The sequence below is a fragment of the Pseudomonas sp. D8002 genome, assembly GCF_013385695.1.
In the GTDB taxonomy this organism is placed as follows: Bacteria; Pseudomonadota; Gammaproteobacteria; order Pseudomonadales; family Pseudomonadaceae; genus Aquipseudomonas.
The window spans coordinates 329915-371883 of record NZ_JACAPM010000004.1; the positions used below are offsets into that span (position 1 = coordinate 329915).

Sequence of the window (41969 nt, forward strand, 5' to 3'; positions counted from 1 at the left end):
GCGACTGCGCACGCTGCCTTCGCGCAGCAGTTGGCGGGTACGGTCGAAGTAGAGGTCGCGGTCTTCGGCGTGGATCCACTGGTTCAGCGTCGCCGGGGTGAAGTCGGCCAGGGTGCGGCCAAGCAGCGGCAGCAAACTGTCGCTGAAGAACACCGGTTGCAGCGTGCCCTCGACGTAGCGCTGCACATAGATCACAGCCGGGGAACTGGCGATCAGGTTATCCAGGCGTGCGTGGGCGGCGGCGGCCTGTTGCTCCTGGTTTTTTATGTCGCTGATGTCGAGCATGAAGCCCACCAGGCGGCGATGCTCACCCGAGCCCAACGCTTGCCCCTGCACGCGATACCAGATGGGGTTAAGCGCCGCGTCGGCACGTTGCAGGCGCACGCTGGTGGACAGCGGTTTGCCCAGGGTCTTCAGGTCTTGCAGGCGGCTGGCGAGTTCTTCCCGGTCGGCAGGGTGAATCAGCTTGAGCCACATGGGTAGCGACAGCTGTGTGATCGCCTCGCCTTGGCTCAGGGTGTGCAGCAGCGGTGGGGCGAGTTCGAGGTCTTCAGTGTGTGGGGACAGCTCCCACCAGCCGGTGCCGAGCAATCCTTGCAGCGCGTCGAGGCGTTCCAGCTGCTGTTGATGGCGCAGTTCGCCCAGGCGGCCGAGCAGCGGTGCCGCGAGGGCGGCGGTCAGTTGCAACCAGTCACGGTCGCTGGTGTGTTCCAGGCGGTGATACACCCCGCACAGCAGCCATGCGCCCACGCCCAGGCCGTCGCGGTAGGGCACCAGAAAGCCATCGGTATTGCCAAACAGGCCTTGCAGGCGTGGGTGTTCGCTGTGGCCACGGTTTACCTCCAGGCTCACTGGCGCCGTGCCGCCCAGGCTGTCGAGGCTGGAGCCCAGGGCTTGGCCGTTGCTCCAGAGTACCGGCGCATCGTGGGCGGTGTAACAGCCCTCGATGCACCACGCCTGGCCCTGCTCATCCAGCAAGGCGATGGCGACGCAGGGGATGTGCCAGTGCTGGGAAATAGCCTGCAGAGTGTCTTGCAGTACTTCGGGCAGGCGCACCAGGCTGCAGACCCGCAGTTGCTCGCTGATCTGGTCGCTCACCCGTTGATTGTGTTCGCGCACCTGGGTGAGTTGGCGATGGGCAATCAGGTCGCCAATGTCCAGCAATTGCAGGAGCCAGCCCTTGCCTTCGGGTTGGACCCAGCCACGGGTATGCAGGGTTTGCCCGGCGAGCCCCTTGAGCTCCAGGTCCAGGCTTTGCCCCTGCCAGTCGCTGGGCGTGCCCTCGATCACCAGGCGGCTCGCCGCAGTGAGGTAGTCGAGCAGCGAGGGTGCCTGTTGCTGTTGCGCAGCGGGGTGTTCGAGTCGATGGCGAAGCGGGCCATGGACATCCATTACGCGGCCCTGGGCATCCAGGTAGAACAACAGCGCGGCGGTTGCCGGGATCGCTGCCGGTGCGTCAGCAGGCAGCTGGTTGCCACGTCCGAGCAGGCGGCCGAAGAGTTTATCGCCTGAGGTCAAAACTGCATGCTCGACTGGGCAGACAGCATGGGAGGCAGGGCGGGGACGGTACCGATGCCTGGCAGTACCAGGAACGGCAGCACACTTTGGAGGCTGGACGTCGGGTAGTTGATGTACACCGTCAACACGCCTGACGAGTTGTAGACGGCCGTCACGTACCCGGGAAGGAATTTGAACTGGGAGGGGATCCACGCCAGTTGTGCCTGCGCCGCACTGACGGCCTGCAGCGGCAGTGCCGTGACGTAGCCAGGCGTGGTGGGGTCCAGCGCGACGCTACGTCTTACGCCTTCGGCGGCGGCCTGGGTAAAGGACTGCATCAGCAATAACGGCAAGCTGTAGCTGACCAGGCCATAAAAAATCGCAAAAAAAATCATGAAGACCATCGCGAACTCCAGCGCGGCGGCACCTTTTTGCTTTTTAGCGAGGCCTTTTTTCATGACTCGTCTACCCTGACTACTACTACCTGATATCAGCATAGAATCATTCAGCAAAAAGGGATTTTTTTTACGTGATTCAAAGCCTCGTCCTGGTCGTTTGGCTCGCGCTGTGCGCTGTGCAAGATATCCGTCTACGTCAGGTCTCCAACCGTTTGACCCTCGGCGCAGCCTTGCTGGCGCTGGGTTACCTGTTCTGGAGCGGTACGACCTGGCTCGGTGCACCGGCTGTCGAGGGCGGTGTGGCCTTTGTCCTGGCGTTGTTGTTCACCCTGCCGGGGTACGCGCTGGGCCGCCTGGGCGCCGGTGACGTGAAGCTGATCGCGGCATTGGGGCTGGCAACCGACTACCTCTACGTACTGGGCACTTTTATCGGCGCCGGCCTCGCGAGCGCAGCCTGGCTGTTGCTGGCGCCCAGGGTGTGGCCGCTGATGAATCAAGGGCTTAGGAATACCTTGCAGTACCTTGATCCGGCACATTCGGCCAGGCAGCCGTTCGTGCCGTTTTTACTGATCGGTTTTTGCCTGTCCTGGTTTTGGATCCCATTAGTCGCCACGTAGGGTATCGCTATGTACATAGTAGGAAAGTACGTCTACGTTTATGGGTAAGTTGTATAGGAAAAATGGTCGGAATGGATACATCGGTCCTTTTGCTTGCCAGGCATGGAGTAGCGCGTGAACAAGCTTACCTCTCAAGTGAAAGTGCTCGTGGTGGACGATCAGCCTTTGATCGTGGAAGAGCTTTGCGAATTTCTTGAAAGCAACGGTTACCGTTGCGTCCCTTGCGCATCCAGCCAGGAAGCCATCGAGCGTTTTCGCGACGATGCCGAGATCGGCCTGGTGCTGTGCGATCTGCATATGCCCGAGATGGATGGCATCGAACTGGTCCAGGCCCTGCAACACCTGGCCGGCAAGCAACGGGTCTTTGAGGCCATCATGCTGACCGGGCGTGCAGACAAGCAGGACGTGATCAAGGCCTTGCGCGCCGGGATTGCCGATTACTACCAGAAGCCGATCAATTTGGGCGAGCTGCTCGAAGGGTTGCAACGCCAGGTGGTCGCGCTGCAGGACCGGCAGAAAGATCTCGACCTGGGGCACCTGAACCAGAAGCTGCAGTTTCTCTCGGCGTCCATCGATGACCTTTATCATGACCTCGACAAGGTGCGCAGCAGTCCGCAATCCGGCCTGTCGACTGAAGCCGAGGGTGAAGTCAGCGACACTGACCGGGTTGAAATACCGGCGATCTTCAATCAGTTGTCGCCCCGCCAACTGGATGTTGCAAGGCTGGTAGGCAAGGGCCAGACCAACTACCAGATTGCCTGTGAGCTGGGCATCACTGAAAACACCGTGAAACTCTACGTGTCCCAGGTGCTGCGCCTGACCCATATGCACAACCGAACCCAGTTGGCGCTGGCGTTATCGCCGAACAATTCTGCGGCGCGCCAGCGCGTCACTGCGCATTAGTTGCTGCCGCTTGGGGTGTTGCCGCCCAGTTTCTGGTCGTAGTACTCAGGAATAGTGTGTTTGTAACTGTCCAGCAGGCGTTGCATGGCCAGGTCGCGTTCAGCGGGCGTGGCCTTTTGCGGGGTGGAAGACGCCCGTTCGCCACTGACCTGCAGTTGCAGCCAGCCTTCGGTCTGTTTTTGCTGTGGCGAAGAAGGCCCCGGCTCAATAGCCAGCACCGTCAGCGGCAGGCTGGCGAACAGCAGCGTGGCGAGCAGTGTGAGTTTCATCGTGTGTACTCCCTTCAGAGACCTATTTGACCGGCGCTTGCAGCACGTCGCCTACGGTTGCGACCTGATCTTTTGGCGCTGTCGTCGGTGAGACGGGCGCCTTGAGTTGCTGCGCCCGGGCCTGGGCTTGCGTCACTTGTTCCGGGCTCAGGCCCATGCGGTTGGCCACTTGTGCGGCTTGTTCCCAGTTGTCCTGGTAAATCATCAGCGTCACGAGGTTGAGCGCGGCCAGTTGGTCGCTCTGCTTGAGTTCCATCGCCGTGAGGAATTCGAAGCGCGCGTCTTCCAGGCGCCGTTGATTGAGGTACACCACGCCCAGGTCGTTGCGGATTTTCTCATCGGTGGGCGACATCCTGGCCGCGCGTTGCAAGTGCGCCATGGCCTGGCCGTTGTCTCCCCTGGCCGCTGCCAGCTGGCCGAGCCCGTGCTCGCCTTCGGCAGCCATGCAGGTGCCGAGCAGGCTGCGGTACAACGGTTCGGCTTCGCTGCGGCCCAGCAGGCGGTACACCTTGGCCTGGCGCTGGCGCACCTGGGGCAGGTTGTCCGGCAGGTTTTGCAGGTTGGCCAAGCTGGCGTGCAGCTTGCCCTCGTTGGCCATGTCGTCGGCCAGGTTCAGCGATAACTCCTGATCGGAGTTGGGCTTGGCACAACTGCCCTGCGCGCTGAAACCCGCCCACGGCAGTTGCCCGTTACTGGCGCAACCACTCAACAACAACAGGCTGCAGGCGACCATCAATGTCTTCATTGCATGTCCTCTCAAGGCACGAAGGCTTTGGCGATGGCGATAAAGCCAGGGCCGGCCAATACGATCAGTAATGCGGGAAACAGGAACAGCATCATCACCACGGACATTTTGGCGGACATCTTGGAAATGTATTCCTGCAGGCGGGTCAGGCGCCGGTCATCCAGCAACTGCTTGAGCGATTGCAGCGACTTCATCGCCCCGCCGCCCTGATGCAGAAGTTGCTGGAGGATCAGGCACGTGTCGCTGAGTTCATCCACGTCCAGCATCTGGCTGGCCTTGTTCAATTCCTCCCCCAGTTCCAGCCCGGAATCGACGCGTGCCAGCACCAGGCGCAGTTCGGCGGTCAGTACCGGCAGCAACTTTTGCGCGTCGTAGGCCATGACCCGCAGCGCTTGCTCCACGGCCATGCCTGACTCAAACAGAATGCGCACCAGGGGGATGAAGGTCGCTACTTCCCGGGAGATTTTCCCCTGGCGCCTTTTGGCGAGTGCCACCAGTATTCGCTTGGGCAGCAAGTAGCCAATGATCAGGCCCAGCAGGGAGATCACCCACCCATGCTCGGTGCCGGGAAAGAACAGCTCCAGTGTCATCGCGGTCAGGCCCAGCAAAACTATCGGTGAACCGATCTGGCAAGCGGCGAACATCGAGCGTTGGCTGGCTTTTCTCCAGCCCATGCGGTTGAGCAGGATTTGGGTTTCGTTATCGAGGCTGATGGTGCGCTGGCCGATCCGGGTGCTGCCCAACTGGTGCAACCACTCACTCATTTTGTCATTACGGCCTGGCTCGCCCTGCAGCCGCTGGGCGACCACGCGTTGTTGACGACGACTGCTCAGGATATTCGCCAGCAGCAGTGATAACGCGGCAAGAAACAATACGGCACTGATCAGTATCGCCATCTCAGATACTCCGCAACATGCGCCACAGCGCCACGCATCCGATGACTTGCAAAGCGAACGCACCGAGCATCAGGCGTTGGCCGCTGTGGTCATCCCACATGGCCATCAGGTACGTCGGATTAACGAGCAGGAAGTAGCCCGCGACACTCACAGGCAGTACCGCCAGCACCAGCGCGGTCACCCGGGTTTCACCGGTCATGGCGCGTAATTGCCGTGCGCCCTGGTCGCGCTCGCGGATCATCTTGATCAGGTTTTCCAGCAGCTCACTGGCGTTGCCGCCGTAGCGGTGGTTGACCTTGAGGCCCAGGGCAAACAGGCGCAATTCATCCTGTTCATAAAACTCGGCATAGTCATGAGCGGCCTCCGGCAGGCTGACACCCAATTGCACATTGCGCTTGATACGGCCCATGGACTTTTTCAACGGGTCGTCACTGGCATCGATTCCGCTCAGGATGGCGTCCGCCAGGGTGCGTCCGGATTTCAGGCTGCGTACGGCGTGATCGAGCAATTGCGGGAGTTGTTCGATCATCCGGCGCAGCCGCCGCTGGTAGCGTACGGCGATGTACAGGCGCAGTGCCAAGGGCGGTGCCGCCACCATCACAAACAAGCCTATCCACTGGCCCACGAGCCCCCCCAGCAGGGCGCCAAAGGCCCACAGGGTCAGCCACAGGCCGAGGCGCTCGGTTGGCCGGCCGAGGCCTGCACGGATAAACGTGCGTTCCAGGCTGGTGGTCACCGCGTTGTCTTTCATGGCCTGGGGTTGCCCTTCGGCCAGGCGTTCCAATACCCGGTCGGTCTGGGCCTTGCGCAAACCGTTGCGCATCAGGCCTATCCCCAGCACCAGAAGGGCCACGGCGAGCAGGGCGAGCAGAATCGGACCGATCATCGGGTTGCCTCCTACACCGGCAGGTGACCTTCGTGACGCAACTTGTCACCGGCCGGGTTGACCGCTTCGCGCAGGAAGCCAAAGCCGGTGCGCTTGTCGTGGCGAAACAGGGTGTTGGTGACGTACACGTCTTCGCGGATGCCCACCACTTCCACCACTTCGCTGACACAGCGGCGGCCATCGGGCAGGCGCGTCAGCTGGATCACCACATCCAGCGCCGCGCAGATCATTTGCCGCAGGGTTTTTTCCGCGACGACCCGGCCGGTCAGGCCCACCAGGGTTTCCAGGCGCAGCAAGGCGTCCTGGGCGTTGTTGGCGTGCACGGTACTCATCGAGCCGTCGTGACCGGTGTTCATGGCGGTCAACACATCGATGACTTCCACGCCCCGGATCTCGCCGAGGATGATCCGGTCGGGTCGCATCCGCAGGGCGTTGCGGATCAAGTCACTGGCCTTCACTTCCCCATGCCCCTCGGCATTGGGTGGGCGGGTTTCCAGGCGCACAACGTGGGGATGGCCCAGTTGCAACTCGGCCACATCTTCGATGGTGACCAGGCGCTCGCGGGGGTTGATCAACTGGCTGAGAATGTTCAGCAGTGTGGTTTTACCGGTGCCGGTACCGCCGCTGATCAGGATGTTGCAGCGCTTGCCGACGGCTTCCTTGAAAAAATCGAAAATGGCCTGGTCGATGGTTTGCATGGCCACCAGGTCGCTGCTTTTAAGCATGTCCTTGCGAAACTTTCGAATCGACAGGCACGGCCCGTCCAGGGCAATCGGCGGAATGATCGCATTGACCCGGCTGCCATCGGGCAGGCGCGCATCGACCATCGGCGACGACTCATCCAGCCGGCGTCCCAGGGGGGCGAGGATGCGCTGCATGACCCGCTCGACATGGTGGTCGTCAATGAAGCGCAAGTCACTTTGTTGCAGCAGGCCATCGCGTTCGACGAATACCCGGTGCGGGCCGTTGACCAGGATCTCGGTGACGGTCGGGTCGCGCAGCAGCACTTCCAGCGGGCCGAAACCGGTCAGCTCATCGACGATCTCTTCGGCCAGGCGCTCCATCTCATAGCGGGAAATCGCCAGGTGCATACGTGTGATGTATTCGGCCACCTTGTCGATCACAAACTGCGCCAGGGACTGGCGTGTGCCTTCCAGCAGATTTTTTCCCGAATCCTCGATGGCATCGATGATGTAGCGATGCAGCACCAGCTTCAGGCCGTCGTGATCGGTGTTGCCGACGCTGCCGCGCGGGGCGACGCCAAACAGCTTCTCGCCGTTCATTTGGTCCCCAGAAGGCGGTTGAGCCAATTGGTGGAGGGTTTTTCCAGGCCCTCGGAGCGTTTTGCCAGGCGCTCGCCCAAGCTGCGCAACGTCTGTGTCAGGGCTTCCCGTGGGGCCAGGGCGAACAGGGTCTGGGCCTGGTTCTTGGCACTCAGGCGCACTTCCGGGCTCCAGGGCAGTACGGCGATTACCTCCAGCCCGAAGCTCTTGCCCAGTGCCTCCGAGTCCGGGGCGGCCCCCTTGAGGTAGCGGTCTACCAGCAGGCGGGCATGGTCGAGTTTCATGCCTTTTTCTCGCCACAGATTGAGTACGGCCAGGTTGCGGCGGCAGTCCGGCACGCTTTGGTCGGTGCACCACAGCAGTTTGTCGCAATGGCTGACAAAGGTGCGCAAGGCTTCGCTGTCGGGTTGGCCGGTCAGGTTCACCACGATGTGCTGGAAGTGCTGGCGCAGGGCGCTGAGCAACATGTACAGCTCGGCCGCGCTGGTACGCTCCAGGAGCTCGTCGTTGTTGTGGTAGGCGAGGATGCGCAGACCGGCTTCGGCCGTGGTGAAGGCACTGTTGATCAGCGTTGAGTCCAGGCGCCGCAAGTGACGCAGGGCGTCGCCGAAATGAAAAGAACTCTCCAGCCCCAGCAGTGCGAGGCTGTCAGCGAGTGGCAGGCCCAGGTCGAGCAACAGCGTTTGCTGCCCGCTTTTTTGTACCACCAGCGCCAGGTGGCTGGCGATCAGCGCGCCGTCGGCATTGCCTTGGGTGCCGTAGAGCACGGTCAGCCCGCCTAGATGGGTATTCGGGGTGACCGCCGGCAAGCGTTTGCTCAGGCGCCGAACCAGGCCGGCAACCTCACTGGAGCGCGAGCCGTAGGCCACGAAATCCCGTGCGCCGGCGCGCATTGCGTTCAGTACAAGCTGGTTGTCCATGCCATCGCCCAAGGCGACGATGGCAAGCATCGGCTTGGCTTCCAGGGCACCTTCGATCAGGGCGCACTGGGTGGTGACGTGTTCCCGGTCCAGGCCGATGAACACCAGGTTGGCGAACGTCACGTCTACCAGTGCCAACAGCTCGTCGAGGCTGCCGGCACCGGCGCTGACCACTTGCCCCAGGGGCGCGAGCGCGCCCTGAAGCCATTCCAGATCCGTGGTGTTGCGTGTAATTGCCAAAAAGGTCTGGCTCAGGCTCTCACTCATTCGGACAGTCCACTGCGGCGGTCGAAATTGCCGTTTTCGAGGAAGTACAGGCGGTACCAGTTCGGGTCGTAATTGCGCAGTTTTTCCCCAGGCAACGAGGGCAGTTGGGCGTTGGCCGCCAAGGGCTGCACGAGGTGCGGGGTGACGATCATCAGCAGCTCTTTTTCCTGGCGATTGATGCTGGAGTCGCGAAAGAACGCACCGAGGACCGGGATGTCGCCCAGCCCCGGGAATTTGCTCACGTTGGAGCTGTTGTTGGTGCTGATCAGGCCGCTGATCACGAAGCTTTCGCCGTCCGCCAGGGAGATGCTGGTGTCGGTGCGCCGGATGGTCAGCGCCGGCACGGAGATACCCTGGATGTTGACCGCGTTGCTGTAGTCCAGCTCACTGACCTCTGGCGCGACCTTCAGGGAAATCCGCCCATGGTCGATGACGGTCGGGGTCAGGGTCAGGCGAATACCGAACTCTTTGTATTCGATGGAGATGCTGTTGCTGCCGCTGCTGGGCACCGGGATCGGTACTTCACCACCGGCGAGGAAGGTCGCACTTTGGCCACTGAGTGCCACCAGGCTCGGCCGGGCCAGGGTGTAGGCAAAGCCGCTGCTTTCCAGGGCGTTGATCATGGCCGAGACACGCCCGCCGCCAAAGCCAATGTTGAAGGTGTCGTTGTTCACCGGGAGCCCACGGAATCCTGTGGCCGCCGCGTTGGCAACATTGTTCGGGGCGCCGAACAGAAAGTTGCCGCCCCGGCCAAAGATCGAGGTGCTGGCCTCCTTGAGTTTGGTGCGGCTCACTTCCACAAAGCGGATGTCGGTTTGCACCTGGCTGGGCAGCGTCGGGTCATCGGACGGCGCCAGGGCCAGGCTGGTCAGGGCCGACGTGGCCTTGCCCTTGACGAACACCATGCTTTGGCGCGGGCTGCTGGAGCAGGCCGTCCAGACCATCAGGCTGGTGGTGCCCGAGGCGATGCCGGTGAGCAGGAACGCCTGGTTGCCGTTGACCTGCACATCGGCCACTTTCGGATCGCCAATGGCCAGCCGCGTAATCGGCACCGGCGACTGGATAGCCTGTTGAGCGCCTTCACCCACCTCCAGCACCGCCGGCAGCTGGCCCAGGCCCGTGCAGTTGCCGGGTGCTGCCAGTGCAACGCCGACGGGCAGGCTCAGGGTGAGAAGTGCCCAGAAAATTCGCGAAAAAGACCACACGAAACGACTGCTCATTCAAGGCATCCTTAGCTCTTTCAGGGCGTTTGTTGGGTAACCTGATTGCCACGTATTACTTCGACGCCTGAACGCCTTGGCGCACCATTGCCAGCGGGACTCAGGCCGTTGACGGGCGCTGTGCTGAAGGCCAGCTGGTTGAACTGGTAGAGCTCGCGCCGGGTGTTTTCCAGGTGGGTCGCGGACTCCGTTTCACCGGCCCAGTATTGGCTCAGCAGTTGTTCGTCGGCACTGCGCACAGCCAGGCGCAGTACGCCGGACTGGGCTGCGAGCATCAGCCGGCTCAGGAGCTCCTCCGGTACGGCGAGGAGTACCGTGCGCGCGCTGGCGCGACTCTGCTGCGCCTTGAGTTTTTCGTCGGGGGTGGTCGGTGGCACGGAGCCGGGCTTGCCGTCGTTGGTCAGCCCCAATTGATCGCCGACGCCCAGCAGGCGCAAGGCGGGCACCACGATTTGTGCGGACTGCTGCGGGTTGCTGGCTTCCTGGCGCAGGAAGAGCAGGACGTCCACATAGTCCCCCGGGGAGAGTTGCCCGCTGGCGCCGATCACTTCATCCACGGCGACGGCAAGCGCGCGTTCGTTAGGGCGGATCATTCGCGCCAGGGTGCCGCCGGAGTTGAAGCTCTCCTCGGTCAGCCAGGTCCCGGCCGACAGCGGCCGCCACGGGATCTTGCCCACGGCCTGGTCGAGGCTGGTGAGGCTGCCGGCGGGAACCGTGCGCAGTTTTTCCAGGGTCAGGTCGGCGGCGGTGAGCGCAACAAACGGTGCAACGTCATGGGCCAGCACCACCACGGGTTGGCGTGTCTGGTCTTCGGCGACGGGTTGCACGACTTCAGGCGTTTGGGGCACGGGCGGTGCGACAGCGGCAGGGCGGCTGAGTACCAGGCCCCAGTAGCCTGCAATCAGTGCACCTACCAACAGCAGCCCGGCGAGGATCAAGCTAATCCGACTGTTCATGAAGGCTCTCCCTTTCCTGCTGCATCCACTGCTGTTCCCACAAATGCTTGCGTATCCAATCGCTTCAAGCTTCTAACTATTTCGCTATTTGAAGGTAGTTCAGCTAAGACAAAACGCCATTACCGGGCGAAAAATATCTCCAGAAACCTCTGCGAAAGTGGGATTTTTGGCGTCAGCCGGCCGACTAATACTTTGTGATTAATCAGTTCTTACAGTTGTTGGTCTGGGGTTTGTTGACAATGCTCTAGTGGCACACCGAAATCATTTTTGTGATGCCGCGATACCAGCGCCGTGGGCGCAAAGGAGAAGTCATTATGTTCCTTGATCTTATTCGCATGGGTTTCATCAAAGTCCAGATTTTTTTCTATTCCAAAGAGGGCGCATCGGGTATCGAGTACGCACTGGTTGCGGCGATGGTTGCCGTGGCGCTGGCTGCCTTTATTACACCCATCAAGACGGCGGTAACCAACGTATTTACTTCGATACAAGGCGCCATTCATACCTGACCCAGGTACTCGCGCAAACACGTGCAGGTTCCGCTGAATGATCTATTGCGTATCAGGCATTTCCACATGAACTCCTCTTCGCCTCCCCGGCAACAAATCCTTTTGGTGGATGACGAAGAGGACGCCCTCATTGAACTGGCTGAGTCGCTGGAGAATGAGGGCTTTGTCTGTTTTACCGCGACCTCGGTCACCTTTGCTTTGCAAGAGCTGACCCTGCACCCCGATATCGCACTGGTGATTACCGACCTGCGCATGCCCGAGGAAAGTGGTATTTCCTTGATCAAGCGTCTGCGCGAACACACCGCTCGCCAGCACTTGCCGGTGATCGTCATGTCCGGCCACGCCGAGATGGATGATGTCAGTGACATGCTGCGCCTGCAGGTGCTGGACCTGTTCCGCAAGCCGATCTATCTGGTGCGCTTGATCGACACCCTCAACAACCTCTTCCCCATCCCCAAGATCAGATTGATGTAGGAGCGAGCTTGTGTGGGAGCTGGCTTGCTCGCGAAAAACGTCAACGATAACGCGGGCAGTCTGGTTCCCCGCGTTGTCTGGACGTTCTTCGCGAGCAAGCTCGCTCCCACAGGGTTCAGAGTTGGTAGCTGAAACTCAGCGTATACCGCGGCCGCCGATTGAAGCTGTCCAGGGCGATATCCGACATTGGCTTGGCCGCTTCCAGCGCGATGTTGTAGTACTTGTTATCCCCGAAGCGCAGGCCCACCGCTGCCGATGACATGTTGTTGCCCTTGGCTGGCAGTTCGTTGAACCAGGTCTTGGCCTTGTCGAGCACCACGTACGGCTGCAGGATTTTTACCCACTCACCGCTGCGGTTGAAGCTGTAGTTGACCTCATACGCCACGCCCCAGCCCTTGTCGCCCGAGCCCTGGTCATCCGGGTAACCACGCCCGAAACTCTGCCCGCCGAACGTCGCGCGTTCGCTGTCGGGCAGGGTGTCGTTGCTCCAGTAGAAGGCACCCGATGCCACGCCTTGCCAGTGGTCGAAGAACTTGTTGCTTTGTACCCCCGACAGACGCAGGCGGAAGAATTCCAGGTCCGGCTGCGTGCCTTCGATATCGCTGTGGGTACGTGCACCCAGGCCGTTGATTCCCTGGTAGAGCCCGGCGCTGAGAATCCGCAGTTGGCGGTCGTCGGACTTGCGCCAGTCGCCCTCGAACGCAAGGGCTCGCAGGTCGGTTTCCACGTCGAAGCGCAGCGGGTAGCCCACGAGTTGATAGCGGGTGGTTTGGTCCACGGCGTAAAGGCGCGTGCCGAGGGTCAATGACTCGGTGGGGGAGGCGATCAAGGGGTGGGACAGGCCGATGGAGTAGCGGTCAATCGCCTGGTGCGGCTTGAGCTCGAAGCCACCGTCCAGTTGCACATTGCTGTTGGGGTCGGCGCGATAACGTTCTGCGTTGAGCACCAACTGGCTGCCTTCGGCATTGATGAACTGGCTGTAGCCCAGGCGGTAGTAATGCTCGTCGTCCTTGCCTGGCGGGAACAGGCCGCTGAGGCTCAGTTGCTCGCCCATCGAGGTCTGGGAGTTACTGGTGGCAGCCAGCAGCGCCTGCGTGCCGCTACGGTTGTCTTCGTCCAGGCTCATGCTGGTGGTGAATGGCTTGCGGCTGGCCTGGATCTGCATGTGCGTGCCGCCATCGGTGGTGCCCGGTGGCGGTACTTGTGCCTGCAGTGTCACACCCGGGATACGCCCCATCAGCGTGGTGTAGCGCTCGAAGGTCTTGCGGGTCAGCGGGCGTTCACCCAGCAGCTTGGCCGCCAGCTTGTCGACGTAGGCCGAGACTGAACCGATGTCGCCCTTCAGGTTGTAATCCTTGATGTAACCCTCCACCAGCACCACATGCACCAGGCCGTTTTCGAAGCGCTGGTCGGGCAGGTAGGCGTAGGACAACAGGTAGCCGTCCTGCTGGTAGCGGCGGGTGATGCCGCGGGTGGCTTCGATCAGTTGGGCGAGGGTGGTTTCGTGGCCAATCAGCGGCTCGAAAACCTGGGCCACGTCCTTGAGTGGGTAGATCGTGCCGCCGTCGATTTGCAGCTTGCGGATGGTCACTTTGGTGTCCATCAACAATGGCTGGCCCTGGGTTGCCGCCGGCTCGGGCAGTTGGGTCTGTGGCGTGACCGGGCGATAGGCGTCGGCGGGGAGGTTGGGCACCGGCAGGTTGCGAATAGTGTCGTTGCTGTTGAGGAAACTGGGCAGTGTCTCGGCGTGGACACTGGCGGCAATCAGGGTGAGTAGAAACAAAGGCGTCAAGGCGCGCATAGGACACTCCATGGTCAAACTGCAGCAGCGTTTCGCGGATTCCCGCCGGGCTCTGGGGCGCGTTTCGGGAGGGCCTTTCACTGGCCAATAAAAAAGACGAGAGACTCATTGGAATCTCTCGTCTCAACCAAGCGTAGGCGCTGGAGGGGAGGCCGTCTAATGGCCAGGTGCAATTCTATTTTTTGCCGGTCAGCCCGCCGAGCAAGCCGCCCAGGCCACCACCGGTGTTTGCGTTTGCAGTGCCTCCGGCGGAGGCGCTGGCTCCCACGTTCAAGCCGCCGAGCAGGCCGCCACCGCTACTGCTGGTACCTCCGGTGACCAAGCCACCCACCGAGCCGACAGTATTACCCACTGCATTCAGGGTACCGCCTACGGCGTTGGTGATCGGGTTGGCATTGGCTGCCGTCAGGTTGGTGCCCAGACCGCTGACTGCGCCGCCGACTTGGGTCACCAGGCCGTTCACCGGTGCGCCGATACCCGTGCTGGTACCGATGTTTTGGGTCAGCCCGGCAACGCCCGTCGTCACTGGGTTCAGTGCGGCGCCGACATTGGTCGCCAGCCCCGCGACCGGAGCCGTGGCGCCGGTGTTGGCTACGCCGTTGCCGCCAATCAGGGTGCCGAGGGACGCGACGGTGTTGCCCACGGCACCCCCGGTTACGCCCGCAGCACTGACAGTGCCATTGGTGTTGCCGATATTCAGGCCGTTGCCGACGTTGGCGACGAGGCCACCGACCAGCTCAGGCAGACCCGATTGCGGGGTCGTGGTTGCCGGATTGACGTAGCCACTCGATTTATCAAGGGTGGTGCCGACGCCAGTCAACACGCCACCGACGAGTGTCCCGACTGGGTTGCCTGCACCGCCGGCACTTGCCACCTGGCCACCCAGGCCGGTGACAGTGGCGCCCACTTTATCGATCAAGCCACCGACCGGGTTGCCCAGGCCTGTCTTATTGCCCAGGTTACCCGTGGTGTTTTCCACCAGAGAGACGACGGGTACCAGTACGCTTTTACCCACCGTATTGGTCAAGCCGCCCAGTGGCCCGGTGGTGCTGGCCGTGCTCAAGGTGTCGCCAAGCATGGTCACGGTTTGGCCGACTTTATCGACCAGGCCACCTGCCGCGCCGCCTACACCGCCGGTCAAGCCTCCGACCACGGGAATGCCGCCCAACGTAGTGCCCAGGGACTTGCCGGTGTTGGACACGCCGGTACCCAGGTCGGCCACGCCATCGGCCACACCGGCAACGGTGGTGCCCAAGGCGTTGCTATTGGTGCCCAGGGTGCCCAGGCCGTTAGTCAGGCCGCTGCCGATGCTGTTGACGGCAGTGCCCGTTGCGGTGACTAACCCGCCAGCGGTAGTACCGACAATTGGCACAGTGGTCAGGGTCGTACCCAGGTCGCCCACCGCGGTGCCGACATTACCGACGACACCGCCTACAGCGCCCACTACCTGGCCGGTGACCAGAGGAGTGGTCGAACCTGTGCCACCGCCAGTGCCGCCGCCGGTGCCACCACCCGTGCCGCCGCCGGTGCCACCGCCGGTGCCGCCACCAGTGCCGCCGCCGGTGCCGCCACCAGTGCCGCCGCCAGTACCTCCGCCGGTGCCGCCACCGGTGCCGCCACCGGTGCCACCGCCAGTACCTCCGCCGGTTCCACCACCTGTGCCGCCACCAGTACCTCCATCTGTGCCGCCACCGGTGCCACCGCCAGTGCCGCCACCCGTTCCGCCGCCAGTACCACTGCCACTGCCAGCATCCGGAGATGACGCCGCGACGCTACTGTGATGACCACCACCACCGCTGCTGCAGCCTCCGAGGCTAACTGCCAGAATCAGGGCCAGCGCGGTACTTGCTTTCCACAACACGACTTGAGTTTTCATGATTGAGTTCCTTGCACCAGGTACAGCCTTTGCTGTTATCGAAGTTCGCTGTTTCTAAAGACAGCGATACATTCGTCCGTTGTGGCTATAACAGACCCGGGTGCGTTATCTCGCAATGCTCAACTTGGTATTAACGATTTATATACAGATAGAGTTAGTCTGCTTAGCGACTAATACCAAGGGTGTAGTGGGGGAGGGTGTAGACGTTGCGAGGTGTTTAAAATCATGGGGTTAATAAAGATGGCGGGCTATCGATAGCCCGCTATAACTTAGGGTGTATATATACAATTTATCAGGAGATTGGCCGCCAACGCCCCGTCATGTGTTCAATATCCCCGGCGCCCTTTAGTTGTAACTCGCCACTGGAGCCGGCGGCACTTGTCAATAAGGTTACTTCACTGGGTAAGCGCACCGGCTTTTTAAACTCGACGTCTATTTCGATATTGGCCGCAGGCAAATGTTCGCTCAGTGCGGCCAGTGTGCGTGCCGTGTTCCATAACCCATGGGCGATGGCCTGGGGGAAGCCAAACAACTTGGCAGTGAGGGCACTCAGGTGAATCGGATTGTAGTCGCCGGACACCCGGGCGTAGCGGCGGCCAACATCGGCGGGGGCTTTCCAACGGGTCAGCTCGCTTACGTTAGTGGAGGCTTGCAGGGTATTGTCCGCCGCAGCGCCATCGAGTTTCACCCCACGACAGAGCATTCGGCTTTCGGCTTCCCACAGCAGCCCCAGTGAATCCTCGACCGTGGTCACGATATCGAAGGTCGCGCCCTTGGCATGGGGCTGCAAGTTCTGCGCGTAGACACCGACGGACAGGTCACTCACACCGCCCAACGGGCGCAGGATGCGGATCCGGTTGCTCAGGTGGATCAATCCCAGCAGCGGGAAAGGAAATGCCTTGTCAGTGAGCAATTGCATCTGCAGGCCGAATGCCAGGATATGGGGATAAGTGGCCGGCAGTACCGGGCTCTCGGCAAACCCGCAGACCTTGCGATAGGCGTCCACATCCTTGGGGTTAACGCTGACCCGGCAGCGCAGCCCTTGTTGCGGCAACGTGGTACCGGTGATCTTGCGCTTGAGTGCCGCGCGCCAATACAGCGGCGGCAGGAACGGGGTGCTGCCTAATGTGTGCCACTCCATGCTTACGCTCCCAATAGACTTTGCCCGCACACCCGCAACGCTTGCCCGCTCACCGCGCCCGAGCCCGGCTGGCCGAGCCAGGCCACCGCCTCGGCGACGTCCTGGGGCAAGCCGCCCTGGCCCAGGGAGCTCATACGGCGCCCGGCCTCACGCAGGGCGAAGGGAATGTGTGCGGTCATCTGGGTTTCGATAAAACCGGGGGCCACGGCATTGATGCTGATCCCGCGCTCACCGAGCAACGGCGCCCAGGCCTGGGCCAGGCCAATCAGCCCGGCCTTGCTCGCGGCGTAGTTGGTTTGCCCGCGGTTGCCGGCGATGCCGCTGATGGATGCCAGCAGCACCACGCGACCGTTGTCGTGCAGGGTGCCGCTGTCCAGCAGCGCCTTGGTCAGCACTTGCGGCGCGTTGAGATTGACCGCCAAGACTGCGTCCCAATATTCCGGCGTCATGTTGGCCAGGGTTTTATCGCGGGTGATGCCGGCGTTGTGCACCACGATGTCGATGCCGTCCGGCAGGTGTTCGATCAGTTGGGTGGCGGCGTCTTCGGCGCAGATATCCAGGGCGATGCTGCGGGCGCCCAGGCGCGCGGCCAGGGCATCGAGGTCGGCCTTGGCTTGTGGCACGTCCAGCAGGATCACCTCGGCACCGTCACGGGCCAGGGTTTCGGCGATCGAGGCACCGATGCCGCGGGCGGCGCCGGTCACCAGGGCCTTGTGCCCGGCGAGTGGGCGCGTCCAGTCCGCGACCTGGGTCGCGCAAGGGTTCAGGCGAATGACCTGGCCGGAGATATAGGCACTTTTCGGCGAGAGGAAGAACCGCAACGCACCCTCCAATTGATCCTCGGCCCCGTCGCCCACGTACAGCAATTGCAGGACGCCGCCGCTGCGCAGCTCTTTGGCCAGCGACCGGCTGAAGCCTTCAAGGGCCCGTTGGGCACTGGCGGCAAACGGGTCGCCGAGGCTTTCCGGGGCGCGGCCAAGGATCACCAGGTGCGCGCTGTGGTCGAGGTTCTTCATCAACGGCTGAAAGAATTCCCGCAACTGCTTGAGTTGATCGGTGTGCTGCAACTCGCTGGCGTCGAATACCACGGCCTTGAGCTTGGGCCCGTGGCCGGGAATCCAGGTGGTTGCCGCCGACGGTTCGGTGCCGTAGCTATAGATAGCGTCGGTCAGCTTGTTGGCGAACGGCAGGATTTTTGTCGCCAGCGGGCCGCCGCCGATCAGCAGTGCACCCTCCACCGGGCGCAGGCGTCCGGCCTGCCAGCGTTCCAGGCGTACCGGTGACGGCAGGCCAATGGCGGCGACCAGGCGATGGCCGAGGCTTGAGTTGGCGAAGTCGATATAACGGTCAGACATGGAACGCTCTCCGAGTGCTGGGGTTCAAACGGTGGACCATCAATAGGTGAAAGTCGTTCGATTGAGCCTAGGCTAGGCTCAGAGATTCACCCCATAACCTCAAGGGAGCTTTCCATGACTCAATTGCGCCGTGTAGCGATCATTGGCGGTAACCGCATCCCCTTCGCCCGCTCCAACGGCCCTTACGCCACGGCGAGCAACCAGGCGATGTTGACCGCCGCCCTCGAAGGCCTGATCGAACGCTACAACCTGCACGGCCTGCGTATTGGCGAGGTGGCCGCCGGGGCGGTGCTCAAGCATTCCCGCGACTTCAACCTGACCCGCGAGTGCGTGCTGGGCTCGCGCCTGTCGCCGCAAACCCCGGCCTACGATATTCAGCAGGCCTGTGGCACGGGGCTGGAAGCCGCGTTGCTGGTGGCGAACAAGATTGCGCTGGGGCAGATCGAAAGCGGGATTGCCGGCGGCGTCGACACCACGTCCGACGCGCCTATCGGGGTGAATGAGGGCCTGCGCAAAATCCTGCTGCAAGCCAATCGCAGCAAATCCATGGCGGATAAACTTAAAGTCTTGTTACAACTTCGTCCCCATCACCTCAAGCCGGAGCTGCCGCGCAACGGCGAGCCGCGCACCGGGTTGTCCATGGGCCAGCATTGCGAATTGATGGCGCAGACCTGGCAGATACCCCGCGCCGAGCAGGATCAGTTGGCGCTGGAAAGCCACCAGAAAATGGCCGCGTCCTACGCCGAAGGCTGGCAAAACGATTTGCTCACGCCCTTTCTTGGCCTGACCCGCGACAACAACCTGCGCCCCGACCTGACCCTGGAAAAACTCGCCAGCCTCAAGCCCGCCTTCGAGCGCAGTGAGAAGGGCACCCTCACCGCCGGTAACTCGACGCCGCTGACCGATGGCGCCTCGCTGGTGCTGCTGGGCAGTGAAGCCTGGGCCAAGGAGCGCGGCTTGCCGATTCTCGCCTACCTGCGCGATGGCGAAGCGGCGGCGGTGGATTTCGTCAACGGCGCCGAAGGCCTGCTGATGGCGCCGGTGTACGCCGTGCCTCGCCTGCTGGCGAGGAATGGCCTGACCCTGCAGGACTTCGATTACTACGAGATTCACGAAGCCTTTGCTGCCCAAGTGTTGTGCACACTGAAAGCCTGGGAAGATCCGGAATACTGCAAGACCCGCCTGGGGCTGGACGCACCGCTGGGCTCTATCGACCGCAGCCGCTTGAACGTCAAGGGCAGCTCATTGGCCGCCGGCCATCCGTTTGCTGCCACGGGCGGGCGTATCGTCGCCAACCTGGCCAAGCTGCTGGACGCAGCCGGCAAGGGCCGGGGCCTGATCTCGATCTGCGCCGCCGGGGGCCAGGGCGTCACCGCGATTATTGAGCGCTGATCTCGGCTATGATCGGGCCGCCGGTCAATTTGGCATATTGGATGCATTCTTAAGCGGTCAAAGGTCGGTACCCTCTCCCCGCGGCGAGAGGATTGCCGTATAACGAGTGCCATACGCGTGTTTGGTAATAAAGGACCCACAATAAAAGCTGATGAAGACTCCTAAACGCATTGAACCCCTGATCGAGGACGGTCTGGTCGACGAGGTGCTGCGCCCACTCATGAGTGGTAAAGAAGCAGCTGTTTACGTGGTGCGCTGCGGCAACGAGTTACGTTGCGCCAAGGTCTACAAGGAGGCGAATAAACGAAGTTTTCGTCAGGCGTCCGAATACCAGGAAGGCCGCAAGGTCCGCAACAGCCGTCAGGCCCGGGCCATGGCCAAGGGCTCCAAGTTCGGCAAGAAAGAAACCGAAGACGCCTGGCAGAACGCTGAGGTAGCGGCGCTGTTTCGCCTGGCCGGTGCGGGCGTTCGCGTGCCCAAGCCGTACGACTTCCTCGAAGGCGTGCTGCTGATGGAGCTGGTGGCCGATGAATACGGCGACGCGGCGCCACGTTTGAACGACGTGACGCTGGAGCCGGACCAGGCCCGTGAATACCACGCCTTCCTGATTACCCAGATCGTGCTGATGTTGTGTACCGGCCTGGTGCACGGTGACCTTTCCGAGTTCAACGTGCTGCTGACGCCGACGGGCCCGGTGATCATCGACCTGCCTCAGGCGGTGGATGCCGCGGGCAACAACCACGCGTTCAGCATGCTGGAACGGGATGTGGGCAACATGGCTTCCTACTTCGGGCGCTTTGCCCCGGAATTGAAGAAGACCAAGTACGCCAAGGAGATGTGGGCGCTGTATGAAGCCGGCACTCTGCACCCGGCCAGTGTGTTGACCGGCGAGTTCGACGAACCGGAAGAGCTGGCTGACGTGGGCGGTGTTATCCGCGAGATCGAAGCGGCGCGGCTCGATGAAGAGCGTCGCCAGGCGATTCGCGCGGCAGACGATGCGCCACCGAGCAAGGCGTCGGAAGAGCCGCCACCGCCGCCCTGGATGCAGTGATCCAACGGCGAGTGGATATCCAAATGTGGGGGCGGGCTTGCTCGCGAAAGCGCTGGTTCAGTCAACTGATGTATTGACTGACACGCCGCATTCGCGAGCAAGCCCGCTCCCACATTAGGTTCCGTGCATGCCTGGTTAAACCTGCTCAGGTGCAACAACTGCCCGACGCCAACTCCCTGAGAATCGGGCAATCCGGCCGATGGTCACCCTGGCAGTGTTCCACCAAGTCCTGCACCGTATCGCGCAATTGCCCCAACTCGCGGATCTTCTGGTTCAGCTCATCGATATGCTGGCGGGCCAGCGCCTTCAGGTCGGCACTCGCACGGCCACGGTCCTGCCAGAGGGTCAGCAACTCGTGCGGCAGACGATGCGCCACCGAGCAAAGCGTCGGAAGAGCCGCCACCGCCGCCCTGGATGCAGTGATCCAACGGCGAGTGGATATCCAAATGTGGGAGCGGGCTTGCCCGCGAAAGCGCTGGTTCAGTCAACTGATGTATTGACTGACACTCCGCATTCGCGAGCAAGCCCGCTCCCACATTAGGTTCCGTGCATGCCTGGTTAAACTTGCTCAGGTGCAACAACTGCCCGACGCCAACTCCTTGAGAATCGGGCAATCCGGCCGATGGTCACCCTGGCAGTGTTCCACCAGGTCTTGCAACGTATCGCGCAATTGCCCCAGCTCGAGGATCTTCTGGTTCAGCTCATCGATATGCTGGCGGGCCAGCGCCTTGACGTCGGCACTCGCGCGTCCCCGGTCCTGCCACAGCGTCAGCAACTTGCCGACCTCTTCCAGGGAAAACCCCAGGTCCCGCGAGCGCTTGATAAACGCCAGGGTGTGCAAGTCATCGGCGCTATAAATGCGGTAGCCGCTGTCGGTGCGATGGGCGGCTTTCAGCAAGCCGATGGACTCGTAGTAACGAATCATCTTCGCGCTCAGGCCGCTTTGGCGTGCTGCTTGGCCGATGTTCATGGACGCTCGTCCTCCAGGTCCTTGGGTTTCCAGGTTTTCAACAGCAGTGCGTTGCTCACCACGCTGACACTGGACAGGGCCATGGCCGCGCCAGCCATCACCGGGTTGAGCAGGCCGAACGCCGCCAGCGGAATGCCGATCAAGTTATACACAAAGGCCCAGAACAGATTCTGTCGAATTTTCGCATAGGTCTTGCGGCTTATTTCCAGGGCTGCCGGCACCAGCCGTGGGTCGCCGCGCATCAGGGTAATACCTGCCGCGTGCATCGCCACGTCGGTACCGCCGCCCATGGCGATGCCGATGTCGGCCGCGGCCAGGGCCGGTGCGTCGTTGATGCCGTCGCCGACCATTGCCACCACGCCGGTCTTTTTCAGCTCGGCGACGGTAGCCGCCTTGTCCGCAGGCAACACCTCGGCGTGCACGTCATCTATGCCCAGGGCTTCGGCGACCACGCGGGCGCTGCCACGGTTATCGCCGGTCAGCAGGTGGCTGCTGATATGCCGAGCCTTGAGTGCCTGTATCGCCTGCAGGGCGCCCGGTTTAAGCGTGTCACCGAAGGCAAACAAACCCAGCACGCGGGGCTGCGGGCCTTGCTCGATCAGCCAGGACAAGGTGCGGCCTTCGGCCTCCCACGCACTGGCCGAGTCGGCGAGATCACCGGTGCTCAAGCCGGTTTCTTCCAGCAGGCGACGGTTGCCCAGCGCCAGTTGCCGGCCATCTAGGGTGCCTGCAATGCCACGCCCGGTAAGGGACTGGCTGGCGCTGACATCCGCGACGTTCAAACCTTGTTCGGCACAGGCATCCAGCACCGCCTTGGCCAATGGGTGTTCACTGCCGCGCTGCAGCGCGCCGGCCTGTTGCAGCAGCGCCCCTTGATTGCCGTCAATGGCGGCCAGGTGCGCAATTTTTGGTGCGCCGGAGGTCAGGGTGCCGGTCTTGTCGAACACCACGGCGCTGACTTCATGGGCGCGCTCCAGGGCTTCGGCGTCCTTGATCAGGATGCCGTGGCGGGCGGCAACGCCGGTACCGGCCATGATGGCGGTAGGTGTGGCCAGGCCAAGGGCGCAAGGGCAGGCGATCACCAATACGGTCACCGCATTGATCAGCGCGACTTCCAGCGGTGCGCCATACAGCCACCAGCCGACCAGCGTGGCCAAGGCCAGCACCAGCACCACCGGCACGAACACCTGGCTGACTTTATCCACCAGTTTCTGGATCGGTGCCTTGGCGGCCTGGGCGTCTTCCACCAGGCGGATGATCCGCGCCAGCACGCTTTCCGCGCCGAGGGCCAGGGTACGCACCAGCAGCCGGCCTTCGCCATTGATGGCGCCGCCGGTGACTGCGTCGCCAGGCTGCTTCGGCACCGGCAGGCTTTCACCGCTGATCAAGGCTTCGTCGGCGTGGCTTTGGCCTTCGACCACTTCGCCGTCCACCGGGAAGCGTTCGCCGGGTTTGACCAGCACCAGGTCATTCAGCTTGAGGGCGGTGATGGCGACGTCCTGCTCGCGGCCGTCGATTACTTGAATCGCCCGCTCGGGGCGCAAGGCTTCCAGAGCGCGGATGGCACTGGCGGTCTGGCGCTTGGCGCGGCTTTCCAAATATTTGCCCAGCAGCACCAGGGCGATCACCACCGCCGAGGCTTCGAAATACAGGTGGGGCATTGTGCCGGCGGACGCCGTGAGCCATTCATAGATACTCAGGCCGTAACCGGCGCTGGTGCCGATGGCGACCAACAGGTCCATATTGCCCGCTCCGGCGCGCACGGCTTTCCAGGCCGCGATATAGAAGCGCGCACCGAAGATGAATTGCACCGGGGTGGCCAGGGCAAATTGCACCCAGGCCGGGAGCATCCAGTGCAGCCCGAACGGTTGCACCAGCATCGGCAGCACCAACGGCGCGGCGAGCAGAATTGCCAGCAGCAGCGACCAGCGTTCATGGCTCAGGCGTTGTTCCTGGCTGGCCTGGGTGGCGGTTTCGCTTTGGGGCAGGGTGGCGGTGTAGCCGGCCTTGTCGACGGCGGCGATCAGGACGCCGGGGTCCATCTGGCCGAGCACTTCAATGTGGGCGCGTTCGTTGGCCAGGTTGACGCTGACACTTTGCACCCCGGGCACTTTGCCCAGTGCCCGTTCAACCCGCCCGGCGCAGCTGGCGCAGGTCATGCCGCTGATCGGCAGGTCGAAGGTGGTGGATCCGTTCATGGGCAGTACTCCAGGAGAGATTGCCCCTAGGATCAACCTTGACCTGTGGGGAAGGTCAAGGCGTTAGATCAATGTTTCAGTATTCCAGTGCGGCCGGTTTCAGGTACATGCCGTCCGGCCCTTGCGCGATACGCAACTTGCGCACGTCACCCGCCTTCAACGTAATGTTTTGCGCCGGTGGCGCGAGCATGCCCGGCAAGCAACCCTGGGATTGCCCCGGCAACAACTTCAGGCGCAACGACACATTCCCGGCCGGCAAGTTGAAGGAGGTGGCCTGCTCCTGGAACAGCCGCCCGGCCAACTGGTCCTGGATGTACAAGCCAATCTCGCAGTTGGTCGGCACTTCCAGGCGCTCCCGGGAAATGATCAGCACCGCATAATCTTCATCTGCGCTGGCCGGTGGCACAGTAGCAAACAAGCCCATCAGGCTGACAAGGCCAAAAAATGACCAGCGCATGGCGAATTCTCCGAGGTTCACATCGTGGATAAGTGCAGCTTGGCCGAGGGCGCGAATGAATGCCAGCCCGGCCGATGTTTTCAGAACTTGACCTTGCCATCGTGGCAAGGTCAACACTGCGGGCAACCTCATTAAAGGAGTCATGTCATGCAAGTATTCAGCGTTGAAGGAATGACCTGCGGCCACTGTGTCCGCTCGGTAACCCAGGCGGTGCAGGATAAGGACCCGGCGGCCAGCGTGCGCGTCGACCTCGCGACAAAGGAAGTCGGCGTGGAAAGCAGCCTGCTGTCGCCGGCAGAGGTGATCAACCTGATCAGTGAAGAAGGCTACAGCGCCAAGCTCGCCTGACTTTTTGAATAGTTAGCGAGCTAACTTAATGTTCAAGGCACCCGAGCCCGGCTAGACTGTTGGGCTGCCGACTCACCTGGGTGCCTGATGAACCTTCGTATAATCCTGATCTTGGGGGCCTTGAGCGCGTTCGCGCCGCTGGCCATCGACTTCTACCTGCCGGGTTTCCCGGCCATGGCCGTGGCATTCGGCACCGACGAAAAACATATTCAGCTGACCTTGGCCGTGTACTTCACGGGCCTGGCGATCGGCCAGTTGATCTATGGACCGCTGGCAGACCGTTTTGGCCGGCGCGGGCCGCTGCTCAGCGGCGTCACTCTGTTTACCCTGGCGTCCTTCGCCTGTGCGTACGCGCCGTCCCTGGAATGGCTGATCGGCGCGCGTTTCGTCCAGGCCCTGGGCGGCTGCGCGGGCATGGTGATCTCGCGGGCGGTGGTCAGCGATAAATGCGACGCGGTGGGCTCGGCCAAGGTGTTTTCCCAACTGATGCTGGTCACCGGGCTGGCGCCGATCCTCGCGCCGCTGGCGGGCGGGGTGATGGTTGGCGTCTGGGGCTGGCAGTCGATCTTCCTGGCGCTGACGGTGTTCAGTGTGATGGCGGCCATTGCGGTAGCAGTCGGGCTGCCGGAAAGCTTCCCGGCCCATCAACCGCGCCAGCCGCTGTCAGGCGCACTGCGCCAGTACGGCCGGTTGCTGTCGGACCGGGTGTACCTGGGCTATGCCTTGACCGGCGGCATCTCGATTGCCGGTATGTTTGCCTACATCGCGGGCTCGCCCTTCGTCTTTATCAAGCTTTATGGCGTGCCCGCCGAACACTATGGCTGGGTATTCGGCTCGAATGCCGCGGGCTTTATCCTGGTGGCACAGGTCAATGCGCGTTTGCTCGCGTCGCGTGGTCCGGCATTTTTGCTGTCGCGCACGGTGTGGGTTTACCTGGCGGCGGGTCTGTCGTTGCTGGCAATTACTGCGCTGCGCACGGACGCTTTGTGGCCACTGCTGGTACCGCTGTTTATCTGCATCGCCAGCCTGGGCTGCATTTTGCCCAATACCTCGGCCTGCGCCATGAGCGGGCAGGGCGCTCGGGCGGGCAGCGCGTCGGCGTTGCTCGGCTGCATTCAGTTTGGTGTGGCCGCAGGCGCAGCGTCGTTGGTCGGCGTGCTGCACGACGGCACGGCGATGCCGATGGCAATGGTCATCAGCTTGTGTGGCGTATTGGCCGTAACGTTCGCGATGCTGACCCGGCGCCTGCAGCGCCAACGGGCACTGCAAGCGGCGGACTGATCAGGATCAGCCAGCAGAGCGCTGCTGGCTTTCGGGGAATCGGTGAGGCGCCTGGATACGGGTTTGCAGGGTGTCGGCAAACGCGCGGGCCTCGGCCTCAGTGCGGAAGGTAAAGGCGTTCTGGTCGAGACGGACCTGCCATTTGTTGCCTTCGGATCTTGCTAGCGCTTTTATCAGGATCTTCATTGCTGACTTCCTCACGTAAATTGCGTGGCAAAGGCGGCCAATATAAACCCGAATACGCTCACAAATATGACAAGGATCAAGTCTCTGACTAGCGGTGTCGTCCATTACTCACATGAATAACAGACGACACTGACAGAACCTTTCGTTAGAACCCTTCCAGCACGATCTTGCCCTTGGCCTTGCCGCTTTCCAGCAGTTCGTGGGCGCGGCGCAGGTTAGCCGCGTTGATCACGCCAAAGTGCTCGCCCACGGTGGTTTTCAGAGTACCGGCGTCGATCAGTTCGGCGACGCGATTGAGCAGGTTGTGCTGCTCGATCATGTCGCTGGTCTCGAACATCGAACGGGTGTACATGAACTCCCAATGCAGCGACAGGCTCTTGCGCTTGAGCTTGCTTACGTCCAATGCCTTGGGATCGTCGATCAGCGCCAGTTTGCCCTGGGGAATCAGCGCTTCCACCAGTTGGTCCAGGTGCTGGTCGGTCTGGGTCAGGCTGGCGACGTAGTTCACCTGCGGATGGCCGGCGTTTTTCAGCTCTTCGCTCAACGGTTTGCTGTGGTCGATCACCAGGTCGGCGCCCAGGTCCTTGGCCCATGCCTGGGTTTCAGGACGGGAGGCGGTGCCGATGACTTTCAGGCCGGTGAGCTGTTTCGCCAGTTGGGTCAGGATCGATCCCACACCACCCGAAGCACCGACAATCAGTAGGCTCTGGCCTTCATCGGCCTTGCCTTCACGCACTTGCAGGCGTTCGAAGAGCAATTCCCAGGCCGTGATGGCGGTCAGCGGCAGTGCAGCAGCGTCGGCAAAACCCAGGGTTTTCGGCATATGGCCGACGATGCGCTCATCGACAGTGTGCAGTTCGCTGTTGCCGCCGGGGCGTACCAGGGAGCCGGCGTAGAACACCTTGTCGCCGACCTTGAACAGGCTGACTTCGCTGCCCACGGCCTTGACCACACCGGCCACGTCCCAGCCCAGCACTTTGGCCGCGCCGTTTTCCGGGGCGACGTTCTGGCGCACCTTGGTGTCCACCGGGTTCACCGAGATGGCTTTGACTTCCACCAGCAGGTCGCGGGGGCCGGCGACCGGTTCGGGCAGTTCGATGTCTTGCAGGGATTTTGGATCGTTGATCGGCAGTGCGGCGTAGTAGGCGATGGCTTTCATGATGGTTTCCAAAAAAGGGGGCGGTTGATCAGGCAATAAACTTCAGGCGCTTGAGTTCGAAATGCTCAAGCACGTCGGCAGCCTTGGTGCGGAAATTCTGGATATGCGCGCTCTGGTCGTGGTCGGCCAGCGCGGCGTCGTCACTCCAGCGTTCGAGCATGTAGAAGGTCTCGGGGTGTTGCAGGTCCTGGTGCAGGTCGTACTGCTGGCAGCCGGCTTCGATGCGGGTCGGTTCCAGCAGCTCGCGCAGCAGGGTTTCCAGGGTGGCCTGTTGGCCGGGTTTGGCGATCAGCGTGGCGATGACGTTAAAGGCAGCAGACATATTCGACTCCAGACACGTGATGAACGGGATGGACAGATGATTGGCTATTTCTCTGGAAGATAAAACCCGCTAAAAGAGCAGTCTCTTTCAATGCTTTTTTGATAATGGGCGGTCGGCGTGCTGCGTTTTGATGACTTGCAGTTGTTTGTGCGTGCGGCAGACCTGGGCAGCCTTTCGGCGGCAGCACGGGTGATGGACATGTCGGCGGCGGTGGCCAGCGCGGCGTTGAAGCGCATCGAGCAGCAGTTGGGCGCACGGTTGTTGGCGCGTTCCACCCGCAGCCTGCGCCTCACGGCCGAGGGCGAAGGCTTCCTGGAGTACGCCCGGGCCGCCTTGAGCAGCCTGGATGAAGGCCGGCGGTTGTTGGCCAGCGGCCAGGATCAGGTCAGCGGGGTGCTTCAACTCTCGGCGCCGTCGGACTTTGGCCGTAACCAGTTGTTGCCCTGGCTCGATGAGTTCCAGCGCGAATACCCCGACCTGAGCGTACGCCTGTTGTTGGGCGACCGGATTGCCGACCTGTTCCGCCAGCCGGTGGACATCGCCCTGCGCTACGGCGAACCCGAAGACTCCAGCCTGATCGCGTTGCCCATCGCCCCGGACAACTGCCGCGTGCTCTGCGCTGCTCCCAGCTATCTGGCGCGGCACGGCGAGCCGCGCCACCTGGAGCAACTGACCCAGCACAATTGCCTGCTGTACATGCTCGGCAGCCGGGTGCATGACCATTGGGGGTTTAACGATGGCAAGCGTGATGTCGGCCTGACGGTGACCGGTGACCGCTTCAGTGATGATGCCGATGTGGTGCGACGCTGGGCGGTGGCGGGGGTAGGTATCGCCTACAAGTCCTGGCTGGATGTCAGCTCGGATGTGCTGGCGGGGCGCCTGCGGCTGATCCTGCCGGAGCTGCGGGGCGAACGTACGCCGCTCAATCTGTTGTGTGCCCATCGCGCGCAACTGAGCAAGCCGATCAATCTTCTGCGGGAAATGCTCGTTGCCCGTTGTGCGACATTGACTGCGCAATTGCCGGAGCGATCAGCCTCTACACCATAACCCCGGGGATATCGGGAAATTTCCTTCAGCTTCTGTCCTTGGTTGCGCTGTAAGACGGCACGGAACCCGGCGTTTTCACGCTTATACTTTTCCGCCAGACGCAGCAGACAAATGATTCAACAGGGAGTGAATGAGCACATGGAACAGGCACCTTGCATCAGTCAGATCGCCACCTTGCTGGCCGACCCGAAACGCACCGCGATGGTGTGGGCATTGATGGACGGCTCGGCCAAACCCTCCGATGAGTTGGCGGCACTTGCCGGGCTGTCATCGGCCTCGGCGAATGCGCATCTGACGCGATTGACGGCCGGTGGCCTGCTGCGTGTCGAAGCTCGCAGCGGCAAACGCTTTTTCCGGGTGGCCGCCGCCGATGTGGGGGCCGCCGTGGATGCATTGGCCTGCACCACGATGGCCAGCGTCGCCCGCAGCACGCCCATTCATTCGCGGTCATTGACTGCGCCTGCGGCTTTACGGCGAGCGCGGCTGTGCCATGGTCACCTGGGGGGCGAGCTGGCAGCGGGTTTGTATCAACGGATGATGGCGGCCGGGTGGATCGAGCGCGCGGAACAGCGTACGGACGTGACGCCGTCAGGTGCGCGCAAACTCGCAGCGCTGGGGATTTTTACCCAGGCACTGGCTCAGCCGATCGTGTGCGATTGTTTTGATTGGAGCGAACAGCAGCCACACCTGGGCGGTGCGTTGGGGGCCGCGTTGTTGCAGTTGTGCCTGCAGTCGAACTGGGTCAGCGTGATCAATGAGTCCCAGGCGTTGCAGGTCAGTGAAGCCGGGCAACTGGAAATTGCCCGGCTCGCCAGACCGGTCGGTGATTAAGGCTTGACCAACCGTGCATCCAGGCTGTTTTGCGCCAGGCGTTTGGCCTGGTCCTGGGTCATGCCCAGCGAGGTGTACAGCGCATGGAAGTTCTCGGTGACATAACCGCCGAAGTACGCCGGATCGTCCGAGTTCACCGTCACTTTCACCCCACGCTCAAGCATGTCGAGGATGTTGTGCTGGGACATGTCGTCGAACACGCAGAGCTTGGTGTTGGACAACGGGCACACCGTCAGCGGGATCTGTTCGTCGATGATCCGCTGCATCAGGCGCTCGTCTTCAATGGCGCGTACGCCATGGTCGATACGCTGGATCTTCAGCAGGTCGATGGCTTCCCAGATGTACTCCGGCGGGCCTTCTTCACCGGCGTGGGCGACGGTCAGGAAACCTTCGTGACGGGCACGATCAAACACGCGCTGGAACTTGCTCGGTGGGTGGCCCATTTCCGAGCTGTCCAGGCCCACGGCAACAAACGCATCACGGAATGGCAGTGCCTGGTCGAGGGTTTTTTCGGCCTCTTCTTCGCTCAAGTGGCGCAGGAAGCTCAAGATCAAACCGCTGGTGATGCCCAGTTGTTGCTCGCCGTCTTTCAAGGCGGCGGCAATGCCGTTGAGCACCACTTCGAACGGTACGCCACGGTCGGTGTGGGTCTGTGGGTCGAAGAACGGTTCGGTGTGGATCACGTTCTGCGCCTTGCAGCGCAGCAGGTAGGCCCAGGTCAGGTCGTAGAAATCCTGGGAAGTGCGCAGTACATCGGCGCCCTTGTAGTAGAGGTCGAGAAACTCTTGCAGGTTGTTGAAGGCGTAGGCCTTGCGCAGGGTTTCGACGTCGTTCCACGGCAGCGCGATCTTGTTGCGTTCGGCCAGGGCGAACAGCAGCTCAGGCTCCAGCGAGCCTTCCAGGTGCAGGTGCAATTCAGCCTTGGGCAGGGCGTTGAGCCAATCGTACATTTATAAATTCTCATCAGGTGCAATGGCGGCATTCTACAGGCGCACGCCGAAATAATCGGCAAAACCTGACCAAGCGGTGAGCATCCACAGGCACCGTGCAAGCAGTGCATGAACTAAGGTGTAACGAAACGTTAGCGGCGCGGTGCAGTCTGTACCCCATCAATGACGGATTCGCCGCGTTCAAAAGGCCTGCAATGCTCACATCTATCAAGCAAGAAAAATTCATGCTGCTGGCGCTGATTGCCGCCATCGCTGCCTACCCGCTGGAGCACTGGATGCTGCACAGCGGGCAGATGGTGGCGCTGTTGGCTGGCATAGCGCTGATCGGCTTTATCGTCGTGGCCTCGATGCGCGTGGCCCATCACGCCGAGCAACTGGCGGAAAAGGTCGGCGACCCCTACGGCACCATGATCCTGACCCTCGCCGCCGTGCTGGTGGAAGTGGTGATCCTGGCGATCATGATGAGCAACGAGCCCTCGCCGACCCTGGTGCGCGACACCATTTATTCGGCGGTGATGCTCGACATCAACGGCATCCTCGGCCTGGCTGCACTGATGGGCGGCATCAAGCATGGTGAACAGTCCTACAACGACGATTCGGCGCGCACCTACAGCGTGATGATTCTTACCGCCATGGGTGTGTCGATGGTGGTGCCGGAATTTATCCCCGAGGCCGACTGGAAAATTTACTCGGCCTTCACCATCGGCGCGATGGTAGTGCTCTACACGTTGTTCCTGCGGATGCAGGTGGGGCCCCACAGTTATTTCTTCAGCTACAGCTACCCGGAAAAACGCCGCAAGAAACAGCCGGAAGAAGCGTCGCCGCCGATCAACCTGGCGTTTTCCATCGGGACGTTGGTGTTTGGCGTGATCGTGATTGGCGCGTTGGCCGAGGTGATGTCCAAGACCCTCGACCTAGGCCTGGAAGGCACGGGGGCTCCACCGGTAATCACGGCGATCATCGTGGCCGCGATTTCCGCCGCCCCGGAGATTTTGACCGCGTTGCGCGCAGCGCTGGCCAACCGCATGCAGTCGGTGGTGAACATCGCGCTGGGGGCTTCTCTGTCGACGGTGATTTTGACCGTGCCGGTGATGGAAGCCATGGCCTTGTACACCGGCCAGCCGTTTCAGATGGCGATGACGCCGGTGCAGACCGTGATGGTGTTTATCACGCTGATTGTCAGTGCGATCAACCTCAACGATGGCGAAACCAACGCCATCGAAGGGATGACCCATTTTGTGTTGTTTGCGACGTTTATCATGCTGTCGCTGCTTGGACTGTAACCAATCCTGAAAACACCGCAGAAATAATTGTGGAAACCGGGCTTGTGTGGGAGCGGGCTTGCTCGCGAATACGGAGTGTCAGTCGCCAGATATGTTGACTGACCCAACGCATTCGCGAGCAAGCCCGCTCCCACATTTGAAAAGTGTTTCTTCAGTTAAGTCCGGTTGATCAGTTCCCGCGCCGCCTGGCTGTGATCGGCAATCAAGCCTTTCAGGTCCAATCCTTCGACCTGCCCGTCGATCACCCGCCATTTGCCGCCGACCATCACCCGGTCCGCTCGGTCGGCGCCACACAGCAGCAGCGCAGAGATCGGGTCATGGCTGCCGGAGAAGCGCAGTTCATCGAGCTTGAACAACGCCAGGTCGGCCTGTTTGCCTACGGCCAGTTCGCCGATATCGGCGCGACCGAGTAACTGCGCCGAACCTTTTGTCGCCCAACCCAACACCCGCTCCGGGGTGATCTTCTCTGCCCCGTAACGCAGGCGCTGGATGTACAGGGCCTGGCGCGTTTCGAGGATCATGTTCGATGCATCATTGGACGCCGAACCGTCCACCCCCAGGCCAATCGGTGCGCCGGCGGCCAGCAGGTCCAGCGTTGGGCATATCCCGGAAGCCAGGCGCATGTTCGAGCTCGGGCAATGGCAGATGCCGGTACCGGCAGCTCCGAGGCGTGCGATTTCTTCAGGGTTGAAGTGAATTCCGTGGGCCAGCCACGTGCGCGGGCCTAGCCAGCCGACGCTGTCGAGGTAATCCACGGTGCGCAGGCCGAAACGCTGCAGGCAGAAGTCTTCTTCGTCGAGGGTTTCCGCCAGGTGGGTATGCAGGCGCACGTCGAGGTTGTTGGCCAGCTCGGCGCTGGCTTCCATGATTTCCGGGGTTACGGAAAACGGCGAGCAGGGCGCCAGGGCGATCTGGATTTGTGCGCCGTCACCGCGCTCGTGGTACTGGCGGATCAGGCGGCGGCTGTCTTCCAGAATCACTTCGCCTTGCTGCACGGTTTGTTGCGGTGGCAGCCCGCCGTCGGCCTCGCCCAGGCTCATGGAGCCGCGGGTGAGCATGGCGCGCATGCCCAGTTCGCGCACGCTGTCGACCTGCACGTCGATCGCCTGTTCCAGGCCGTCCGGGAACAGGTAGTGGTGGTCTGCCGCCGTGGTGCAGCCCGAGAGCAGCAGTTCGGCCAGGGCCACTTTGCTCGCCAGCGCGAGTTTTTCCGGGGTGAGTCGGGCCCAGACCGGATACAGGGTTTTCAACCAGGGAAACAGCGGCTGGTTGACCACCGGCGCCCAGGCGCGGGTCAGGGTTTGATAGAAGTGATGGTGGGTGTTGATGAGTCCGGGAAGGACGACATGCTCGCGGGCATCGAATACTTGCCCACAGGGCACGGCGGGTTCTTGGCCCCAGCCCAGCACTTCGGTGATCACACCGTCTTGCAGCACCAGGCCGCCACGGGCGTCGAGGCCATTGGCAGTGAAAATCGCGAGGGGGTTTTTTAACCAGATACGGGTCGCAGGCATTGGCCGGCTCCTCTGAATGATGGGTTCAGGTTTGCCAGCTCAGTGTTGCCCTGTCTGCTGATCCAGGGTCGCCGGGGAGGGCGAGGTGCGCAGTTTACGTGTGGATCGTTATCGACGGCAATCGGCCGATAACGATCCCGGTTTTTTTACCAGGCGATGGTGTCGCCCTTGTAGTCCACAAAGTGATGGCCGCCCTTGCCGGTGTAGGCATTCACCTGGTCAACCAGGCCGCGCACGCTGGTGGGCACGTCGATGTGGGCGTTTTCGCCACCCATGTCGGTCTTCACCCAGCCCGGGTGCAACGACAGAACGGTCAGTTTCTGATCGCCCAATTGGGTGACGAAGCTGTTGGTCATGGAGTTGAGGGCGGCCTTGCTGGCCTTGTACAGCGCCAGATCCGAGCCGTCGGGAATGGTCACACTGCCCAGGATCGAACTCATGAAGGCCAGCACGCCGGTGCCTGGGCGGATCTGCCCGACAAAACGCTGGGCCAGGTTGATCGGCGCCACGGCGTTGGTGAAAAACAGTTGGCCGACTTCAGCCAGGGTGGCGTGGCCCGGTTCCTGGTTGGCCGGGCCTTTGACACCGGCATTGACGAACAGCAGGTCGAAGGTTTTTTCCTTGAGACGCTGGCTGAGGGCGATTACCGCCTGCTGGTCATCCATGTCGAGCTTTTCGATCTGCACCTCGCCCAAGGCCTTCAAGGCATCGGCCTTTTGCGGGTCGCGCACGGTGGCGGTCACCTCCCAGCCGTCCGCCAGCAGTTGCTTGGCCAGGCCAAGGCCCAGGCCCCGGGAGGCGCCGATAATCAGTGCGGTTTTTGAAGTGGACATGAATGGCTTCCTTTGACGGTGGAGGTTCACGGGTTCAGTGGACAACGCTGGCCGAGCCTTTGCTGCAACTCCTGGCGCAGTTGGTCGAGTTCGGCGATGCGGGTTTCGATCAGGTTGAGCTTGTCTTGCAGGAGCTGGGTCACGGCGCTGTCGGGGTCTGGAGCTTGCCATAATGCGCCGACGCTGTTGCCGATTTCACCCAGGCTGAAGCCCAGGCGCTGGGCGGTCTTGATGTACAGCACCAGTTGCACCATGTCGGCGGGGTAGTCACGGTAACCGTTGGCACTGCGTTGCGCGGCAATCAGCCCGCGTTGCTCGTAGAAACGCAGGGTGTCGCGACTGACCTGACTGGCCTGGGCTAATTCGCCGATACGCATGTAGAGGGCTCAAGGGGGCTTGACCCTGGAGCATACTCCAGGCTTTAGCCTGCTGGCTTCTTGAATTTAAGGAGCTTACGGCTATGTGGACCGCACACCAATACCGTCGACTGGTTCGGGCCAGCGGTTGGTACGACCTGATTGTCACCGCCGCACTGGTCACACCCTGGACGTTTGTCCTGCTGCATAACGCCCTGGTGGCGTTGAACCTGCCCGGCGAGCTGCCGCCGTTCGCGCCTGTGCATATGTTGATGGCGAACCTGATGGGCTCGATTGTCTGCGTGTGGTCGGTGCTACGAATCCGCGACCCACAAGCGATCTTTGGCCGCTACGACGCCGCCGGCCGAGTGCTGTTTGCCACCTGGCAGATCTACGCGCTGGCCCATGGTGCCAGTACTGTATTGGTGATTGTCGTGGTGTTTGAAGTGCTGTGGGCGGTGGCTCAGTTGATACCGGTGCGCCGAGCAGCAAGTTGATCAAAAAATGCTCAGTTGTGCCGGAACGTTGCAGGCTCTGCTGCGGGGTGACTCTTGCACGGGTTATCCACAGATTGCTCCACAGTAATTGTGCGCAAGCGTGACCGGTGGATATAAGCGCTGTGGCCCTTTGTTCTAAAGGACATAACCCGCCTAACTGACTGTTTTTGAGCTGGATTAATACTTTCGTGCAGTGCCTTGAACAAAAACTGTACAACCGCCTGAAACCCTTGTGACAGAAGGGTTACAGGCGAGTGTGCTCAGGTTATCCACAGGCAGGTGCACAGTAGATGTGGGCAGATTCAGCGCTCCAGCTGAATGCGCCCGCGACTCAGGTCGGCGAGCTGCGCTTGCAGGGTGTCGATATGTGCCTCGCCGAGGGCCAGCTGCAGGTCGACGCCATTGGCGGTGAAGGTTTCTTCCATCACCAGCCCACCCAGTTCGGCCACTCGCAGCTTCACCAACTGCAGCTCGGCAAAACCACAGGAGCAGCTCAGCGGCACCCGTTTGATCAGCTCGACGCGTTCGGCGGCTTGCAGGCATTTGTTCGCGCCGCCGCCATAGGCGCGGGCCAGGCCGCCGGTGCCCAGTTGGATGCCGCCGTACCAGCGGATCACCAGCACCACGACCTGGTCGCAATCCTGCGCTTCGATCGCGGCCAGGATCGGGCGCCCGGCCGTGCCGCCGGGTTCGCCGTCGTCGTTGCTGCGGTATTGATCGCCGAGTTTCCAGGCCCAGCAGTTGTGCGTGGCGTTCAGGTCGCTGTGCTGGTCGATGAAGGCCTGGGCGTCCTGGGGGCTGCTGATCGGGGCGGCGAGGGTAATGAAGCGGCTTTTGCGAATTTCTTCGCGAAACTCGCAAAGGCCGGTAAGCGTGAAAGGCATGGGTAACTTCGTTTAGAGGGCCGGCTTGATGCCACAGCCTTTGAGAATGATGTGGATCAGGTTGGTGCCGGCGTCTTCCATGTCCTGCTTGGTCAGCTTGGTGCGCCCGGTCACGCGGCAGATCTGGGTGGCAAAGTCGGCGTAATGCTGGGTGCTGCCCCACAGCAGGAAGATCAGGTGCACCGGGTCGATAGGGTCCATCTTGCCGGCGTCGATCCAGGCCTGGAATACCGCCGCACGGCCGCTGAACCAGGCGCGGTAGTCCTGGCTGAAATATTCGGTCAGGCACTCACCGCCGCTGATGATCTCCATCGCGAAGATCCGCGAGGCTTGTGGCTGGCGCCGGGAGAATTCCATCTTGGTGCGGATATAGCGGGTCAGGGCGGCCGCCGGGTCATCCTCGGCGGTCAGGGTGTTGAAGGTGCTGTCCCACAATTCGAGGATGTTGCTGAGCACCGCGATGTACAGGCCCAGCTTGTTGGTGAAGTAGTAGTGCAAGTTGGCTTTCGGCAACCCGGCACTCGCCGCGATGGTGTTCATGCTGGTGCCTTTGTAGCCATGACGGGCGAACTCGTCTTCGGCGGCCTGCAAAATCGCTTGTTCGTTCTTTTGGCGAATGCGGCTTGCAGGTTTTCCGGCGTGGTTGCTGTGGGCAGGAACTTCGAGGCTCATGGAGGTTTCCGTGCAGATCGATGAAGGCGACGTGTGCACAGATAACCCACCCTCAAGCCCCAGACAAGTCCCGATACGATAAAACCCTTAAAGCGGCTCCAGAGTGTCGCTTTCCAGGGTCCGGTTTGCGGCATCCACGGGAGCCTTGGCTTCAGGTAGCAGCAGGCACAATACGATGGCGGTCAGGCCGCCGCTGGTGATGGCCGAGTCGAACAGGTTCTGCACCAGGGTTGGCATCAGGTGCAGCAGGTTCGGTTGCGCCGCGATCCCCAGGCCGACGCCGAACGAGGTGGCGATGATCAGCATGCTGCGCCGATCCAGCGGGGCCTGGGCGAGAATGCGCACGCCGGCCGCCGCTACGCTGCCGAACATCACCAGGGTTGCGCCGCCCAGCACCGGCTTGGGGATTTGCTGCAGCACCGCACCAATCAACGGAAACAGCCCGAGGCAAAACAGTACCGCGCCGATGTACAAGCCGACGTAACGGCTGGCCACGCCGGTCAGCTGGATCACGCCGTTGTTCTGGGCGAATGTGGTGTTGGGAAAGGCACTGAAGGTGGCGGCGATCATGCAACTGATGCCATCTCCCAGTACGCCACCCTTGAGTCGGCTTATATAGGAAGGGCCGCTGATGGGCTGGCGGGCGATCATGCAATTGGCAGTGAGGTCGCCGACGGTTTCGATGGTGCTGATCAGATAAATCAGTGCTACCGGCAGGAAAGCGCTCCAATCGAAGTTGAAACCGAAGTGGAACGGTGTAGGCAGGCTGATCAATGGCAAATCAGGCAAGGCTTGGGGCACCAACTTGCCGCTGAACCAGGCGGCGAGGCTGCCCAGTGCGAGGCCGATGATGATGGCGGAGAGCCGTACCCATGGCGTGTTCGAGCGGTTCAGCAGGATGATGGTCAGTACCACGAACAGGCCGAGTGCCAGGTTGGTTGGCGCGCCGAAGTCCGGGGCATTGAAGCCGCCTCCAAGGTCAGTGATGCCGACCTTGATCAGGCTGATGCCGATCAGTGTGATGACGATGCCGGTCACCAGCGGCGTGATTACCCTTTTGAGCTGACCGATGAAACGGCTCAACACGACCTGCACTGCGGCGCCAAAGAAGCAGATACCGAAAATCATCGCCAGGATGTCTTCCGGGCTGCCGCCGCGTTGCTTGACCAGAAACCCGGCCGACAATACGGCGCCGAGAAACGCGAAGCTGGTGCCCTGCAGGCAGATCATCCCGGCGCCAATGCCAAACGGCCTGCGCGCCTGGATGAAGGTGCCCACACCGGAAACCATCAATGCCATGCTGATCAGGTAGGGCAGGTGGGCGGTCAGGCCCAGGGTAGAGCCGATGATCAGCGGCGGGGTGATGATGCCGACGAAGGCAGCCAACACATGCTGCAACGCGGCAAGCAATGCAGGCAAAGGTTTGGGCCGATCGTTGAGGCCGTAGATCAGGTCGCTGGGGGTGTTGGATTCTGGCGGCATGGCGGGGAACTCATGGCTGACGGTTCGAGATCCCCTTGTCTTGCAAAAAGCTGTCCAGTTGCTCAGGTTTTTATGTAAGGCCCGTGTTAGCGCGTTGCGGCCAGACTTTCGAGGAAGCTTTCCAGCACCAAATGAGGGCGACGGCCCTTGCGCGTGACCGAAGCGAGGCTCAAATCGTAAAAACGTGTAGCCGGTTTCAGCGCGCGCAGTCGGCCTTGTTGTACCCACAGGCTGGCGTAGTGGTCGGGCAGGTAGCCGATGTAGCGGCCGGTCAGGATCAGGAAGGCCATGCCCTCGCGGTCCGAGGCACTGGCGGTGCAATTGAGTGCCTGGTAGTGCGCCTGGATATCCGCGGGCAGGCGGAAGGTCGGGGCGATGGCGTCCTGGCTGTTGACGCGGTCGTCGTCCAGTTGCTTGTCGTCGGCGTAAAACAGCGGGTGGCCCACTGCGCAATAGAGCAGCGAGCGTTCGCTGTACAGCGGCTGGTATTCAAGTCCCGACAAGGCGCTGGCCTGGGGGACTACGCCGACATGCAGGCGGCCGTCGAGCACCCCTTGTTCGACTTCATTGGGGGCGATCATGCGGATCTGGATCTGTACATCCGGACCGCGTTCCTTCAACTGTGCCAACGCGTGGGTGATGCGCATGTGGGGCAGGGTGACCAGGTTGTCGGTCAGGCCGATGATCAGCTCGCCGCGCAAGTGTTGGTGCAGGCCGTTGACCTCGGTGCGAAAACTTTCCAGGGCGCTGAGCAGCTGCAGTGCCGACTGGTAAACCTCGCGTCCTTCCTCGGTCAGGGAAAACCCCGCCCGCCCGCGTTGGCACAGGCGCAGGCCAAGGCGCTGTTCAAGATCACTCATTTGCTGGCTGATGGCCGAGCGGCCAATCCCCAGTACGGTTTCCGCCGCCGAGAAGCCACCGCACTCCACCACGCTGCGAAAGATGCGCAACAGGCGGATATCGAAGTCGCTGACTTGGGCCAGAGGGTCGGGTCGACGGCTGCTCATAGTTTAGTGAAGGCCTGACTGAAGGTTAGAAGAGTTGGATTTCACCGACTTTATCCCCGTGGCAATTTAGCTGCAACAACGCTTTTCAATCCCGACGCTGCCTTTTGCCTTGCGAGGTTTTGCTCATGAACATGCCCGAAAACGCTCCGTCCACCCTGGCCAGCCAACTGAAGCTGGACGCGCACTGGATGCCGTACACCGCCAACCGTAACTTCCATCGTGACCCGCGCCTGATCGTGGCGGCCGAAGGCAGCTGGTTGACCGATGACAAGGGGCGCAAGGTGTATGACTCGCTGTCGGGTCTGTGGACCTGCGGCGCCGGGCACACTCGCAAGGAAATCCAGGAAGCGGTCTCCAAGCAGTTGGGTACGTTGGACTACTCGCCGGGCTTCCAATACGGTCATCCGTTGTCGTTCCAGCTGGCAGAAAAGATTACCGACCTGACCCCGGGTAACCTGAACCATGTGTTCTTCACCGACTCCGGCTCCGAGTGCGCCGATACCGCGGTGAAGATGGTGCGTGCGTACTGGCGCCTGAAAGGCCAGGCGACCAAGACCAAGATGATCGGCCGTGCCCGTGGTTATCACGGCGTGAACATCGCCGGTACCAGCCTGGGCGGCGTGAACGGTAACCGTAAGATTTTTGGTCAGGGGCTGATGGATGTTGACCATCTGCCTCACACCCTGCTGGCGAGCAATGAGTTCTCCCGTGGCATGCCGGAGCTGGGCGGGATTGCCTTGGCGGACGAGCTGCTCAAGCTGATCGAGTTGCACGATGCGTCGAACATCGCTGCGGTGTTTGTTGAACCGATGGCGGGCTCTGCCGGCGTGCTGGTTCCGCCGCAGGGTTACCTGAAGCGTCTGCGTGAGATCTGCGATCAGCACAACATCCTGTTGGTGTTCGATGAAGTGATCACCGGCTTCGGTCGTACCGGTTCGATGTTTGGTGCTGACAGCTTCGGTGTGACCCCGGACCTGATGTGCATTGCCAAGCAAGTCACCAACGGCGCGATCCCGATGGGCGCGGTGATTGCCAGCACCGAGATTTATCAGACGTTCATGAATCAGGCGACGCCTGAGTACGCGGTGGAATTCCCGCACGGCTACACCTACTCGGCCCACCCGGTTGCCTGCGCGGCTGGCTTGGCGGCACTCGACCTGCTGCAGAAGGAAAACCTGGTGCAGAGCGTGGCCGAAGTCGCACCGCATTTCGAGAATGCGCTGCACGGTCTGAAGGGCAGCAAGAACGTGATCGACATTCGTAACTATGGCCTGGCCGGTGCGATCCAGATTGCCCCGCGTGATGGTGATGCCATCGTGCGTCCGTTCGAAGCGGGCATGGCCTTGTGGAAAGCCGGCTTCTACGTGCGCTTTGGCGGCGACACCCTGCAGTTCGGCCCAACCTTCAACAGCAAGCCGCAGGACCTGGATCGCTTGTTCGATGCGGTCGGCGAAGTGCTGAACAAGATCGACTGATTTCTCCTTCTATATAGAACAACTTTTCAGGAGCCCTGCATGAGCCTCATCCAGCATTTGATCAACGGCCAATTGGTCACCGAAAACGGTCGCACTGCCGACGTGTACAACCCGTCGACTGGCCAGGTGATTCACCAGGTGCCGTTGGCCAGCCGTGAAACCATTCAAAGCGCCATCGATTCGGCCAAGGCAGCTTTCCCGGCCTGGCGTAACACGCCACCGGCCAAGCGTGCCCAGGTGATGTTTCGTTTCAAGCAATTGCTTGAGCAGAACGAAGCGCGTATCTCCCAGCTGATCAGCGAAGAGCATGGCAAGACCCTGGAAGATGCGGCTGGTGAACTCAAGCGCGGGATCGAGAACGTGGAGTACGCGTGCTCGGCGCCGGAAATCCTCAAGGGCGAGTACAGCCGTAACGTTGGCCCGAATATCGATGCCTGGTCTGACTTCCAGCCGTTGGGTGTGGTGGCCGGTATTACGCCGTTCAACTTCCCGGCGATGGTGCCGTTGTGGATGTATCCGCTGGCGATCGTCTGCGGTAACTGCTTCATCCTCAAGCCGTCGGAGCGTGATCCAAGCTCGACGCTGCTGATTGCACAACTGTTGCAGGAAGCTGGCTTGCCTAAAGGCGTGCTGAGTGTGGTGCATGGCGATAAAGGGGCGGTGGATGCGTTGATCGAAGCGCCGGAAGTCAAGGCGTTGAGCTTTGTCGGCTCGACGCCGATCGCCGAGTACATCTATTCCGAAGCCACCAAGCGCGGCAAGCGTGTACAGGCGTTGGGCGGGGCGAAGAACCATGCGGTGCTGATGCCGGATGCGGATCTCGATAACGCTGTCAGTGCCTTGATGGGCGCGGCGTATGGTTCTTGCGGTGAGCGTTGCATGGCGATCTCTGTTGCCGTGTGTGTCGGCGACCAGGTGGCTGACGCATTGGTCGCCAAGCTGGTGCCGCAGATCAAGGCGCTGAAGATTGGTGCGGGCACCACGTGTGGATTGGACATGGGGCCGCTGGTCACTGGCCAGGCGCGCGATAAAGTCAGTGGCTATATAGAGGACGGCGTTTCTTCGGGTGCTGAGTTGGTCGTCGATGGTCGTGGCCTGAGTATTGCCGGTAATGAAGATGGCTTCTTCCTGGGGGGCAGTTTGTTCGACCGCGTGACCCCGCAGATGCGCATCTATAAAGAAGAGATCTTCGGGCCGGTGCTGTGTGTGGTTCGGGTGAACAGCCTGGAAGCGGCCATGCAGTTGATCAACGATCACGAGTACGGCAACGGCACCTGTATCTTCACCCGTGACGGTGAGGCGGCGCGGTTGTTCTGTGACGAGATTGAAGTGGGTATGGTTGGCGTCAACGTGCCATTGCCGGTGCCGGTGGCTTATCACAGCTTTGGTGGCTGGAAGCGCTCGCTGTTTGGCGACTTGCATGCCTATGGGCCGGATGGGGTGCGGTTCTATACGCGTCGCAAGGCGATTACCCAGCGCTGGCCGCAACGGGCCAGTCATGAGGCGTCGCAGTTTGCCTTTCCTAGCTTGTAGGTTCGGTAAGTAGAAGGCCGGCCCCTTGGGGCCGGCCTTTGCTTTTCAGGGCTTTTTTGACCGATATGACAGTATTGTGAAAAAAGGTGTTGACGGCAGATTCTGGAAGTCTATAATTCGCCCCACTTCCGGCGCAGTCGAAACGGAAAACTCCTTGGTAAACAATGAGTTATGTAGGTTTCGACAGCGGGTTGCTTCAGATCATCGAAGCCCAGAATGAGTTAGTAAGGC

At 61.5% G+C, this 41969-nt stretch carries 42 protein-coding genes and 1 pseudogene (1 of these 43 cut by a window edge); 14 read left to right on the forward strand and 29 right to left on the reverse strand.

What is annotated here, in order from left to right:
- Together HX807_RS02770 and HX807_RS02775 are read right to left on the reverse strand one after the other, a co-directional pair.
- A protein-coding gene (locus HX807_RS02770; protein WP_177049171.1) for a PAS domain-containing sensor histidine kinase crosses the window boundary here: on the reverse strand, nt 1-1518 show its 5' portion. Its footprint begins 1233 nt before the window's first position; 1518 of the gene's 2751 nt are visible here — the first part of the coding sequence; its start codon is at nt 1516-1518; its stop codon lies beyond the left edge, outside the window.
- Nucleotides 1515-1955: a TadE/TadG family type IV pilus assembly protein gene (locus HX807_RS02775; RefSeq protein ID WP_177022464.1), complete on the reverse strand. Its 441-nt coding sequence runs from the start codon at nt 1953-1955 to the stop codon at nt 1515-1517. Before HX807_RS02775 ends, HX807_RS02770 begins: the two co-directional genes overlap by 4 nt.
- A 71-nt stretch (nt 1956-2026) precedes the next feature.
- Here HX807_RS02775 and HX807_RS02780 point away from each other — a divergent pair, with 71 nt between their 5' ends.
- Nucleotides 2027-2512, forward strand: a complete 486-nt coding sequence (locus HX807_RS02780) for a prepilin peptidase (RefSeq protein ID WP_003212917.1) — start codon at nt 2027-2029, stop codon at nt 2510-2512.
- A gap of 114 nt (nt 2513-2626) precedes the next feature.
- Complete coding sequence (locus HX807_RS02785) at nt 2627-3415, forward strand: response regulator transcription factor (protein WP_003212915.1); 789 nt, start codon at nt 2627-2629, stop codon at nt 3413-3415.
- Here HX807_RS02785 and HX807_RS02790 read toward each other — a convergent pair.
- Genes HX807_RS02790 through cpaB form a run of 8 tightly spaced genes read right to left on the reverse strand, consistent with a single transcriptional unit; the run spans nt 3412 to nt 10857 of the window.
- Nucleotides 3412-3684 (reverse strand): DUF3613 domain-containing protein, encoded by a 273-nt coding sequence (locus HX807_RS02790; RefSeq protein ID WP_003212913.1) that lies wholly within the window; start codon nt 3682-3684, stop codon nt 3412-3414. The genes HX807_RS02785 and HX807_RS02790 overlap by 4 nt on opposite strands.
- Nucleotides 3685-3706: 22 nt before the next feature.
- Nucleotides 3707-4429 carry a tetratricopeptide repeat protein gene (locus HX807_RS02795; protein WP_177049173.1) on the reverse strand — a complete coding sequence of 241 codons (723 nt, stop codon included), beginning with the start codon at nt 4427-4429 and terminating at the stop codon, nt 3707-3709.
- Between the two features lie 11 nt (nt 4430-4440).
- Nucleotides 4441-5325, reverse strand: a complete 885-nt coding sequence (locus HX807_RS02800) for a type II secretion system F family protein (protein WP_102605221.1) — start codon at nt 5323-5325, stop codon at nt 4441-4443.
- A gap of 1 nt (nt 5326) precedes the next feature.
- Nucleotides 5327-6211, reverse strand: coding sequence for a type II secretion system F family protein (locus tag HX807_RS02805; protein WP_003212908.1), 885 nt, complete (start codon nt 6209-6211; stop codon nt 5327-5329).
- A gap of 11 nt (nt 6212-6222) precedes the next feature.
- The gene (locus tag HX807_RS02810; RefSeq protein WP_003212907.1) at nt 6223-7494 is read right to left on the reverse strand and encodes a CpaF family protein; all 1272 of its coding nucleotides are present in this window, start codon (nt 7492-7494) and stop codon (nt 6223-6225) included.
- Nucleotides 7491-8681 carry a pilus assembly protein gene (locus HX807_RS02815; RefSeq protein ID WP_177049175.1) on the reverse strand — a complete coding sequence of 397 codons (1191 nt, stop codon included), beginning with the start codon at nt 8679-8681 and terminating at the stop codon, nt 7491-7493. Before HX807_RS02815 ends, HX807_RS02810 begins: the two co-directional genes overlap by 4 nt.
- Nucleotides 8678-9901 (reverse strand): type II and III secretion system protein family protein, encoded by a 1224-nt coding sequence (locus tag HX807_RS02820; protein WP_177047661.1) that lies wholly within the window; start codon nt 9899-9901, stop codon nt 8678-8680. The genes HX807_RS02815 and HX807_RS02820 overlap by 4 nt, the downstream gene beginning before the upstream one ends.
- A gap of 20 nt (nt 9902-9921) precedes the next feature.
- A complete protein-coding gene (gene cpaB, locus HX807_RS02825; protein ID WP_177049177.1) occupies nt 9922-10857 on the reverse strand; it encodes a Flp pilus assembly protein CpaB in 936 nt (311 codons plus the stop codon).
- A gap of 314 nt (nt 10858-11171) precedes the next feature.
- Between cpaB and HX807_RS02830 the strand changes: the two genes are divergently transcribed.
- A complete protein-coding gene (locus tag HX807_RS02830; protein WP_102605224.1) occupies nt 11172-11363 on the forward strand; it encodes a Flp family type IVb pilin in 192 nt (63 codons plus the stop codon).
- A 66-nt stretch (nt 11364-11429) separates the two neighbouring features.
- Complete coding sequence (locus tag HX807_RS02835) at nt 11430-11837, forward strand: response regulator (RefSeq protein ID WP_102605225.1); 408 nt, start codon at nt 11430-11432, stop codon at nt 11835-11837.
- A 115-nt stretch (nt 11838-11952) separates the two neighbouring features.
- Here the strand turns inward: HX807_RS02835 and HX807_RS02840 are convergent, their stop codons facing one another.
- The 4 genes from HX807_RS02840 to HX807_RS02860 all read right to left on the reverse strand — a co-directional run bounded on the left by HX807_RS02840 (nt 11953) and on the right by HX807_RS02860 (nt 18010).
- Entirely contained in the window at nt 11953-13638 is a 1686-nt protein-coding gene (locus tag HX807_RS02840; protein WP_177049179.1) for a ShlB/FhaC/HecB family hemolysin secretion/activation protein, read from the reverse strand.
- A 175-nt stretch (nt 13639-13813) separates the two neighbouring features.
- Nucleotides 13814-15514 (reverse strand): collagen-like triple helix repeat-containing protein, encoded by a 1701-nt coding sequence (locus HX807_RS02845; RefSeq protein WP_218174032.1) that lies wholly within the window; start codon nt 15512-15514, stop codon nt 13814-13816.
- A 292-nt stretch (nt 15515-15806) separates the two neighbouring features.
- Complete coding sequence (locus HX807_RS02855) at nt 15807-16655, reverse strand: MaoC/PaaZ C-terminal domain-containing protein (RefSeq protein ID WP_177049183.1); 849 nt, start codon at nt 16653-16655, stop codon at nt 15807-15809.
- 2 nt (nt 16656-16657) lie between these two features.
- Nucleotides 16658-18010 (reverse strand): 3-oxoacyl-ACP reductase, encoded by a 1353-nt coding sequence (locus HX807_RS02860; protein ID WP_177049185.1) that lies wholly within the window; start codon nt 18008-18010, stop codon nt 16658-16660.
- Between the two features lie 114 nt (nt 18011-18124).
- Between HX807_RS02860 and HX807_RS02865 the strand changes: the two genes are divergently transcribed.
- The gene (locus HX807_RS02865) at nt 18125-19402 is read left to right on the forward strand and encodes an acetyl-CoA C-acetyltransferase (RefSeq protein WP_087693751.1); all 1278 of its coding nucleotides are present in this window, start codon (nt 18125-18127) and stop codon (nt 19400-19402) included.
- A 151-nt stretch (nt 19403-19553) separates the two neighbouring features.
- A complete protein-coding gene (locus HX807_RS02870; RefSeq protein WP_008438985.1) occupies nt 19554-20453 on the forward strand; it encodes a PA4780 family RIO1-like protein kinase in 900 nt (299 codons plus the stop codon).
- A 145-nt stretch (nt 20454-20598) separates the two neighbouring features.
- Here HX807_RS02870 and HX807_RS02875 read toward each other — a convergent pair.
- The 4 genes and pseudogenes from HX807_RS02875 to HX807_RS02890 all read right to left on the reverse strand — a co-directional run.
- Nucleotides 20599-20808 (reverse strand): annotated as a pseudogene (locus tag HX807_RS02875) (MerR family DNA-binding protein); the annotation flags it as partial.
- 213 nt (nt 20809-21021) lie between these two features.
- Entirely contained in the window at nt 21022-21423 is a 402-nt protein-coding gene (gene cueR / locus HX807_RS02880) for a Cu(I)-responsive transcriptional regulator (protein WP_177049187.1), read from the reverse strand.
- Entirely contained in the window at nt 21420-23621 is a 2202-nt protein-coding gene (locus tag HX807_RS02885) for a cation-translocating P-type ATPase (protein WP_102368020.1), read from the reverse strand. Before HX807_RS02885 ends, cueR begins: the two co-directional genes overlap by 4 nt.
- A gap of 76 nt (nt 23622-23697) precedes the next feature.
- Complete coding sequence (locus HX807_RS02890) at nt 23698-24078, reverse strand: hypothetical protein (protein ID WP_177049188.1); 381 nt, start codon at nt 24076-24078, stop codon at nt 23698-23700.
- A gap of 147 nt (nt 24079-24225) precedes the next feature.
- Between HX807_RS02890 and HX807_RS02895 the strand changes: the two genes are divergently transcribed.
- Together HX807_RS02895 and HX807_RS02900 are read left to right on the forward strand one after the other, a co-directional pair.
- Nucleotides 24226-24426 carry a heavy-metal-associated domain-containing protein gene (locus HX807_RS02895; protein ID WP_003211150.1) on the forward strand — a complete coding sequence of 67 codons (201 nt, stop codon included), beginning with the start codon at nt 24226-24228 and terminating at the stop codon, nt 24424-24426.
- A gap of 87 nt (nt 24427-24513) precedes the next feature.
- Nucleotides 24514-25707: a multidrug effflux MFS transporter gene (locus HX807_RS02900; RefSeq protein ID WP_087693476.1), complete on the forward strand. Its 1194-nt coding sequence runs from the start codon at nt 24514-24516 to the stop codon at nt 25705-25707.
- 6 nt (nt 25708-25713) lie between these two features.
- Here the strand turns inward: HX807_RS02900 and HX807_RS02905 are convergent, their stop codons facing one another.
- The 3 genes from HX807_RS02905 to HX807_RS02915 all read right to left on the reverse strand — a co-directional run bounded on the left by HX807_RS02905 (nt 25714) and on the right by HX807_RS02915 (nt 27374).
- Complete coding sequence (locus HX807_RS02905) at nt 25714-25893, reverse strand: hypothetical protein (protein WP_177049190.1); 180 nt, start codon at nt 25891-25893, stop codon at nt 25714-25716.
- 145 nt (nt 25894-26038) lie between these two features.
- A complete protein-coding gene (locus HX807_RS02910; protein ID WP_003211156.1) occupies nt 26039-27052 on the reverse strand; it encodes a zinc-binding alcohol dehydrogenase family protein in 1014 nt (337 codons plus the stop codon).
- Between the two features lie 28 nt (nt 27053-27080).
- Complete coding sequence (locus HX807_RS02915; protein ID WP_003211158.1) at nt 27081-27374, reverse strand: putative quinol monooxygenase; 294 nt, start codon at nt 27372-27374, stop codon at nt 27081-27083.
- 117 nt (nt 27375-27491) lie between these two features.
- On the opposite strand from HX807_RS02915, the gene HX807_RS02920 reads away from it, so the two are divergent.
- Together HX807_RS02920 and HX807_RS02925 are read left to right on the forward strand one after the other, a co-directional pair.
- A complete protein-coding gene (locus HX807_RS02920; protein WP_087693475.1) occupies nt 27492-28421 on the forward strand; it encodes a LysR family transcriptional regulator in 930 nt (309 codons plus the stop codon).
- A 138-nt stretch (nt 28422-28559) separates the two neighbouring features.
- Nucleotides 28560-29252, forward strand: coding sequence for a helix-turn-helix transcriptional regulator (locus HX807_RS02925; protein ID WP_177008350.1), 693 nt, complete (start codon nt 28560-28562; stop codon nt 29250-29252).
- Here the strand turns inward: HX807_RS02925 and HX807_RS02930 are convergent.
- Nucleotides 29249-30202 (reverse strand): adenosine deaminase, encoded by a 954-nt coding sequence (locus HX807_RS02930; RefSeq protein WP_008430770.1) that lies wholly within the window; start codon nt 30200-30202, stop codon nt 29249-29251. The two genes, HX807_RS02925 and HX807_RS02930, sit on opposite strands and share 4 nt — an antisense overlap.
- A 194-nt stretch (nt 30203-30396) precedes the next feature.
- On the opposite strand from HX807_RS02930, the gene HX807_RS02935 reads away from it, so the two are divergent.
- The gene (locus HX807_RS02935; RefSeq protein WP_177049192.1) at nt 30397-31485 is read left to right on the forward strand and encodes a calcium:proton antiporter; all 1089 of its coding nucleotides are present in this window, start codon (nt 30397-30399) and stop codon (nt 31483-31485) included.
- A gap of 155 nt (nt 31486-31640) precedes the next feature.
- Here HX807_RS02935 and HX807_RS02940 read toward each other — a convergent pair whose 3' ends face one another.
- From HX807_RS02940 to HX807_RS02950, 3 genes are all read right to left on the reverse strand, one after another.
- Nucleotides 31641-32999 (reverse strand): 8-oxoguanine deaminase, encoded by a 1359-nt coding sequence (locus tag HX807_RS02940; protein WP_177049194.1) that lies wholly within the window; start codon nt 32997-32999, stop codon nt 31641-31643.
- A gap of 146 nt (nt 33000-33145) precedes the next feature.
- Nucleotides 33146-33832, reverse strand: coding sequence for an SDR family oxidoreductase (locus HX807_RS02945; RefSeq protein ID WP_003211169.1), 687 nt, complete (start codon nt 33830-33832; stop codon nt 33146-33148).
- A gap of 26 nt (nt 33833-33858) precedes the next feature.
- On the reverse strand, nt 33859-34209 hold the full coding sequence (locus tag HX807_RS02950; protein ID WP_003211171.1) for a MerR family transcriptional regulator: 351 nt from the start codon (nt 34207-34209) through the stop codon (nt 33859-33861).
- A gap of 83 nt (nt 34210-34292) precedes the next feature.
- On the opposite strand from HX807_RS02950, the gene HX807_RS02955 reads away from it, so the two are divergent.
- Complete coding sequence (locus tag HX807_RS02955) at nt 34293-34685, forward strand: hypothetical protein (protein ID WP_008430778.1); 393 nt, start codon at nt 34293-34295, stop codon at nt 34683-34685.
- Nucleotides 34686-34987: 302 nt separating this feature from the next.
- Here the strand turns inward: HX807_RS02955 and HX807_RS02960 are convergent, their stop codons facing one another.
- The 4 genes from HX807_RS02960 to HX807_RS02975 form a co-directional block, all read right to left on the reverse strand.
- A complete protein-coding gene (locus HX807_RS02960; RefSeq protein WP_177049196.1) occupies nt 34988-35569 on the reverse strand; it encodes a YigZ family protein in 582 nt (193 codons plus the stop codon).
- Nucleotides 35570-35581: 12 nt separating this feature from the next.
- The gene (locus HX807_RS02965) at nt 35582-36241 is read right to left on the reverse strand and encodes a TetR/AcrR family transcriptional regulator (RefSeq protein WP_003211175.1); all 660 of its coding nucleotides are present in this window, start codon (nt 36239-36241) and stop codon (nt 35582-35584) included.
- A gap of 87 nt (nt 36242-36328) precedes the next feature.
- The gene (locus HX807_RS02970) at nt 36329-37723 is read right to left on the reverse strand and encodes a uracil-xanthine permease family protein (RefSeq protein ID WP_003211176.1); all 1395 of its coding nucleotides are present in this window, start codon (nt 37721-37723) and stop codon (nt 36329-36331) included.
- A gap of 86 nt (nt 37724-37809) precedes the next feature.
- Complete coding sequence (locus tag HX807_RS02975; RefSeq protein WP_087693467.1) at nt 37810-38730, reverse strand: LysR family transcriptional regulator; 921 nt, start codon at nt 38728-38730, stop codon at nt 37810-37812.
- Between the two features lie 125 nt (nt 38731-38855).
- Between HX807_RS02975 and HX807_RS02980 the strand changes: the two genes are divergently transcribed.
- Nucleotides 38856-40205, forward strand: coding sequence for an aspartate aminotransferase family protein (locus tag HX807_RS02980; RefSeq protein WP_177049198.1), 1350 nt, complete (start codon nt 38856-38858; stop codon nt 40203-40205).
- A 39-nt stretch (nt 40206-40244) separates the two neighbouring features.
- Nucleotides 40245-41738: a CoA-acylating methylmalonate-semialdehyde dehydrogenase gene (locus HX807_RS02985; RefSeq protein ID WP_003211182.1), complete on the forward strand. Its 1494-nt coding sequence runs from the start codon at nt 40245-40247 to the stop codon at nt 41736-41738.
- Nucleotides 41739-41969 lie beyond the last annotated feature (231 nt).

What these genes read in the sequence shown, in the direction of transcription:
- HX807_RS02845 (WP_218174032.1), bottom strand. Translation starts at nt 15,514, where the DNA reads ATGAAAACTCAAGTCGTGTTGTGGAAAGCAAGTACCGCGCTGGCCCTG.
- HX807_RS02815 (WP_177049175.1), bottom strand. Translation starts at nt 8,681, where the DNA reads ATGAGTGAGAGCCTGAGCCAGACCTTTTTGGCAATTACACGCAACACC.
- HX807_RS02960 (WP_177049196.1), bottom strand. Translation starts at nt 35,569, where the DNA reads ATGCCTTTCACGCTTACCGGCCTTTGCGAGTTTCGCGAAGAAATTCGC.
- HX807_RS02860 (WP_177049185.1), bottom strand. Translation starts at nt 18,010, where the DNA reads ATGTCTGACCGTTATATCGACTTCGCCAACTCAAGCCTCGGCCATCGC.
- HX807_RS02870 (WP_008438985.1), top strand. Translation starts at nt 19,554, where the DNA reads ATGAAGACTCCTAAACGCATTGAACCCCTGATCGAGGACGGTCTGGTC.
- HX807_RS02965 (WP_003211175.1), bottom strand. Translation starts at nt 36,241, where the DNA reads ATGAGCCTCGAAGTTCCTGCCCACAGCAACCACGCCGGAAAACCTGCA.
- HX807_RS02930 (WP_008430770.1), bottom strand. Translation starts at nt 30,202, where the DNA reads ATGTACGATTGGCTCAACGCCCTGCCCAAGGCTGAATTGCACCTGCAC.
- HX807_RS02775 (WP_177022464.1), bottom strand. Translation starts at nt 1,955, where the DNA reads ATGAAAAAAGGCCTCGCTAAAAAGCAAAAAGGTGCCGCCGCGCTGGAG.
- HX807_RS02840 (WP_177049179.1), bottom strand. Translation starts at nt 13,638, where the DNA reads ATGCGCGCCTTGACGCCTTTGTTTCTACTCACCCTGATTGCCGCCAGT.
- HX807_RS02820 (WP_177047661.1), bottom strand. Translation starts at nt 9,901, where the DNA reads ATGAGCAGTCGTTTCGTGTGGTCTTTTTCGCGAATTTTCTGGGCACTT.
- HX807_RS02980 (WP_177049198.1), top strand. Translation starts at nt 38,856, where the DNA reads ATGAACATGCCCGAAAACGCTCCGTCCACCCTGGCCAGCCAACTGAAG.
- HX807_RS02835 (WP_102605225.1), top strand. Translation starts at nt 11,430, where the DNA reads ATGAACTCCTCTTCGCCTCCCCGGCAACAAATCCTTTTGGTGGATGAC.
- HX807_RS02905 (WP_177049190.1), bottom strand. Translation starts at nt 25,893, where the DNA reads ATGAAGATCCTGATAAAAGCGCTAGCAAGATCCGAAGGCAACAAATGG.
- HX807_RS02855 (WP_177049183.1), bottom strand. Translation starts at nt 16,655, where the DNA reads ATGGAGTGGCACACATTAGGCAGCACCCCGTTCCTGCCGCCGCTGTAT.
- HX807_RS02790 (WP_003212913.1), bottom strand. Translation starts at nt 3,684, where the DNA reads ATGAAACTCACACTGCTCGCCACGCTGCTGTTCGCCAGCCTGCCGCTG.
- HX807_RS02910 (WP_003211156.1), bottom strand. Translation starts at nt 27,052, where the DNA reads ATGAAAGCCATCGCCTACTACGCCGCACTGCCGATCAACGATCCAAAA.
- HX807_RS02800 (WP_102605221.1), bottom strand. Translation starts at nt 5,325, where the DNA reads ATGGCGATACTGATCAGTGCCGTATTGTTTCTTGCCGCGTTATCACTG.
- HX807_RS02915 (WP_003211158.1), bottom strand. Translation starts at nt 27,374, where the DNA reads ATGTCTGCTGCCTTTAACGTCATCGCCACGCTGATCGCCAAACCCGGC.
- HX807_RS02955 (WP_008430778.1), top strand. Translation starts at nt 34,293, where the DNA reads ATGTGGACCGCACACCAATACCGTCGACTGGTTCGGGCCAGCGGTTGG.
- HX807_RS02795 (WP_177049173.1), bottom strand. Translation starts at nt 4,429, where the DNA reads ATGAAGACATTGATGGTCGCCTGCAGCCTGTTGTTGTTGAGTGGTTGC.
- HX807_RS02805 (WP_003212908.1), bottom strand. Translation starts at nt 6,211, where the DNA reads ATGATCGGTCCGATTCTGCTCGCCCTGCTCGCCGTGGCCCTTCTGGTG.
- HX807_RS02885 (WP_102368020.1), bottom strand. Translation starts at nt 23,621, where the DNA reads ATGAACGGATCCACCACCTTCGACCTGCCGATCAGCGGCATGACCTGC.
- HX807_RS02970 (WP_003211176.1), bottom strand. Translation starts at nt 37,723, where the DNA reads ATGCCGCCAGAATCCAACACCCCCAGCGACCTGATCTACGGCCTCAAC.
- HX807_RS02900 (WP_087693476.1), top strand. Translation starts at nt 24,514, where the DNA reads ATGAACCTTCGTATAATCCTGATCTTGGGGGCCTTGAGCGCGTTCGCG.
- cpaB (WP_177049177.1), bottom strand. Translation starts at nt 10,857, where the DNA reads ATGAACAGTCGGATTAGCTTGATCCTCGCCGGGCTGCTGTTGGTAGGT.
- HX807_RS02895 (WP_003211150.1), top strand. Translation starts at nt 24,226, where the DNA reads ATGCAAGTATTCAGCGTTGAAGGAATGACCTGCGGCCACTGTGTCCGC.
- HX807_RS02940 (WP_177049194.1), bottom strand. Translation starts at nt 32,999, where the DNA reads ATGCCTGCGACCCGTATCTGGTTAAAAAACCCCCTCGCGATTTTCACT.
- HX807_RS02830 (WP_102605224.1), top strand. Translation starts at nt 11,172, where the DNA reads ATGTTCCTTGATCTTATTCGCATGGGTTTCATCAAAGTCCAGATTTTT.
- HX807_RS02975 (WP_087693467.1), bottom strand. Translation starts at nt 38,730, where the DNA reads ATGAGCAGCCGTCGACCCGACCCTCTGGCCCAAGTCAGCGACTTCGAT.
- HX807_RS02865 (WP_087693751.1), top strand. Translation starts at nt 18,125, where the DNA reads ATGACTCAATTGCGCCGTGTAGCGATCATTGGCGGTAACCGCATCCCC.
- HX807_RS02810 (WP_003212907.1), bottom strand. Translation starts at nt 7,494, where the DNA reads ATGAACGGCGAGAAGCTGTTTGGCGTCGCCCCGCGCGGCAGCGTCGGC.
- HX807_RS02945 (WP_003211169.1), bottom strand. Translation starts at nt 33,832, where the DNA reads ATGTCCACTTCAAAAACCGCACTGATTATCGGCGCCTCCCGGGGCCTG.
- HX807_RS02950 (WP_003211171.1), bottom strand. Translation starts at nt 34,209, where the DNA reads ATGCGTATCGGCGAATTAGCCCAGGCCAGTCAGGTCAGTCGCGACACC.
- HX807_RS02985 (WP_003211182.1), top strand. Translation starts at nt 40,245, where the DNA reads ATGAGCCTCATCCAGCATTTGATCAACGGCCAATTGGTCACCGAAAAC.
- HX807_RS02925 (WP_177008350.1), top strand. Translation starts at nt 28,560, where the DNA reads ATGGAACAGGCACCTTGCATCAGTCAGATCGCCACCTTGCTGGCCGAC.
- HX807_RS02935 (WP_177049192.1), top strand. Translation starts at nt 30,397, where the DNA reads ATGCTCACATCTATCAAGCAAGAAAAATTCATGCTGCTGGCGCTGATT.
- cueR (WP_177049187.1), bottom strand. Translation starts at nt 21,423, where the DNA reads ATGAACATCGGCCAAGCAGCACGCCAAAGCGGCCTGAGCGCGAAGATG.
- HX807_RS02890 (WP_177049188.1), bottom strand. Translation starts at nt 24,078, where the DNA reads ATGCGCTGGTCATTTTTTGGCCTTGTCAGCCTGATGGGCTTGTTTGCT.